The organism is Massilia norwichensis, assembly GCF_024753245.1.
Lineage (GTDB): Bacteria > Pseudomonadota > Gammaproteobacteria > Burkholderiales > Burkholderiaceae_D > Telluria > Telluria norwichensis.
The window spans coordinates 229,160-283,602 of record NZ_JANUGX010000003.1 but is presented as its reverse complement, the minus strand read 5'-3'; the positions used below and the strand labels follow the sequence as shown (position 1 = coordinate 283,602).

At 66.4% G+C, this 54,443-nt stretch carries 47 protein-coding genes and 1 tRNA gene; 36 read left to right on the top strand and 12 right to left on the bottom strand.

Annotated elements, in window-relative coordinates; all coding sequences use genetic code 11:
• Positions 1-131: 131 nt before the first annotated feature.
• Together NX782_RS04545 and NX782_RS04540 are read right to left on the bottom strand one after the other, a co-directional pair.
• Positions 132-818 carry an SOS response-associated peptidase gene (locus NX782_RS04545; protein WP_258844227.1) on the bottom strand — a complete coding sequence of 229 codons (687 nt, stop codon included), beginning with the start codon at positions 816-818 and terminating at the stop codon, positions 132-134.
• A gap of 295 nt (positions 819-1,113) precedes the next feature.
• Positions 1,114-1,464 (bottom strand): hypothetical protein, encoded by a 351-nt coding sequence (locus NX782_RS04540; RefSeq protein WP_258844226.1) that lies wholly within the window; start codon positions 1,462-1,464, stop codon positions 1,114-1,116.
• Positions 1,465-1,604: 140 nt separating this feature from the next.
• On the opposite strand from NX782_RS04540, the gene NX782_RS04535 reads away from it, so the two are divergent.
• On the top strand, positions 1,605-1,805 hold the full coding sequence (locus tag NX782_RS04535; RefSeq protein ID WP_258844225.1) for a hypothetical protein: 201 nt from the start codon (positions 1,605-1,607) through the stop codon (positions 1,803-1,805).
• A 132-nt stretch (positions 1,806-1,937) separates the two neighbouring features.
• On the opposite strand, the gene NX782_RS04530 is transcribed toward NX782_RS04535, so the two are convergent.
• The gene (locus tag NX782_RS04530; RefSeq protein WP_258844224.1) at positions 1,938-2,405 is read right to left on the bottom strand and encodes an Lrp/AsnC family transcriptional regulator; all 468 of its coding nucleotides are present in this window, start codon (positions 2,403-2,405) and stop codon (positions 1,938-1,940) included.
• Between the two features lie 126 nt (positions 2,406-2,531).
• On the opposite strand from NX782_RS04530, the gene NX782_RS04525 reads away from it, so the two are divergent.
• From NX782_RS04525 to NX782_RS04465, 13 genes are all read left to right on the top strand, one after another.
• Entirely contained in the window at positions 2,532-6,053 is a 3,522-nt protein-coding gene (locus NX782_RS04525; protein WP_258844223.1) for an indolepyruvate ferredoxin oxidoreductase family protein, read from the top strand.
• Between the two features lie 28 nt (positions 6,054-6,081).
• The gene (locus NX782_RS04520; RefSeq protein ID WP_258844222.1) at positions 6,082-7,536 is read left to right on the top strand and encodes an aldehyde dehydrogenase; all 1,455 of its coding nucleotides are present in this window, start codon (positions 6,082-6,084) and stop codon (positions 7,534-7,536) included.
• 81 nt (positions 7,537-7,617) lie between these two features.
• Positions 7,618-7,702 (top strand) — tRNA-Leu (locus NX782_RS04515).
• Positions 7,703-7,787: 85 nt separating this feature from the next.
• Complete coding sequence (locus NX782_RS04510) at positions 7,788-8,573, top strand: hypothetical protein (RefSeq protein WP_258844221.1); 786 nt, start codon at positions 7,788-7,790, stop codon at positions 8,571-8,573.
• 32 nt (positions 8,574-8,605) lie between these two features.
• A complete protein-coding gene (locus NX782_RS04505) occupies positions 8,606-10,843 on the top strand; it encodes a penicillin acylase family protein (RefSeq protein ID WP_258844220.1) in 2,238 nt (745 codons plus the stop codon).
• A 142-nt stretch (positions 10,844-10,985) separates the two neighbouring features.
• On the top strand, positions 10,986-11,609 hold the full coding sequence (locus NX782_RS04500; protein WP_258844219.1) for a PEP-CTERM sorting domain-containing protein: 624 nt from the start codon (positions 10,986-10,988) through the stop codon (positions 11,607-11,609).
• Between the two features lie 128 nt (positions 11,610-11,737).
• Positions 11,738-12,289: a thymidine kinase gene (locus NX782_RS04495; RefSeq protein ID WP_258844218.1), complete on the top strand. Its 552-nt coding sequence runs from the start codon at positions 11,738-11,740 to the stop codon at positions 12,287-12,289.
• Between the two features lie 12 nt (positions 12,290-12,301).
• Positions 12,302-12,790 carry a hypothetical protein gene (locus NX782_RS04490; RefSeq protein ID WP_258844217.1) on the top strand — a complete coding sequence of 163 codons (489 nt, stop codon included), beginning with the start codon at positions 12,302-12,304 and terminating at the stop codon, positions 12,788-12,790.
• Between the two features lie 82 nt (positions 12,791-12,872).
• On the top strand, positions 12,873-15,167 hold the full coding sequence (locus NX782_RS04485) for a carboxy terminal-processing peptidase (RefSeq protein ID WP_258844216.1): 2,295 nt from the start codon (positions 12,873-12,875) through the stop codon (positions 15,165-15,167).
• Between the two features lie 200 nt (positions 15,168-15,367).
• Positions 15,368-16,051, top strand: a complete 684-nt coding sequence (locus NX782_RS04480) for a PEP-CTERM sorting domain-containing protein (protein WP_258844215.1) — start codon at positions 15,368-15,370, stop codon at positions 16,049-16,051.
• Between the two features lie 123 nt (positions 16,052-16,174).
• A complete protein-coding gene (locus NX782_RS04475) occupies positions 16,175-17,365 on the top strand; it encodes an acyl-CoA dehydrogenase family protein (RefSeq protein WP_258844214.1) in 1,191 nt (396 codons plus the stop codon).
• A 12-nt stretch (positions 17,366-17,377) separates the two neighbouring features.
• The gene (locus NX782_RS04470) at positions 17,378-18,520 is read left to right on the top strand and encodes an acyl-CoA dehydrogenase family protein (RefSeq protein WP_258844213.1); all 1,143 of its coding nucleotides are present in this window, start codon (positions 17,378-17,380) and stop codon (positions 18,518-18,520) included.
• Entirely contained in the window at positions 18,517-18,978 is a 462-nt protein-coding gene (locus NX782_RS04465) for a MaoC family dehydratase (RefSeq protein ID WP_258844212.1), read from the top strand. Before NX782_RS04470 ends, NX782_RS04465 begins: the two co-directional genes overlap by 4 nt.
• 98 nt (positions 18,979-19,076) lie before the next feature.
• Here NX782_RS04465 and NX782_RS04460 read toward each other — a convergent pair whose 3' ends face one another.
• The 5 genes from NX782_RS04460 to NX782_RS04440 form a co-directional block, all read right to left on the bottom strand.
• Positions 19,077-19,997 (bottom strand): diguanylate cyclase domain-containing protein, encoded by a 921-nt coding sequence (locus NX782_RS04460; protein ID WP_258844211.1) that lies wholly within the window; start codon positions 19,995-19,997, stop codon positions 19,077-19,079.
• On the bottom strand, positions 19,994-24,529 hold the full coding sequence (locus tag NX782_RS04455; protein WP_258844210.1) for a PAS domain-containing protein: 4,536 nt from the start codon (positions 24,527-24,529) through the stop codon (positions 19,994-19,996). Before NX782_RS04455 ends, NX782_RS04460 begins: the two co-directional genes overlap by 4 nt.
• 78 nt (positions 24,530-24,607) lie before the next feature.
• A complete protein-coding gene (locus tag NX782_RS04450; protein ID WP_258844209.1) occupies positions 24,608-25,825 on the bottom strand; it encodes an acyl-CoA dehydrogenase family protein in 1,218 nt (405 codons plus the stop codon).
• Between the two features lie 15 nt (positions 25,826-25,840).
• Positions 25,841-26,920 (bottom strand): phosphotransferase, encoded by a 1,080-nt coding sequence (locus NX782_RS04445; RefSeq protein ID WP_258844208.1) that lies wholly within the window; start codon positions 26,918-26,920, stop codon positions 25,841-25,843.
• Between the two features lie 74 nt (positions 26,921-26,994).
• The gene (locus NX782_RS04440; protein WP_258844207.1) at positions 26,995-27,690 is read right to left on the bottom strand and encodes a histidine phosphatase family protein; all 696 of its coding nucleotides are present in this window, start codon (positions 27,688-27,690) and stop codon (positions 26,995-26,997) included.
• A 229-nt stretch (positions 27,691-27,919) separates the two neighbouring features.
• Here NX782_RS04440 and NX782_RS04435 point away from each other — a divergent pair, with 229 nt between their 5' ends.
• From NX782_RS04435 to NX782_RS26340, 16 genes are all read left to right on the top strand, one after another.
• Positions 27,920-29,626, top strand: a complete 1,707-nt coding sequence (locus tag NX782_RS04435; RefSeq protein ID WP_258844206.1) for a GspE/PulE family protein — start codon at positions 27,920-27,922, stop codon at positions 29,624-29,626.
• 3 nt (positions 29,627-29,629) lie between these two features.
• Positions 29,630-30,880, top strand: a complete 1,251-nt coding sequence (locus NX782_RS04430) for a type II secretion system F family protein (RefSeq protein ID WP_258844205.1) — start codon at positions 29,630-29,632, stop codon at positions 30,878-30,880.
• Complete coding sequence (locus NX782_RS04425; RefSeq protein ID WP_258844204.1) at positions 30,877-31,356, top strand: prepilin-type N-terminal cleavage/methylation domain-containing protein; 480 nt, start codon at positions 30,877-30,879, stop codon at positions 31,354-31,356. Before NX782_RS04430 ends, NX782_RS04425 begins: the two co-directional genes overlap by 4 nt.
• A 63-nt stretch (positions 31,357-31,419) precedes the next feature.
• Entirely contained in the window at positions 31,420-31,911 is a 492-nt protein-coding gene (locus NX782_RS26345; RefSeq protein WP_308632809.1) for a type II secretion system protein, read from the top strand.
• A gap of 20 nt (positions 31,912-31,931) precedes the next feature.
• On the top strand, positions 31,932-32,516 hold the full coding sequence (locus NX782_RS04415) for a prepilin-type N-terminal cleavage/methylation domain-containing protein (RefSeq protein ID WP_258844203.1): 585 nt from the start codon (positions 31,932-31,934) through the stop codon (positions 32,514-32,516).
• Complete coding sequence (locus NX782_RS04410) at positions 32,506-33,114, top strand: prepilin-type N-terminal cleavage/methylation domain-containing protein (RefSeq protein ID WP_258844202.1); 609 nt, start codon at positions 32,506-32,508, stop codon at positions 33,112-33,114. The genes NX782_RS04415 and NX782_RS04410 overlap by 11 nt, the downstream gene beginning before the upstream one ends.
• Positions 33,111-34,061 carry a type II secretion system protein gene (locus tag NX782_RS04405; protein ID WP_258844201.1) on the top strand — a complete coding sequence of 317 codons (951 nt, stop codon included), beginning with the start codon at positions 33,111-33,113 and terminating at the stop codon, positions 34,059-34,061. The genes NX782_RS04410 and NX782_RS04405 overlap by 4 nt, the downstream gene beginning before the upstream one ends.
• On the top strand, positions 34,058-34,480 hold the full coding sequence (locus NX782_RS04400) for an agglutinin biogenesis protein MshP (protein ID WP_258844200.1): 423 nt from the start codon (positions 34,058-34,060) through the stop codon (positions 34,478-34,480). The genes NX782_RS04405 and NX782_RS04400 overlap by 4 nt, the downstream gene beginning before the upstream one ends.
• Entirely contained in the window at positions 34,477-37,794 is a 3,318-nt protein-coding gene (locus tag NX782_RS04395) for a DUF6701 domain-containing protein (protein WP_258844199.1), read from the top strand. The genes NX782_RS04400 and NX782_RS04395 overlap by 4 nt, the downstream gene beginning before the upstream one ends.
• Positions 37,795-37,936: 142 nt before the next feature.
• A complete protein-coding gene (gene pilM / locus NX782_RS04390; protein WP_258844198.1) occupies positions 37,937-38,875 on the top strand; it encodes a type IV pilus biogenesis protein PilM in 939 nt (312 codons plus the stop codon).
• The gene (locus NX782_RS04385; protein WP_258844197.1) at positions 38,872-39,525 is read left to right on the top strand and encodes a PilN family protein; all 654 of its coding nucleotides are present in this window, start codon (positions 38,872-38,874) and stop codon (positions 39,523-39,525) included. The genes pilM and NX782_RS04385 overlap by 4 nt, the downstream gene beginning before the upstream one ends.
• Positions 39,522-40,226, top strand: a complete 705-nt coding sequence (locus NX782_RS04380) for a type II secretion system protein GspM (protein ID WP_258844196.1) — start codon at positions 39,522-39,524, stop codon at positions 40,224-40,226. The genes NX782_RS04385 and NX782_RS04380 overlap by 4 nt, the downstream gene beginning before the upstream one ends.
• On the top strand, positions 40,211-40,603 hold the full coding sequence (locus NX782_RS04375) for a hypothetical protein (RefSeq protein WP_258844195.1): 393 nt from the start codon (positions 40,211-40,213) through the stop codon (positions 40,601-40,603). The genes NX782_RS04380 and NX782_RS04375 overlap by 16 nt, the downstream gene beginning before the upstream one ends.
• A 23-nt stretch (positions 40,604-40,626) precedes the next feature.
• Positions 40,627-42,393: a pilus (MSHA type) biogenesis protein MshL gene (mshL, locus tag NX782_RS04370; RefSeq protein WP_258844194.1), complete on the top strand. Its 1,767-nt coding sequence runs from the start codon at positions 40,627-40,629 to the stop codon at positions 42,391-42,393.
• Positions 42,393-43,292, top strand: a complete 900-nt coding sequence (locus tag NX782_RS04365) for an ExeA family protein (RefSeq protein WP_258844193.1) — start codon at positions 42,393-42,395, stop codon at positions 43,290-43,292. The genes mshL and NX782_RS04365 overlap by 1 nt, the downstream gene beginning before the upstream one ends.
• A gap of 10 nt (positions 43,293-43,302) precedes the next feature.
• Positions 43,303-44,589, top strand: a complete 1,287-nt coding sequence (locus tag NX782_RS26340) for a tetratricopeptide repeat protein (RefSeq protein WP_308632808.1) — start codon at positions 43,303-43,305, stop codon at positions 44,587-44,589.
• Positions 44,590-44,701: 112 nt separating this feature from the next.
• Here the strand turns inward: NX782_RS26340 and NX782_RS04350 are convergent, their stop codons facing one another.
• Together NX782_RS04350 and NX782_RS04345 are read right to left on the bottom strand one after the other, a co-directional pair.
• The gene (locus tag NX782_RS04350) at positions 44,702-45,859 is read right to left on the bottom strand and encodes a pyridoxal phosphate-dependent aminotransferase (RefSeq protein WP_258844192.1); all 1,158 of its coding nucleotides are present in this window, start codon (positions 45,857-45,859) and stop codon (positions 44,702-44,704) included.
• Positions 45,860-45,869: 10 nt separating this feature from the next.
• Entirely contained in the window at positions 45,870-46,313 is a 444-nt protein-coding gene (locus tag NX782_RS04345; protein ID WP_258844191.1) for a putative toxin-antitoxin system toxin component, PIN family, read from the bottom strand.
• Between the two features lie 36 nt (positions 46,314-46,349).
• Here NX782_RS04345 and yaaA point away from each other — a divergent pair, with 36 nt between their 5' ends.
• Positions 46,350-47,120 carry a peroxide stress protein YaaA gene (gene yaaA, locus NX782_RS04340; protein WP_258844190.1) on the top strand — a complete coding sequence of 257 codons (771 nt, stop codon included), beginning with the start codon at positions 46,350-46,352 and terminating at the stop codon, positions 47,118-47,120.
• Positions 47,121-47,163: 43 nt separating this feature from the next.
• Here yaaA and NX782_RS04335 read toward each other — a convergent pair whose 3' ends face one another.
• Positions 47,164-48,003 (bottom strand): outer membrane protein assembly factor BamD, encoded by an 840-nt coding sequence (locus NX782_RS04335; RefSeq protein ID WP_258844189.1) that lies wholly within the window; start codon positions 48,001-48,003, stop codon positions 47,164-47,166.
• Positions 48,004-48,102: 99 nt separating this feature from the next.
• Between NX782_RS04335 and NX782_RS04330 the strand changes: the two genes are divergently transcribed.
• Together NX782_RS04330 and pgeF are read left to right on the top strand one after the other, a co-directional pair.
• Complete coding sequence (locus NX782_RS04330; protein ID WP_258844188.1) at positions 48,103-49,107, top strand: RluA family pseudouridine synthase; 1,005 nt, start codon at positions 48,103-48,105, stop codon at positions 49,105-49,107.
• Entirely contained in the window at positions 49,107-49,907 is an 801-nt protein-coding gene (pgeF, locus tag NX782_RS04325) for a peptidoglycan editing factor PgeF (protein ID WP_258844187.1), read from the top strand. Before NX782_RS04330 ends, pgeF begins: the two co-directional genes overlap by 1 nt.
• On the opposite strand, the gene NX782_RS04320 is transcribed toward pgeF, so the two are convergent.
• Entirely contained in the window at positions 49,900-50,106 is a 207-nt protein-coding gene (locus NX782_RS04320) for a hypothetical protein (RefSeq protein ID WP_258844186.1), read from the bottom strand. The genes pgeF and NX782_RS04320 overlap by 8 nt on opposite strands.
• 54 nt (positions 50,107-50,160) lie before the next feature.
• On the opposite strand from NX782_RS04320, the gene phaC reads away from it, so the two are divergent.
• The 3 genes from phaC (at position 50,161) to rimO (ending at position 54,340) form a co-directional block, all read left to right on the top strand.
• Positions 50,161-51,918, top strand: coding sequence for a class I poly(R)-hydroxyalkanoic acid synthase (gene phaC, locus NX782_RS04315; protein WP_370661759.1), 1,758 nt, complete (start codon positions 50,161-50,163; stop codon positions 51,916-51,918).
• Positions 51,919-52,103: 185 nt separating this feature from the next.
• A complete protein-coding gene (gene phaR / locus NX782_RS04310; RefSeq protein WP_258844185.1) occupies positions 52,104-52,661 on the top strand; it encodes a polyhydroxyalkanoate synthesis repressor PhaR in 558 nt (185 codons plus the stop codon).
• A 221-nt stretch (positions 52,662-52,882) separates the two neighbouring features.
• A complete protein-coding gene (gene rimO / locus NX782_RS04305; RefSeq protein ID WP_258844184.1) occupies positions 52,883-54,340 on the top strand; it encodes a 30S ribosomal protein S12 methylthiotransferase RimO in 1,458 nt (485 codons plus the stop codon).
• Positions 54,341-54,443 lie beyond the last annotated feature (103 nt).

The following is a 54,443-nucleotide window of genomic DNA, read 5'->3' as shown; positions in this document are numbered from 1 at the left end:
CCGCAATGCCTCGACCGGCTACGACATCGGCGCCTATCAACACTAATCGGTAGCCAGGCAGTTTTGCTCTCCCGGCCGGGCTCCCTGGCTGGCCGGGTTCAGCCCGCACATCGCAAGGTGTGCGGGCTTTTTTATGCCGCGTCGTCGTCGTCGTCGATGGGTAGCGCGATCTGGGGACCGTGGGCGCTGGCGTTGTTGACCTTTTTGCTGACCTTGTGCCAGTCGAAGTCGGCGGGGGGCACCGCGGCGTGGCGGGCCAGTTCCAGCGCCTGCTGGGGGCTGAGCGAGGGGGAAAGCCACAGCTCGGCATCTTCTTTGGCGAGCACCACCGGACGCCGGTCGTGGATGTCGAGCATGCCGCCGGAGGCATCGTCGGTGACCAGCACGAAGCCGGCTTCCGCGCGGTTTTCTTCGAAAGGGCCGAAGTTGGCCAGCGCCAGCAGGAACAGGGGTGCGTGGTCCTTGCGGTGGATGTGCCAGGGCTGCTTGTGGCCCTTTTCGCCGGTCCATTCATACCAGCCCTCGGCCGGCACGATGCCGCGCCCGTTCTTCAGCAGGCGCGACCAGTAGCTGCCGGCCAGCTTCTCGAGGCGGGCGTTGATCGCGATCGGGATCTTGCCCTCGGCCCATTTCGGGCGATAGCTCCAGAATACGTCGTCCACGCGGTGCTCGCCGTCCTGCACATGCAGCACAGGGCGATAGGTGCCCGGCGCCGCGTTCGTGGTCGGCGCGGATTCGCTGTCGAAGACCGCGTCCGCCCAGCCGAAGGCGGTGGCGTAATGGCGCGCGGTCTGGCTCTGGTCAAATCGTCCACACATGGCCCGATCCTACCGCAGATGCCGCGAACCGGTCGTCCGTTAGCCGAGCAGTCGGGTGCGGCGGCACGGCAGCCGGACATTGTGCCCTGGAATCCGGCTGGTCTTGCAGGCTGGCTGTGCGACTAGACTGACGTCAGGACGGGACTTTGCTTACCCATGTTGGCCCTTGTGGCGGCCGAAGCTGTCCCAACTTCCTATCCTGTTTCGTCAAGTAGTATCCGTGCTTCTTTGTGTCTCCACCTCAGTGACGGCTGAGTTACCTGCCGCTGCTCGCATTCGCGACAGCGGCATTTTTTTACGATCCGCGGGCGGGCTTGGCCGGGATGCTGCAGGCGCGGGTGCAGCGTTGGTATTTGTCGTCGCAGGCGCCGTAGCGCTCCGACTGCCGTTTATGGAAACTGGCGCCGCCGGCGGCGCGCTCCTGTTCCGACTGGCCTTGCAGATGATTGGCCGTGTTCGCAAACGGATTCTTGTCCTCGGGCCCGCGCTCGAGCAGATCGTCATTCTTGGTCGCCTTGCGCGCGGTGGCCCGGCATTCCTGACGTTCGCTGCTGCACATCGATTTACAGAAGCCGGCATCTTCCGCCGCCTGGACGGTGGGCAGGCAGCTGGCGAGCAGTGCGGCAAGGGCAAGGGTGCGAATCATGGAAAGTCTCCTGATGTTGATCGGGTAAAGTATAAACTTTCCTGCAAGAATGACAAGATCCACGACCCGTCGATGCATTTGCAGGCGGGCCGAGGCAGGCGTATGCTGTGCTGACAACATGCATACAATTGGAGACAATCATGAAAATGCGTTTTGCTTCAGTGCATCTTCCGCACCTGCCCGCACGCTTCCATGGTCCCTTGCGCTTCGGCAGCCGCTGGCGCGGCCACGAGCTGGCCTTGCGCCTCTGCCAGGTGGCGGTGTTCGCCGTCGTCGCTGTGCTCGGCGGTCAAGTGGTGGCGCAAATCATCCGCTTCATCGTACGGGGCTTCACCGCTTAAAGCCGGATCGTCATTTCGATCTTTTCGGAGGCGATGCCAAGGACCCGGCAAGTCCATGCTTGGCTTCCGCGATAGCCTGGGTAAAGCTTGCAGCTTTGCCCGGGGCTGCATCAGCCTGCGCCGGATAGGCGGCTACAAAGGCAGTGCCGTCTCGTACTTCACTTCGCGCAAGGCCACGCTGGTATTCACCTGCGATACCCCGTTCAGCTTCACCAGCACGTTGTGCAGGAAGTCGTGGTAGGCATCCATGTCGGCCACGACCACCTTCACCAGGTAATCCGAGGTGCCGGTGGTTTCGTAGCACTCGACGACCTCCGGCCGCATACGCATCGTCTGTTCGAACTGCTCGACCACGCCTTCGGCATGGCGCAGCAGCGACACGTGCAGCAGGCAGACCACCGCCAGGCCCAGCTTGCGGCGGTCGAGCAGGGCGGTGTAGCGCAGGATGGTGCCGTTGTCCTCCAGCTCCTTCTGGCGCCGCCAGCAGGGGCTGGCCGACATGCCGATCCGCTCCGCCAGCTCGTTGGACGAGATCCTGCCATCCCTCTGCAGCTCGACGAGAATTTTCATGGATGCTGCATCAATCGAATGACTTTTCATGTTTTTGGCAAAAAATAGAAAGGTTCTTGCAATTTTAGTGTCAAAAGATGAATAGATAGAAAAAATCTTTCGCGGCGTGCGGCCTATCCTGTCTCATCATTTGCACACACTATAAAAATGAACGACATGACGCTCCCCGCGACTGTCGGGCTGGCAGACCCCGACTACGCACTCGACGACAACCTGACCCGCACCCAGGGCCGGGTCTTCCTCACCGGCACCCAGGCATTGGTGCGCCTGCTGTGCATGCAAAAGCAGCTCGACGACGCGCAGGGCCTGCAGACGGCCGGCTTCGTCAGCGGCTACCGCGGCTCGCCGCTGGGCGCCGTCGACCAGGAATTGTGGCGGGCCAGGAACCTGCTGGCGGAGCGCCACGTTGAGTTCCTGCCAGCCATCAACGAAGAGCTGGGCGCGACCGCCGTCATGGGATCGCAGCAGGTCGAAGCCAACCCGACCCGCAAAGTCGATGGCGTGTTCGCGATGTGGTACGGCAAAGGGCCGGGCGTCGACCGTGCCGGCGACGCGCTCAAGCACGGCCACGTCTATGGATCCTCGCCGCACGGCGGCGTGCTGGCCATCCTGGGCGACGACCACGGCTGCGTGTCCTCGTCGATGCCGCACCAGAGCGAGCAGGCGCTGATCGCCTGGGGTATGCCGGTCATTAACCCGGCCAACATCCAGGAATACCTGGAATTCGGCCTCTACGGCTGGGCGCTGTCGCGTTTTTCGGGCGCGTGGTGCGGCTTCAAGGCCATCTCCGAAACGGTGGAAGGCGGGGCGGTGGTCGAGCTGCCGCCGATGCCGCGCTATGCCGAACCCGCCGATTACGTGGCGCCGCCCGACGGCCTGCACAACCGCTGGCCCGACTTGCCCGGCCTGGCGCTGGAGCAGCGCGTGGCCGCCAAGCTGGAAGCGGTGCAGGCTTTCGCGCGCGCGAACTCGATCGACCGCCTGGTGGTGCCGGCGCCGAACGCCACGATCGGCATCATCGGTGCCGGCAAGGCTTACCTCGACCTGATCGAAGCGCTGGAACGCATGGACCTGTCCGTCGCGCGCCTCGAAGAACTGGGCGTGCGCCTGTACAAGCCGGGCCTGAGCTATCCGCTGGAGCGCACGCGCCTGGCAAGCTTCGCCCAGGGCCTGCGGGAGATCCTGGTGGTGGAAGAGAAGGGGCCGGTGATCGAGCAGCAGGTCAAGAACCTGTTCTACAACCTGGCGGCCGACCAGCGCCCGGTCGTGATCGGCAAGACTGACCGCGATGGCGCGCCGCTGCTGTCGGCGCTGGGCGAGCTGCGTCCTTCGCGCATCGCGCCGGTACTGGTGCGCTGGCTCGGTGAAAAATACCCTTCGCTGGACCTGCACCGCTACCTGCCGGACTTCTGCGCCGCCGAGCTGCCCTTCAACCCGGCGGAGGGCAAGCGCCGCACCCCTTACTTCTGTTCGGGCTGTCCGCACAATACCTCGACCCGCGTGCCGGAAGGCAGCCGCGCGCTGGCCGGCATCGGCTGCCACTTCATGGCGACCTGGATGCAGCGCGACACCTATTATCTGTCGCAGATGGGCGGCGAGGGCGTCAGCTGGGCCGGCACCTCGCCTTTTGTCGGCGAGCCGCACATCTTCCAGAACCTCGGCGACGGCACCTTCTACCATTCGGGTTCGCTGGCGATCCGCCAGAGCGTGGCCGCCGGCACCAACATCACCTACAAGATCCTCTATAACGACGCGGTGGCGATGACCGGCGGCCAGCCGGTGGACGGTACCCTGTCGGTGCCGCAGATCCTGCAGCAGGTGATCAGCGAAGGCGTGAAAAAGGCGGTGGTGGTGACCGACTACCCGGACAACTACGCGGGCGTGACGCTGCCGGAAGGCGTCAGCGTGCATCACCGCGGCGAACTCGATGCGATCCAGCGTCAGCTGCGCGAGATCCGCGGCACGACGGTGCTGGTGTACGACCAGACCTGCGCCGCCGAGAAGCGCCGCCGCCGCAAGAAGAACAAGCCGGACAACATCGTCTTCCCCGATCCGGCGCGGCGCATGGTGATCAATCCGGCCGTATGCGAAGGCTGCGGCGACTGCGGCGTGCAGTCGAACTGCCTGTCCATCCTGCCGCTGGAGACGGAACTGGGCCGCAAGCGCCAGATCGAGCAGTCCTCCTGCAACAAGGATTATTCCTGCGTCGAAGGCTTCTGCCCGAGTTTCGTCTCGGTGCTGGGCGGGACGCTGCGCAAACCTGCGGGCGTCAAGATGTCGCTCGCCGATCTGGAAGCCGCACTGCAGAAGTACCCGCTGCCGGCCGCGCACGCGCTCGACCAGCCCTTCGAGATCCTGGTGGCGGGCGTGGGCGGCACCGGCGTCGTCACGGTCGGCGCGCTGATCACGATGGCCGCGCACCTGGAAGGCAAGGGCGCCTCCACGCTGGATTTCATGGGCTTCGCACAGAAGGGCGGCGCGGTGCTGTCGCATGTGCGGGTGGCGTCCGCGCCGGCGCGCCTGCACCAGGTGCGCATCGACTTGCGCCAGGCCGACGCGGTATTCGCCTGCGACCTGGTGGTGGCGGCGATGCCGGATGGCCTGGCGGTCATCCACAACGGCCATACCCGCGTGGTGGCCAACGAATACGAGATCCCGACCGCCGACTTCACGCGCGACCGCGACGCCGAGGTCGACCGCGAAGGCCTGCTCGGCAAGCTGGGCGCCGCCGCCGGCACAGCGAATCTGCTGCGCCTGAACGCCCAGGCCACGGCCGCGCGCTTCCTCGGCGATACCATCGGCAGCAATATCCTGTTGCTGGGCTATGCCTGGCAGCAGGGGCTGGTGCCGGTCGGCCTGCCGGCATTGAACCGCGCGATCGAGCTGAATGGCGTAGCGGTCGACATGAACAAGCGCGCCTTCACACTGGGCCGCCTGCTGGCCGCCGACGCGACTGCGCTGGACCGCATGGCGCAGCCGGCGCAGGTGATCCAGTTCGCCGCGCCGAAGTCGCTGGACGAACTGGTGGCCTTCCGCGTCGACTGGCTGACCCGTTACCAGGATGCCGCCTATGCCGCGCAGTACGCGCAGGCGGTGGCGGCGGTCGCACAGCGCGAAGTCGCGCTCGAAGGCGAGGACTCAAAGCGCCGCGTGGCCAAGGCGGTGGCGCGCAACCTGTTCAAGGTGATGGCCTATAAAGACGAATACGAAGTCGCGCGCCTGCATGCCGACCCCGCCTTCCGCGAGCAGATCGCCGCCCAGTTCGACGGCGACTACAAGCTGGCCTTCCACCTGGCGCCGCCGCTGCTGGCGCGCAAGAAGCCAGGTTCCGAGGTGCCGGCCAAGATGACCTTCGGTGCCTGGCTGCTGCCGGCCTTTGGCGTGCTTGCCCGCTTCAAGGGCTTGCGCGGCACCGCCTTCGATCCCTTCGGCTACACCCGCGAGCGCAAGGGCGAGCGCCTGCTGCGCGACCGCTACCTGGCCTTCGCGCGCGAACTGGCGACCGGCCTGCGTGCGGACAACCGGGACGCCGCCCTCAAGCTCGCGCAGCTGCCGGACCAGGTGCGCGGCTATGGCCACATCAAGCAGGCGGCGATGGACAGGTTCGACGCGCAGTGGCGGGAGTTGGCCGCTGCGTATCGCAACGAGCACGTCGTGGAGCTGAAGCGTCGGGCATAATGCCGTGCATTCGCACAGGAGGATACCGATGTTTCAGACCGATCTGCTGATCGCCGGCGTGGCCAGAGCTGCCTCGAACGGCGCCAGCTTCGAACGCTTCGACCCGTCCACCGGCGCGCTGGCGACCCGCGCCGCCGCCGCCACGCTCGACGACTGCGATGCCGCAGCCGCCGCTGCGCGCGAGGCCTTTCCGGCCTGGGCGGCAATGGCGCCGGGCGCCCGCCGCGCCTTGCTGCTGGCCGCCGCCGACCGCATGGAAGCGCTGCGCGGCCAGTTCGTCGAGGCCGCCGTGAGCGAGGTCGGCGGGGCGCCGGGCTGGTACCACTTCAACGTCACGCTGGCCGCCAACATGCTGCGCGAAGCGGCATCGATGACGACCCAGATCGGCGGCGAAGTGATTCCGTCCGACGTGCCCGGGTCGCTGGCGATGGGTGTGCGCCAGCCCTGCGGCGTGGTGCTCGGCATCGCGCCCTGGAACGCACCGATCATCCTCGGTACGCGCGCGCTGGCGATGCCGCTCGCCTGCGGCAATACCGTGATCCTGAAAGCGTCCGAGCTGTGCCCGGCCGTGCACCGCCTGATCGCCCAGGTCTTCGTCGATGCCGGCTTCCCGCCGGGCGTGGTCAACCTGGTCTCGAACGCCCCGGGTGAAGCGCCGCAGGTCGTCGAACGCCTGATCGCCCATCCGGCGGTCCGGCGCGTCAACTTCACCGGCTCGACCAGGGTAGGGCGCATCGTCGCCCAGCATGCGGCCAGCCACCTCAAGCCCGTGCTGCTGGAACTGGGCGGCAAGAACCCGATCCTGGTGCTGGACGACGCCGACCTCGATGCGGCCGTCGAAGCCGCCGCCTTCAGCGCCTTCTTCAACCAGGGCCAGATCTGCATGTCGGCCGACCGCATCCTGGTCGACCGCAAGGTGGCGTCCATCTTCATCGACAAGCTGGCGGCGAAGACCGCCACGCTGCGGGCTGCGCACGCCGATGCGCCGCTGGCCGGCATGGTGGATCCGGCCGCCGCGGAGCGCGTGGCGGCGATGCTGCAGGATGCACGCGAGCGCGGCGCCACGGTGACGCAGAGCGGCGCACAGCAAGGCGCCATCGACGGCAACCTGCTGCAGCCGGCCATCGTCGACGGTGTCACGCCCGACATGCGGGTCTGGTATGAAGAGTCCTTCGGCCCGATCGTGTCCGTGATCCGCTTCGATACCGACGAAGAGGCGATCCGACTGGCCAACGACAGCGAATACGGCTTGACCTCGAGCGTGTTCTCGCGCGATATCGGACGCGCGATGGCGGTGGCGCAGCGCATCGAGTCGGGCATCTGCCACATCAACGGCCCGACCGTGCACGACGAGGCGCAGATGCCCTTCGGCGGCGTCAAGGGCAGCGGCTACGGGCGCTTCGGCGGCAAGGCGGCGATTGCGGAGTTTACCGACCTGCGCTGGATCACGGTGCAGACCGGGGCGCGGCATTATCCGATCTGATGCGCTTTTGGATCTGATGCGCTTATCGAAAACACAAGGACTAACACTCGCGCCGCCGCCCGTAGTACAATCCCGGCCGGCGCGGGCATGGCGAAATTGGTAGACGCATCAGACTTAAAATCTGCCGCCGCGAGGCGTGCCGGTTCGATTCCGGCTGCCCGCACCACATCACCCATTCATTTGGGGCCTTGCATGGTGTAGCATGCGCACAGCAAACGCTACACTCAGCAATAGAAGTGCAAGGACCCGAATTGAACATCACGATTAACGACGAACTCCGTACTTACGTCGATCCCCTCACGCCCGCCGAACACGAAGCCCTCGAACGCAGCCTGCTCACCGAAGGATGCCGCGAAGCGCTGATCCTGTGGCAGGACGTCCTGATCGACGGCCACAACCGCTACGCCATCTGCACCCAGCACGGCATCCCTTTCCGCACCGTCCAGAACGACAAATTCGACTCGATCGAAGACGTCAAGCTGTGGATGATCGATAACCAGCTGGCGCGCCGCAGCGTGACCGATTTCCAGCGCGGCCTGATGGCACTGCGCAAGAAGGAAATCCTGGCCGCGCGCGTGGTCCAGAAGACCGACGACGAGCTGGAGACCGCGACCGACCAGGCCGTGCCGTTCTCGCCGCCGTGGAACACCCGCGAAGAGGTGGCCCGCGCCGCGCGCGTGTCCGCCAACACCATCAGTCAGATCGAGCGCATCCAGAAGGCGGCCGCACCGGAGCTGGTGGAGGCGGTGCGCAGCGGAACCATCTCGATCAGTTCCGCCGCCAACGTCGCCGCACTGCCGCGCGATGCGCAGGTGGCGGCGGTCGCCGGCGGCAAGAAGGAGCTGCAGCAGGCCGCGCGCCAGGTGCGCGAGCAGAAGGCCGCCGCCCGTCCCAAGAAGGAAGTCGATGCCGGCACCCCCGAAGACCAGGTCAAGGCCCTCAAGGCTCAGGTGGCCGAGTTGAAGGACCGCGTCGCCACCCTGATCAACGAGAACGAGGTGCTGAAGCAGAAGCTGGTGCTGCTCGGCGCCGAATAAAGCCGTCGCATATAAAAAATAGAGGAGACCCCATGCCGACTTCCCGCCTGCTCGCTCGAAGTGCGCTCAGCCTGGTCTTGCTGGCCGCGCTGCCGCCCGCCGCGTTTGCCGCCGCACCTGCCGTGTCGAAGGCCACCGCGGCTGACGGCTTCTCGAAAGCGGAACGCGCGCGCCTGCAAAAGACGGCGCAGCGCGTGAGCATCCTGCGCGACAAGTGGGGCATTCCCCACGTGTTCGGCAAGACGGATGCGGACGCGGTGTTCGGCATGGTGTACGCCCAGGCGGAGGATGATTTCAACCGGGTCGAGCTCAATTACATCAATGCGATGGGGCGTCTGGCCGAGGTCGAGGGCGAAGCGGAGATCTGGCGCGACCTGCGCATGAAGCTCTACATCGACCCGGCCGACCTGCAGGCCAAGTACGCGGCCAGCCCGGCCTGGCTCAAGAAGCTGATGCAGGGCTGGGCCGATGGCCTGAACTGGTACCTGGCCACCCATCCGCAGGTCAAACCAAAGCTTCTGACCCGCTTCGAGCCCTGGATGGCGCTGAGCTTCAGCGAAGGCAGTATCGGCGGCGATATCGAGTCGATCGACCTGAAACAGCTCGAAGCCTTTTACGAAAAACGCCCGGCGCCTGCGCTGGCGATGGCCGACCTGGGCAAGGGCTTCGATCCGGAGCCCAGCGGCTCGAACGGCTTCGCCATCGCGCCCCGGCTCACCAGCGGCAGGCACGCGCTGCTGATGATCAACCCGCACACCTCGTTCTACTTCCGGCCCGAAGTCCACATGGTCAGCGAAGAGGGGCTGAACGCCTACGGCGCGGTGACCTGGGGCCAGTTCTTCATCTACCAGGGCTTCAACGAACGCCTGGGCTGGATGCATACCTCGGGCGGCGGCGACGTCATCGACGAATACCTGGAAACCGTGGTCGAGCGCGACGGCAAGCTGTTCTACAAGTACGGCAGCGAGGAGCGCGCGCTGCGCAGCAAGACCATCGTGCTGCCGTACAAGACCGCCGGCGGCACGGCCAGCCGCAGCGTGACCGCGTATTTTACCCACCACGGCCCGGTGATCCGGGAAGAGGGCGGCAAATGGGTGAGCGTGAAGATGATGGACGACCCGGTGCACGCGCTCCAGCAATCCTACGGCCGCACCAAGGCGCGCGACTACGCGGCCTTCCTGAAGGTGATGGACCTGCGCACCAACTCCTCGAACAACACCGTGTACGCGGATGCCGACGGCAATATCGCCTACTTCCACGGCAATTTCGTGCCGCGCCGCGATCCGCGTTTCGACTGGACCCATCCGGTCGACGGCAGCAATCCGGCCACCGAGTGGCAGGGCCTGCACGAGGTGAAGGAGACGATCACCGTCTTCAATCCGAAGAGCGGATATATCTCGAACACCAACAACTGGCCCTGCACCGGCTTCGGCGCCAGCAGCCCGGATTGCGCCGCCTATCCGAAGTACATGTGGTCGCTGCCGCAGAACGCGCGCGGCATCCACGCCGAACGGGTGCTGCACGATGCGCGCGAGCTGAGCCTCGACGGCCTGATCGCCAAAGCCTACGACCCGTATCTGACCGCCTTCGAACCGTTGATGCCGGCGCTGGTCAAGGATTGGGAGGCGCTGCCGGAGGGCGACGCCACCAGGGCGCGCCTGGCCGGGCAGGTGGTGGCGTTGCGCGGCTGGGACCTGCGCTGGGCCGTCGATTCGGTGCCGACCTCGCTGGCGGTCTATTGGGGCCAGGAGATGGTGAAGGATGCCGCGACGCGCGCCCGCGCCCAGGAGGTGCCCGTGGTCGACTTCATCCAGACCCGGCTGGCCGCACAGGAGCGCCTGGCGGCGCTGGTCCGCGCCTCCGACAAGCTGCAGGCCGACTTCGGCAGCTGGAAGACGCCTTGGGGCGAGATCAACCGCTTCCAGCGCATCAGCGGCGCGGTCGACCAGCACTACGACGACAGCAAGCCCAGCATTCCGGTCGGCTTCACCTCGGCCAACTGGGGCTCGCTGGCGTCCTTCGGCATGACGGCGAAGCAGACCACCAAGCGCATCTACGGCGACCGCGGCAACAGCTTCGTGGCCGCCGTGGAATTCGGACCGCGTGTGCGCGCCAAGAGCATCCTGGCCGGCGGCGAGAGCGGCGATCCGAAGTCGCCGCACTTCAACGACCAGGCCGAGATGTACAGCCGCGGGCAGTTCAAGGACGTGCTCTTCTATAAAGAAGACATCGAGAAACAACTCGAGCGCAAATATCATCCTGGGCAATAAGCGGCAGTCAGGCTGTCTGCGCCGCGCCTGCGCGCACTTTTATGCACCGCAAAGTGCGCGCAAAAGGCCTGTTAGCACGATTGCAACACTTGTATTCCTGCTATCTACTGGCTGTCCGATCGAAGCCAACAGGAGTGCAATCGTGCGTACCAAATTCTCTCTCAGCAAAATCGTTGCAGCCGCGGCGCTGCTCGGCGCCGCCGCCGCCGCCCAGGCCGACATTGTGGTCTACACCAGCCAGGCCGATTTCCTGGCCGCGGTGCAGGGCGCCGGCGTCGATTCCTATGACGACCTGACCGTCATGCAGTATGGCGAAGTCCTGAACCGCAGCGCCGGCGGGTACACCTATGACGTCTACTCGGCCACCGGCCTGTGGGGCGCGGGCGGCGAAGGCGGCGACTACTGGCTGTCGAACAACACGGCGATCGCCCCAATCGTGTTCTCGAACTTCAGCGGCGGCGTCAGCGCCTTCGGCGGTAATTTCTTCACCTCGGACGTGCTCGGCCAGTACACTACCGGCAACCTGATCGTGACCGCGATCGACGGCGGCGCGCTGAGCTATGGTCTGGGCGGCGCGGCCACCACCGACTTCCTCGGCTTCGTCTCGACCTCGCCGCTGGCCGCGGTCACCATCGCGACCGATGGCGGCCAGGGTTATTGGCCGACCGCCAACAACGTGGTGCTGGCCGTGCCGGAACCGGCCACCTACGGCATGCTGCTGGCCGGCCTGGGCTTCATCGGCGTGATGGCGCGCCGTCGCGGCTGAGCCTAACGCTGGCCTGGCACCGCCCGGCTGCCGAGTGTCGGCACCGGGCGGTTTTCCATTGGCGATCCGCTTGTTATAATTTTGCACCTCAACAAGTCAGGTCCAGGCGGACGCAGGCGGAAAGCGCAGTGGCAAAACTCTATTTCAGGTATTCGGCGATGAACGCCGGCAAATCCACCTCGCTGCTGCAGGTGGCCCACAACTACGAAGAGCAGGGCCAGAAGGTCCAGCTGTACACCGCCGCCATCGACGACCGCTACGGCGTCGGACGGATCACCTCGCGCCTGGGTCCGCAGCGCGAAGTCGACCTGTTCGACCAGGACACCGATTTCCTGGTCAGCGCGCCGGAGGTTGCCTGCGTGCTGGTCGACGAGGCGCAGTTCCTGACCAAGGAGCAGGTCGTGCAGCTGCACCGCCTGGCCCAGGTGCGCGGCGTGCCCGTGATCTGCTACGGCTTGCGCAGCGATTTCCGCGGCGATCCCTTCCCCGGCTCGGCCTACCTGCTGGCGCTGGCCGACGACATCGAGGAAATCAAGAACATCTGCACCTGCGGCAAGAAGGCGACCATGAACGTCCGCGTCGACGCCCAGGGCAACCGGATCCGCGAGGGCGAGCAGGTCAGCATCGGCGGCAACGAAAGCTACCGCCAGGCCTGCGGGCGCTGCTTCTACACGCGCTGAGGACGGGGCGGGGTGGGCGACATCCTGCTGTACCTGGTGCCTTCGCTGGCACTGGCCTTCCTCATCTGGCTGGTGACCTCGCTGCACCCGCTGTTCTTTGTGTTCAGCGCGGCCGGTACGCTGTGCCACGAGCTGGCGCATTTTTCGGTCGGCCTGCTGCTGGGCGCGGAACCAACCGGCTTCTCCATCATTCCAAGACGTACCGGGCGCACCTGGGAACTCGGCTCCGTCACCTTTGCCAATCTGCGCTGGTACAACGCGGCCCCGGCCGCGCTGGCGCCGCTGCTGGTGTTGCTGGTGCCGCTCGCGGTGGCCTGGTGGCGCACCCGCGGCGCGTGGCATTTCGGCCCGGTCGATCTGGCCCTGACCCTGCTGCTGGCGCCGCAGTTCCTGTCGTTCTGGCCCTCGCCGGTGGACTGGCGGCTGGCCGTGCGCAGCTGGCCCTGGCTGGTGATTATCGTCGTGGCATCGGTTTCCTTCTATATCCTTAAGCTCGGCTGAAGAAGCGCGCAGCCCGACTCTACGTCGTCGTACTATCCTGTAGAATTGGTCGAACGAGAGAATCCGCCCGGAGAAACGAACAATGAAGAAGCAGATGTTGGTGGTTGCACTGACCGTGGCCATGTCGGTCATGTCGGCCCACGTCGTCACCGCGCAGCCCGAAAAGGTCCAGCTCAACGCGGCCCAGGTCCCTGCGGCCAACGCGGCCCCGGCCAACGCAGGTCCGCTCAAGCCGTCCGCCGCCCAGACCCAGGCGGCGCTGTGGGCCTCGCGCGTGCTGGCACGCTACCACTACAAGGCGATGCCGCTGGACGACGTCATGTCGGCCAAGATTTACGACAACTACTTCAAGACCCTCGACAGCGAGAAGCTCTACTTCACCCAGGCCGACGTCGACCAGTTCGCGCCGGCCCGCACCAAATTCGACGACGCGATCAACAACGAGGACCTGACGCTCCCGTTCCAGATCTATAACGTCTACCAGCAGCGCTTCAACGACCGCATGGCCTATGCGCGCGAACTGGTCCAGAAGGGCAATTTCGACTTCACCGCCAACGAGACCCTGCAGATCGACCGCGAAAAGGCACCGTGGGCGAAAAACGAAGACGAAGCCCGCGACCTGTGGCGCAAGCGCGTGAAGAACGACTGGCTGCGCCTGAAGCTGGCCGGCAAGGACGAGAAGGGCATCCGCGAGACCCTCGACAAGCGCTACGAAGGCTACCAGAACCGCCTCAAGAAGCTGAACAACGAGGACGTGTTCCAGATGTTCATGAACGCCTACGCCACCGCGATCGAGCCGCACACGAACTACCTGGGCCCGCGCTCGGCCGAGAACTTCGACATCATGATGCGCCTGTCGCTGGACGGCATCGGCGCCGTGCTGCAGTCGCGCGAAGACTACACCGTGATCCGCGAAATCGTGCCCGGCGGCCCGGCCGACAAGTCCGGCAAGCTGAAGGTCGGCGACCGCATCGTCGGCGTCGCCCAGGGCAACGGCCCGTTCACCGACGTGATGGGCTGGCGCATCGACGACGTGGTGCAGCTGGTGCGCGGCGAACGCAATTCCACCGTGCGCCTCGACGTGCTGCCGGCCGACGCCGGCCAGGACGGCAAGCACGTGACGATCCCGCTGGTGCGCCAGAAGATCAGCATGGAAGAGCAGTCGGCCAAGAAGCAGATCATCGAAGTCAAGGACGGGGGCGTGAAGCGCCGCATCGGCGTGATCTCGCTGCCGACCTTCTACCAGGACTTCGACGCCCGCCGCAAGGGCGACAAGGACTACAAGAGCGCGACCCGCGACGTGCAGCGCATCCTCGGCGAGCTGAAGAAGGATAAAGTCGACAACGTGCTGATCGACCTGCGCAACAACGGCGGTGGTTCGCTGATCGAGGCGGTCGAGCTGACCGGCCTGTTCATCGACAAGGGTCCGGTGGTGCAGCAGCGTACCGCCGAGGGCCGTACCGACGTCGAGAGCGACACCAATGCCGGCCTGGCATGGGATGGCCCGATGGGCGTGCTGATCAACCGCGGCTCGGCCTCGGCTTCCGAGATCTTCGCCGCTGCAATCCAGGACTACGGCCGCGGCATCGTGATCGGCGAGCCGAGCTTCGGCAAGGGCACGGTGCAGACGCTGATCAACCTCGACCGCTTCTCGCAGAGCGACAAGATGAAGTACGGCGAGCTGAAGATGACCATCGCCCAGTTCTTCCGGATCAACGGCGGCACCACCCAGCTGCGCGGCGTGACCCCGGACATCAAGCTGCCGGTCACCTCCGACAGCGAGAACTTTGGCGAGTCCTCGTATGACAACGCGCTGCCCTGGGTGCAGATCAAGCCGGCGACCTACCTGCCGGCCGGCGACCTGAAGGAACTGATCGGCCCGCTGCAGAAGCGCCACGAAGCCCGTATCGCCAAGGACAAGGAATTCCGCGACATCGAGCAGGACATCGCCGAAGCCCTCAAGCTGCGCAAGGACAACGTGATCTCGCTGAACGAAGCGGTGCGCCGCAAGGAGCGCGAGAACCAGGAAGCCAAGGCACGCCTGCGCGAATCGCGTCTGGCGGATGCCCAGGAGCCGGGCAAGGCCGACGAACCGGTCGCCGGTCCGGGCAGCAAGGAGCAGCGCGCCAAGGCGCCGAACCCGACCGCACCGAAGAAGAACAATGTCGCGCTGAAGGGCGCGCCGCGTTCCGACGACGGCCTGCAGGGTGACGAGCGCAGCCTGGCAGCGGAAATCGCGGCCGAGAAGGCGGCGAAGAACGCCAAGGACGTCTATCTGCAGGAAGCCGCCCACATCCTGGCCGACGAGGCCGGCATGCTGAAGGCCGATACGCGGATGGCGTCGCGTGCCATGCCTTACTTGTCATCTTTGAAATAAGCCGCTAATCGATGCGTTAACGATAAGGTAACAAATTGTTACTGCCGCGGGTCCGGCAGCATCCTCAACAAAGGCTTCCCTCTGCGGAGGCCTTTGTTTTTAAGGGTGTTCCAATTGAACATTGTCTTTTATGCAGCTGTGGTACATTCACTCAGCAATTGCAGAAAAAATAATGTTAAACATCAAGCAAGGAGCGCAAAATGGCAATTCGTACTCTCATCGCTACGGCCCTCATGGCCAGCGCATGCGCCGCCCATGCGGACGTGATCCCGTCCTCGAATGGGGCCGGCATCGTTAGCGGCAGCAACGTTGCTGGCGCAGTGGGTGACTCGAGCGTCATCGCAGGGGTCACTCACGGCGCCAATAGCGAAGCCCTCGTGCAAGCCCTGTACCAGAAAGTCAGCGCCAGTGTCGGCCGCGACATGAAGGTATCCCTGAAACAAGGCATCGACGGTGTCTATGTGACGGGTCTGAGCACCGCCAAGGCGGCCGCCCTGGCAGGCGACGGCATGTCGGTGATCGCTACCCCGGATGGCTACAAGATCGTCGACAACTCGGGCGCAGGCGGCAACAACAACGCCACCTCGGGCGGCGGCGCCAACACCAGCATCGGCGGCAGCGCCCCTGGCGGCACCCCGAACCCGACCCCGGCAGTCATCCCGCCGGGCCTGGATGAGCTGCCTGGCAAGGGCGCGCCTGTCGATGCCGGCGTCGACGTCGGTGTCGATATCGGCAACGGTAATGGCAGCGGCAACGGCAATGGTAACGGCAGCGGCAGCGGTAACGGCCAGCAGACGGCCGAAGTGCCGGAGCCGTCGAGCATCGCGCTGATGCTGGCAGGTATGCTGGGCGTCGCCGGTCTGGGCCGTCGTCGCGCACGCTGATCCTGCGGCGATTCTGCTTCAGTACGCAAGCGGGCTACGGCCCGCTTTTTTTATGTTTCAGGTACAATCTTCTGAACGGTCGTGCTATTTATTTCTCGGCCAGAAAAACAAAGAGGAGACGGAATGGACCTGAACTACACCGAAGACGACCTGGCCTTCCGCGACCAGGTACGCGCCTTCCTGGAAGCCGAGCTGCCGCAGGACCTGCAGCACAAGGTGCTCAACCACCTGCGCTTGAGCAAGGACGACTACGTACGCTGGCACCGCATCCTGGCGCGCCAGGGCTGGGTCGCGCCGGGCTGGCCGAAAGAATACGGCGGCCCCGGCTGGACTGCGGCGCAGCGCCACATCTTCGAGGAAGAGTGCGCGCGCGCCGGGACGCCACCGGTGATGCCCTTCGGCGTCAACATGGTGGCGCCCGTGATCATGGCTTTCGGCAGCCAGGCCCAAAAAGATTACTACCTGCCGCGCATCCTGTCCTGCGAGGACTGGTGGTGCCAGGGCTATTCGGAGCCGGGCGCGGGCTCCGACCTGGCTTCGCTGAAGACCAGCGCGGTCAGGGATGGCGACCATTACGTCGTCAACGGCCAGAAGACCTGGACCACGCTGGCCCAGCACGCCGACATGATCTTCTGCCTGGTCCGCACCGACCCCGGCGTGCGCAAGCAGGAAGGCATTTCCTTCCTCCTGATCGACATGAAAACCCCGGGCATCACCGTGCGTCCCATCATCATGCTGGACGAGGACCACGAGGTGAACGAGGTCTTCTTCGACAATGTGCGCGTCCCGGTCGCCAACCTGGTAGGCGAGGAGAACCGCGGCTGGACCTATGCCAAGTACCTGCTGGGCCACGAGCGCACCGGCATCGCGGCAGTCGGCCGTTCCAAGCGCGAGCTGGCGCGCCTGAAGCGCATGGCCGGCCGCGAGCAGAAGAACGGCAGGGCCTTGATCGCCGACCCGCTGTTCGGCGCGAAAGTCGCGGAACTGGAGATCGAGCTGATGGCGCTGGAAACCACCGTGCTGCGCGTGCTCGCCCAGGCGCACAAGGCACCGGGACCGGAAGCCTCGGTGCTGAAGGTGCGCGGCACCGAGATCCAGCAGCGCCTGACGGAGCTGATCGTCGAAGCGGCCGGCCCGATGGCCCTGCCTTTCGACGCCGCCTACCTCGAAGGCGAGACGGAACACAGCCTGGCCGACGACGACTTCGCCGCGCCGCTGCTGGCGCATTACTTCAATTACCGCAAGACCTCGATCTACGGCGGTTCGAACGAGATTCAGCGCAATATCATCTCCCAGATGATCCTGGGCCTGTAAGGAAAGCACATCATGGACTTCGAATTCAAGGAAGAGCAGCTGCAGCTGGCCGACGCCCTCAAGCGCTGGATCGCGCGCGACTACGGTTTCGAGGCGCGCCGCGCCATCGTGGCGTCCAGCGCCGGGGTCTCCGAACAGGCCTGGGCGACGTTGACGGAACTGGGCCTGACCGCGCTGCCGGTGCCGGAGGCGCAGGGCGGCTTCGCCGGCGACGCCGTCGATATGTTCGTCGTGATGCAGGAGCTGGGCCGCGGCCTGGTGGTGGAACCGTATTTCGCGACCGTGCTGGGTGCCGAGTTCCTGCGCCTGGGCGGCGCGAATCCGGCGCTGCTGGAACGGGTCGCGACCGGCGAGCTGAAGCTGGCCTGCGCACTCGGCGAGCGCCAGTCGCGCCACGACATGCGCGACATTGCCGCGCGCGCCGAACCGGCCGGTGACGGCTGGCGCCTGAGCGGCGAGAAGAAGGTGGTGCTGCACGGCGCCGAGGCCGGCATGCTGGTGGTGTCCGCGCGCAGCGCCGGCGGCCAGCGCGACGAGGACGGCATCACGCTGTTCGCGGTGCCGGCCGATGCGCCGGGCGTGCACGTCACGGCCTACCGCATGCTCGACGGCCAGCGCGCCGCCGATGTGCGCTTCGACGGCGTGCAGCTGGGTGCGGATGCGCTGATCGGCCAGGCCGGTGCCGGCTGGACCATCCTGGAAGCGGCGCTCGACTACGGTGCCGGCCTGCTGTGCGCGGAAGCCGTCGGCGCGATGGATGCGCTGTTCGCCGCCACGCTGGACTATCTCAAGACGCGCCAGCAGTTCGGGGTCCCGATCGGCAAGTTCCAGGCCCTGCAGCACCGCATGGCCGACATGTACATCCACCTCGAACAGGCACGCTCGATGGCGATGCTGGCGGCGGTGCGCCTGCGCTCGGGCAATGCTGCCGAGCGGCGCCAGGCCGTGTCCGCGGCAAAGTACCGGGTCGGCCAGGCGGCGCGTTTCGTCGGCCAGCAGGCGGTCCAGCTGCACGGCGGCATGGGGGTGACCGACGAGCTGCCGGCCGCCCACTACTTCAAGCGCCTCACGACCATCGAGCTGACCCTGGGCGATGCGGATCACCACCTGGCGCGCTTCATGGCGCAGCCGGGCTTTGCGGGAGCGCCGGCATGAATATCGCGAACAGCGCGGAATGGTATTTCGAAGACTTCTTCCCGGGCCAGGAGATCGACCTCGGCACCCGCACGGTAACGGAAGAGGAAATCGTCGCCTTCGCCACCCAGTTCGATCCGCAGCCCTTCCACATCGACAAGGATGCCGCGGCCGCCTCGATCTACGGCGGGGTGATCGCCAGCGGCTGGCATACCTGCAGCATGATGATGCGGCTGGTGGTCGACGGCCTGATGGCGAAATCCTCGAGCATGGGTTCGCCCGGGCTGGACGGCGTGCGCTGGCTGGCGCCGGTGCGCGCCGGCGACACCCTGAACGTGCGCTACCAGACCACCCAGGTCAAGGCCTCGAACTCCAAGCCCGACCGCGGCGTGGTGTGGTCGAAGTGGGTCGCCATCAACCAGCACGGTGATACCGTCTGCACCGTCGACGGCATGGGCATGTTCCTGCGTCGCCCCTAACAGAACGCCCATGGCGGCGTTGCATGGTCTCGCCGTACTGGCGTACTGTCTTCGACCATGCGCCTTGCCCTGGGCGCTCTGTTAGCGGCTCTTGAAATCTAGCCAGTGCTGGTCCGGTAGCGGTTGCGTCCATCCGCCTTGGCCTGGTAGAGCAGGGCGTCCGCCACCTGCACCAGGTCGCCGGGCTGGCTGTGCTCGCCCGGCACCATGGCGGCGATGCCGATGCTGACCGTCAGGCGCTGGTTGGTAGGCGAGGCGGCATGCGGGATGTCCAGCATCTCCAGTTCGTGCATCAGGCGCCGCGCGACGCCGGTCGCCCCCTGTTCTTCGAGCTGGGGCAGCAGGATCGCGAACTCTTCGCCGCCGTAGCGCGCCACCAGGTCCTGGCTGCGGCCGGCGGCGTTGCGCATCGCGCGGGCGACCTGCACCAGCGTGGCATCGCCGGCCGGGTGGCCGTAATGGTCGTTGTAGAGCTTGAAATGGTCGATGTCGACCATCAGCAGCGACACCGCCAGCTGGGCGCGTCCGCAGCGCCGCCACTCCATCTCCACGCGCTCGTCGAAGGCACGGCGGTTGGCGACGCCGGTCAGCGGATCGAGCAGGATCAGGGCGCGCAGGGCGTCGCGCTGGCGTTTCACCGTCAGCTGGGTGCGCACCCGCGCGCGCACCACGGCCGCGTTCACGGGTTTGCTGATGAAGTCGGCCGCACCGGCGCCCAGGGCGCGGGTCTCGTCCTCCGGCGACTTGAGCGCGGTGACGAAGATGACCGGAATGTCGGCGGTCTCGGGCGATGCGAACAGTTCCCTGCACACCGCGTAGCCATCCATGCCGGGCATGACCGCATCCAGCAGGATCAGGTCGGGCCGCTGTTTGCGGGCGATCTCGAGCGCGCGCGGCCCGTCCATGGCAAACAGCACTTCGTGCTCGTCCTGCAGCGCCGCATGCAGGATCTGGATGTTTTCCATGGCATCGTCGACCACGAGAATGCGCCCGCCCACGGCCATATCGGTCCAGCTCATGCATCTCCCTTCTCGTCCAGTGACTCGGCCAGTAAAGCGGTGACCAGGCTTGCCGCCGCATCGAAGCGCAAGGTCGCCACCGCGTCCGCCAGCGGCTGCAAGGCCTGCGGGACCTGGCGCGCGAGCGCAGGACGCAACGCTTCGAACCGGGCCATGGCTTTCATGTTGTTATTTTGTAGTAAATCGCGCAAATGCGCCAACGCGTCACGGATCGGCTGCTGTTCAGTTTCACCGCCGGCAACGCCGGCCCCGGCGCCGGACGGCGCAAGGGCTGGGTCCTCGGGCAGGTTGCGTGCCGTTTCCAGCACGGTGGCCAGGGCGCCCTCGAGCCGCGCCAGGCGCAGCGCCAGTGCGGCCTGCGGATCGGAACGCAGCGCCTGCTCCAGCTCGAGCGCCTGGCCCGCCAGCTCGGCGGCGCCGAGGTTGGCGGCAACGCCGCGCAAGCGGTGGATCAGCTGGCCGGCGCGCACCCGCTCGCCCGCTGCCAGCAGCGTGCGCACTTCGTCCACCACGCCGCCCTGGGAATGCTCGAAGCGCCTGAACACGGCGGCAAAGCTGGCAAAGTTGCCGCCGAAGCGAGGCAGCGTGCTCTTCAGGTCGATGCCGGGGAGCAGGCCCGGCGACAGGCCCGGCAGCGGCGCCGGCTGCGTGGCGTCCGTGGCATCTTCCGTGGCCGACCCGGCGCGGCCGGTGACGCTGCACAGGGCATTCACCAGTTCGTCGACGTCGATCGGCTTCTCCAAAAAGCCGTCCATGCCTGCCTGCTGCGCGCGCCGGCGGTCTTCCTCCATCGCATTGGCCGTCATCGCCAGGATCGGCAGCGTCGTGTATCCCATCGCCCGGATCGCGCTGGCCGCTTCGAAGCCGTCCATCACCGGCATTTGCAGGTCCATCAGCACGGCGTCGTAGTGGGCGGCGCCGTCGAGCAGCATGCTGAGCGCGAGCTGGCCATTGTCGGCGAAGTCGACCCCGGCGCCGGCGTGCAGCAGGACGTAGTTGGCCACTTCCTGGTTCAGCGGGTTGTCCTCGACCACCAGCACGCGCATCCCGGCCAGGCGCCCGCCCAGCGCCGAAGAACCCGGCGCCGCGCCGTGCAGGTCGCCGGGTGCCGGTCCTTCCAGTTCGGCCAGGGCGTCCTGCAGGGCGGCCGGGGTGAAAGGCTTGGCCAGTACCGCGCCGACCTGCAGGTCGCCGGCCAGCGCGGCCAGGCGCTCGCGCTCCGGGTCGGCCGCCAGCAGGGCGCAGCGCGGCATGGCGATGCCGCGGTCGGCGCGCGCGAACGCCAGCACCGAGGCGCCGTCGAGGTCGGGCATCGCGCTGTCGATGAAGGCCAGGTCGTAGCGCTGTTCGCCGCGCAGCAGGGCCAGGGCTGCGGCGCCGCTGGCCGCCTGCGCCACCAGCCAGCCGCGCGCTTCGAGCGCACGTGCCAGCGCGGCGCGGCTGCTGGCATTGTCGTCCGCCACCAGCACGGTCCTGCTGGCGCCGGATGCCGGCAGGGCCGGGAGGGTGCCGGCCTCGATCTCGAACCAGGCCGCAAAGCCGAAGCGCGCGCCTTCGGCGAGGGCGCTCTCGACGCGCAGGTCGCCGCCCATCATCTCGACCAGGCGGCGGCTGATCGCCAGCCCCAGGCCGGTGCCGCCGTACTTGCGGCTGGTCGAGCTGTCGGCCTGCGAGAAGGCTTCGAACATGCGCTGCTGCTGCTCGGGCGCGATGCCGATGCCGGTATCGCACACCGCGAATCCCAGTTCGACCCGGCCCGCCTCGCGCCGCAGCACCTCGATGGACAGCACGACTTCGCCGCGCTCGGTGAACTTGATGGCGTTGCCGACCAGGTTGAGCAGCACCTGCTGCAGGCGCATCGGGTCGCCCACCAGGCGGCCGGGCAGCGCCGGATCGACTGCGAAGACCGGCTCGATGCCCTTGTGCCAGGCGTTGCCCGTGCCCAGCACCGCGATGCTGGCGAGGACATCGTCGATGCGGAACACGGTATGCTCCAGCGCCAGCTGCCCGGCCTCGACCTTCGAATAATCCAGCACATCGTTCAGCATCGCCAGCAGCGAGCGCGCCGCCATCTGCATGCGCGCGACGTAGGCCCGTTCGCGCCGGTCCAGCTTCGCTTCCTCGAGCAGGCGCGCCAGGCCGATGATGGCGTTCATCGGGGTGCGGATCTCGTGGCTCATGTTGGCCAGGAACTCGCCCTTGGCGCTGCTGGCCGCTTCGGCTGCGCGCAGCGCGTCCTCGAGCCGCGACTGGGTGCGTTTCAGTTCCGTCACGTCCGAGTGCAGCATGTAGAAACCGCGCACCCGGCCTTCCTCGTCGAAGTCGGGGATATAGCTGGCCCAGGCCTGGATGACCTGGCCGCCGCGTTCGCCGCTGGCGCGGCGCTGCAGGCTGCGCTCGAAGAATTGCGGCTCGCCGGCCAGCACGCGCTCGACGTAAGGCTTCACCTGCGCCATCTGCGCCTCGTCGATCAGTTCCCAGACGGTGTGGCCGATCACCTCGCCGGCGGGCCGGCCCAGCCATTCGAGGTAGGGCCGGTTGGCGAACTGGCAGCGCAGCTGGGCGTCCCAGTAGCCGACCAGCGCCGGCAGGTTATCGGTGACGGTGCGGATCATGCGCTCGTTCTGTTCGAGGCGCTGGCTGGCCGCGCGCAGGGCGGCATCGGTCTGGACCCGTGCCGTGATGTCGCGCACGGTGCCGTGGACGATGCCCTTGCCGCCGATCTCGACGCCGTTGAGCAGCACGTCGGCGTGGAACAGGCTGCCGTCGCGGCGCATGTGGATCCATTCGAAGCGCCAGCTCCCTTCGTCGACGGCGCGCCGCATGTGTTCGTGCGCCAGCTCGCCCGATCGGCGGCCGTCGGGCTGGAATTCCGGCGAGAGGGTGGGCGGCGACAGCTGCAGCAGCTCGTCCATGCTGGCGCAGCCGTACAGCGCGACCGCGGCCTGGTTGGCGCTGACGAAGCCGGCGCCGAGGGCGGCCAGCACGTGGGCGTCGCTCGAGCCTTCGAACAGGGCGCGGAACAGCGCCTCGTTGTCGCGGTTGCGCTCTTCCTGGGCGCGGCGCTCGGTGATGTCGAGCACCACGGCGTTGATGCCGACCAGCTCGTGGTCCTGGCCAAGCACCGGGTAGTAGCTGCACATCCAGTAGCGCATCACGCCCGGTTCGGCCGGCGAATCGCCGCTGTCCTCGACTTCGATCAGCGGGCGGCCGCTGGCCAGCACGCGCCGGTAAGGCTGTTCGATCGCCATGCCGCGCTCGCCCAGCAGCTCGGGCAGGGTACGGCCGATGTGCTGCTCGGCCGGAATCGCGTTGATCGCCGCCAGGTAGTCGTTGACCATCACCACGCGCAGCTCGCGGTCGAGGAAGGCCAGGCCCACCGGCGCGGTCCCGTAGACGGTGGAGAGCAGGGCGTTGGAGCGCTGCAGCTCGGCGGTGCGCGCCGCCACCAGCGCTTCGAGCCGCGTGCGGTACTGCAGCAGGTCGCCTTCGACCTTGCGCAGCGCGCGCGCGACCGCGGCCGCTTCCTTGATGTGCAGCGGGGGAATCCGCAGCGGCTGGCCGCGTCCGAGCGCGGCCGCCGGCTCGGTCAGGGCGCGGACGTCGCGCGCGATCGCGCCGCCGATGCCCCATGCCAGCAGCAGGCTGATCGCCAGCAGGCTTCCGATGCCGGCCAGGGTCATGCCCGGCGAGCGTCCGAGCAGGTCGCGCGCGGCGTGGCGCGGAAAGCCGATGACGACGGTCCAGCCGTGCGTCGGCGTGCTCGCGTAGGCCGCGCTGACGCTCTCGCGGCCGGGGCGCGCCAGCGTGGCCTCGCCGCTCGGGCTGCGCGCCAGGGCCGCACCCAGCCCGGCAGGAATCGGCGTACCGATGCTCTGCACCGGTTCGCCGCTGCGTGCGACCAGGCGGCCGTGGTTGTCGTAGACCTGGGCCCCCCAGCGCTCGGGCAGCTGCTGGCCGGCCAGCAGTTCGGCGAGACGGCGCGGACGCTGCTCGACCGACAGCGCATAGGCGACCTGGCCCTCGCGCCAGACCGGCACCGCGATCGAGATCACCCAGGGCTGGGCCGGGTTACCGCGGTGCAGACCGGAAGTGACGGCCTCGCCTGTCGCAAACACGCGCCGGATGTCGGCTTCGTTGCCGCTGGAGCCGAGCGCGGTGCCCCAGGGCTGCCGGGTGTCGAGCAGGTCGCGGCCGTCGGCGCCGCTGAGCACGAACGCATAGGCCGGGAAGCCGGGACGCAGCAGCCGGCGGGCGACGGCGTGGAAGGCTGCCAGGTTGCCGGATACCAGCCCCGGCTCGCTGGCCAGGGCGCGGGCGGCGGTCTCGCCGTTGTCGAGGTCGCGGTCGACCGCCGCTGCCAGGGCCCGCGCGATCATCTGCGCATCCTGCGCCACGTGCTGGGCTTCGCGCAGGTCGGCGTCGCGCGCGAAGGCGAGATAGCCGAGCAGGATCGGCAGGGCGCAGGCGAACACCAGGGCGATCAGCCGCGATCGGATCGAGGGATGAAAAGGTCTTTGAAACAGCTGCACTGCACGCTCCGGCTACCATCGCGAGGCAAGTGCGCCGCGATGGTGCATGTTACTCGAGCGCGCGATCTGGAGGCGCCTTCAACTATATCTGGCCAGTTCCAGCTTGGCGATGGCGTTGCGGTGGACCTCGTCCGGCCCGTCCGCCAGGCGCAGCGTGCGGTTGCCGGCCCACTGGTAGGCCAGCGGGAAGTCGTCGGAGACGCCGGCCGCGCCATGCGCCTGGATCGCCCAGTCGAGCACCTGCTGGGCCACGTTGGGCGCCAGCACCTTGATCATCGCGATCTCGGACTGCGCCTGCTTGTTGCCGACCGTGTCCATCAGCCAGGCGGTCTTCAGGGTCAGCAGGCGCGCGGTGTCGATCCGGATGCGGCTTTCGGCAATCCGTTCGCGCCACACGCCCTGTTCCGAAATCTTGCGGCCGAAGGCGACCCGGCTGTCGAGGCGCCGGCACATCAGCGCCAGCGCGCGCTCCGCCACGCCGATCGCGCGCATGCAGTGGTGGATGCGGCCCGGTCCCAGGCGCCCCTGGGCGATCTCGAAGCCGCGCCCTTCGCCCAGCAGGATGTTGGAGGCCGGCACGCGCACGTTCTCGAACAGGATCTCGCAATGGCCGTGCGGAGCGTCGTCGTAGCCGAACACGGGCAGCGGGCGCTTGATCGTGATGCCGGGGGTATCGCTGGGCACCAGGATCATCGACTGCTGCCGGTGGCGGACGGCGTTCGGATCGGTCTTGCCCATCACGATGAACAGCTTGCAGCGCGGGTCGCCGGCGCCGGAGATCCACCATTTGTGGCCGTTGATGAGGTATTCGTCGCCCTTGGCTTCGATGCGGGTCGCGACGTTGGTGGCGTCGGAGGAGGCGACGTCCGGCTCCGTCATCGCGAAGGCGCTGCGGATCTCGCCCCGCAGGAGCGGCTCCAGCCACCGCTGTTTGTGTTCTTCGAGGCCGTAGCGTTCGATCGTCTCCATGTTGCCGGTGTCGGGCGCCGAGCAGTTGAAGACCTCGGGCGCCCAGGCGACGCGGCCCATGATTTCGCACAGCGGCGCGTAGTCGAGATTCGACAGGCCCTCGGGCGCGCGCGCGGAGCGCGGCAGGAACAGGTTCCACAGGCCCTGCTGGCGGGCGAGCGGCTTCAGGCGTTCGACCAGTTCGGTCGGCACCCAGCGGTTGCCGCTGGCGCCGTTGCGGTCGACTTCTTCCTTGAACGCCTTTTCGTTCGGGTAGATGTGCTCGTCCATGAAGGCGAGCAGTTTTGCCTGCAGCACCTTGCAGCGGTCGGAATAATCGAAGTTCATGTCGTTTGCCTCGTTTCAAGCGCCCGCGCCCGGCTGGGCGCGTTGGGCGAACCGCCATGCCATCTCGGCCATCGGACGCGCGGCCTTGCCGTTTTCGAGCGCCTGGCTGCTTGCCGCAGTGCCGTCCACATAGCGCTTCATGATGCCCTGCATGATGCCGGCCAGGCGGAACAGGTTGTAGGCCAGGTAGAAGTTGAAGTCCTCGCGCCGGAGCGTGCGCCCGGTGCGGCGGCTGTAGGCGGCGATGTAGGCGTCTTCGTCGGGGATGCCCAGCGCCGCCAGGTCGAGGCCGGCGATGCCGCGGAATTTGCCCGGCGGGATATGCCAGCTCAGGCAGTGGTAGGAAAAATCGGCGGCCGGATGGCCCAGCGTCGACAGCTCCCAGTCCAGCACCGCCAGGATGCGCGGCTCGGTCGGGTGGAAGATCATGTTGTCGAGGCGGTAGTCGCCGTGCACGATGGCGGTGTCGTCCCCTGGCGGGATATTCTGCGGCAGCCAGGCGATCAGCTGGTCCATCGCCTCGATGGTCTCGGTTTGCGAGGCCTGGTACTGCTTGGTCCAGCGCTCGATCTGGCGCGCGAAGTAGTTGCCGGGCTTGCCATAATCGGCCAGGCCGATCGCCGCATAGTCCACCGTGTGCAGCTGGGCGATCACGCGATTCAGTTCGTCGTAGATCGCGCCGCGTTCGCCAGGCGTCATGCCCGGCAGCGACTGGTCCCACAGCACGCGGCCTTCGACGTATTCCATGATGAAGAAGGCACGCCCGATCACGGCTTCATCGAGGCACAGCGCGTACTGTCGCGCCACCGGGAAGCCGGCCTTGTGCAGGGCGTCCATCACGCGGAACTCGCGGTCGATGGCGTGGGCGGACGGCAGCAGCTTGGCGGCGGGGCCTGGCTTGGCTCTGAGTACATAGCTGCTGGCCCCGCTCGACAGCTTGAAGGTCGGGTTCGACTGGCCGCCCTTGAACTGCTCGACGGTCGGTGTGCCGCCGGGGTAGCCGTCGACATGCTGCCGCATCCAGGCGCCGAGGGCTTCGGCATCGAAACGCTGGCGCTCGGATACGGGCTTGGTGCCCATCATTTCTTCGAACATCGTGTCTCCTCGGTTCTTTTTTGTCGTTCCATCATAGCGCAAGATCGCAGCAGCACGAACGAGCGTGCTTTTTTTCAGCGCGACTTGCGGTACTGTTCGAACAGCAGCTCCATCGTGGTCGCGCGCGCGCCCGGCTGCAGCGGGTCCGGCGGGCTGTGGTTCACGCTGCGCACCACCCAGTCGCGCTCATCGACGCCGACGTCGAGCGCATTGATGCAGCCCGGCGCCTGCGCCAGACCGCCCAGGAACAGGCGCTGGCCGGTGAGGGCGAGCGACAGGATCGCGCAGTTGACGCCGCCATGCAGCACCAGCAGCACCGTGTCCCAGCCGGGGTCGGCGCGCAGGCGGGCGATGGCGGGGTGGACCCGGTCCATCAGCTCGCCCACCGATTCGCCGCCCAGGAAGCGTTGTTCGGCCGGCACCAGGCCCTCGAAGGCGCCGGTGAAGGCGCGTTTCAGTTCCGCGGTCGGAATCGTCGACAGTCGCCCGCCGCGGATCTCCTCGAGTTCCGGCCACACCTCGGGCTGGATGGCCTGCCCGGTCACGGCCAGCACCCGCGCCGCCGTCTCGACGGTGCGCGGCAGCCCCGAGACGATCACCCGGTCGAAGCGCACGCCGGCCGCGGCGAAAGCATGGCCGGCGGCATCGGCCTGCATGCGCCCATCCGCGTTCAGCGGCACCGATTCCGGCAAATACGGCTTACCGGCCTCATCGAAATAGGTCACGCTGCCATGGCGCATCAAGAAAATCCGGCGGCGGCAAGTTGTCATGCTGTCTCCATTTGCGTTCTCTCAAACCGGGGTCAGACACCGAAAATTGGCAATTTCTCAAGGTATGTTGCCAAAATTTGGTGTCTGACCCCGGTTTGATGTTGGTCATCTTACATGGTGAACGGGCTTGACGTTACGTATGGACGACAGAAACTAATTCCGTACGTCAATTTACTCAGTTTCTGTTTTACAATTGAAGGACTAGTCCTACAAAACGTTAAAGGGTGTCATGGCGAGGCCAGAAAAAGTCCGGCTCGGGGAAATCCTGGTGCAACAGAAGCTGCTCTCGGAAGAGCAGCTGAATGCGGCACTGGCCGACCAGAAGCGTACCGGCCGCAAGCTGGGCCGCGTGTTCGTCGAGAACAGCTATGTCACCGAGGAGCAGATCTCGGGCGCGCTGGCGCGCCAGATGGGCATCCCTTACATCAACCTCAAGTTTTATAACATCAACCAGGACGTGGTCCGGCTGCTGCCCGAGACCCAGGCGCGGCGTTTCCGCGCGCTGGTGCTGGAAGACCGCCGTGAAACCGTGCTGGTCGGCGTGTCCGATCCGACCGACCTGTTCGCCTACGACGAGATCGCGCGCCTGCTGAAGAAGGGCGTCGAGCTGGCGGTCGTCAACGAGACCGAGGTCTTGCAGGCGATCGACCGCATCTACCGCCGCACCGGCGAGATCACCGGCCTGGCGCGCGAGCTGGAGCAGGACTTGGGCGACACCACGTCCGTCGACTTCGGCGCGCTGGCCTCCAACTCCGGCCTCGAAGAAGCGCCGGTCGTCAAGCTGCTGCAGTCGGTGTTCGACGATGCCGCCCAGGTGCGCGCCTCGGACATCCACATCGAACCGCAGGACGGGCGCCTGCAGATCCGCTTCCGCATCGACGGCGTGCTGCACCTGCAGACCGAGGCCGACATCAAGATCGCGACCCCGCTGGCGCTGCGCCTGAAGCTGATGGCCGACCTCGACATCTCCGAAAAGCGTTTGCCGCAGGACGGCCGCTTCGCAGTCAAGGTGCGCAACCAGCGCATCGACGTGCGTATCTCGACCATGCCGACCCAGTACGGCGAATCGGTGGTCATGCGTCTCCTGAACCAGGTCGGCATGAATCTGCGCCTGGACGCGATCGGCATGCACCCGCGCCTGGTCGAGCGTTTCCGCGCCATCGTCCAGCGTCCGAACGGCCTGGTGCTGGTGACCGGGCCCACCGGTTCCGGCAAGACCACGACCCTGTACAGCGCACTGGCCGAACTGAACTCGGTCGAGAAGAAGCTGATTACGGTCGAGGACCCGGTCGAATACCGCCTGCCCGGCATCAACCAGGTGCAGGTCAACGACAAGATCGAACTGAATTTCGCGCGCGTGCTGCGCAGCGCGCTGCGCCAGGACCCGGACATCGTGCTGGTCGGCGAGATGCGCGACCAGGAAACCGCCCAGATCGGCCTGCGCGCCGCCATGACCGGCCACCTGGTGCTGTCGACCCTGCACACCAACGATGCGGCCTCGACGCCGCTGCGCCTGATGGACATGGGCGTGCCGCGCTACATGGTCGGCGGCTCGCTGCAGGCCGTGCTGGCCCAGCGCCTGGTGCGCGTGATCTGCGAAAGCTGCACCCAGCCGCACGCGGTGCCGGCGCCGGAGCGTGCCTGGCTGCGCGCCGAACTCGGCGACAAGGCCGACAGCGTGCCGCTGTTCCACGGGCGCGGCTGCTCGCACTGCAACGGCACCGGCTACCGCGGCCGTACCGGCGTCTACGAGCTGCTGGAGATGACCCGCGCCGTGCACGAGGCGATCAACCACCCGGACCCCGGTCACTTCCTGAAGGCGGCCCACGCCGAGATGCGCGGCGAGACCCTGCGCCGCAGCGCGGTGCGGCTGGCGGTCCAGGGCCGGACCACGGTGCAGGAAGCCATGCGCGTCAGTAACCAGCTGGAGGATTGAGCGGTGCCGTTCTTTGCCTACAAAGGCCGCAATGGCAGCGGCGAACTGGTGGCCGGCGTGCTGGAAGGCGTCGACCCCGGCGCCATCGCCGACCAGCTGTTCGGCAGCGGCGTGACCCCGCTCGACATCAGCCCGACCACGCGCAAGGCGACCTCCGGCGCCGCCGGCAGCGGCAGCAAGGAAAGCCTGCGCGAGCGCCTGTTCCGGAAGAAGGTGACCTCGCTCGACGTGCAGCTGTTCAGCCGCCAGATCTACACCCTGCTGAAGTCGGGCGTGCCGATCATGCGCGGCCTGGCCGGCCTGCAGGAGTCGGCCGTCAACAAGAGCTTCGGCGCGGTGCTGCGCGACCTGCGCGAATCGCTGGACGCCGGCCGCGAACTGTCGAGTGCGATGCGCCGCCATACCGACGTGTTCAGCCCCTTCTACCTGGCGATGGTGCGGGTCGGCGAGATGACCGGCCGCCTGGAAGAAGTCTTCCTCCGCCTGTTCGACCACCTCGAATTCGACCGCGACATGCGCGAGCGCGTGAAGACGGCGCTGCGCTATCCGACCTTCGTCGTGATCGCGATGATCGCCGCGATGGTGGTGGTGAACGTGTTCGTGATCCCGCAGTTCGAAACCGTGTTCAAGAGCTTTCACGCCGAGCTGCCGATGGTGACGCAGATGCTGATCGGCTTTTCGCGCTTCACGGTCGCCTGGTGGCCGGCGTTCGCCACCGGCGCCGGCGCGGCCTTCTTCGGTTTCCGCGCCTGGACGCGCACCACGGCCGGCCGCCTGACCTGGGACCGCTACAAGCTCAAGCTGCCGATCGCCGGCAAGATCATCCACAAGGCCACCATGGCCCGCTTCGCGCGCAGTTTCGCGCTGTCGATCCGCAGCGGCGTGCCGATCGTGCAGGCGCTGACCGTGGTGTCGCAGACCGCCGACAACGCCTACCTGTCGATGCGCATCGAGCAGATGCGCGACGGCGTCGAGCGCGGCGAAAGCATCCTGCGCACCGCCGGCAACGCCCACGTGTTCACGCCCATCGTGCTGCAGATGATCGCGGTGGGCGAAGAAGCCGGCTCGCTCGACGACCTGATGGACGAGATCGCGATGATGTACGAGCGCGAAGTGGACTACGAACTGAAGACCCTGTCGAGCCAGATCGAACCGATCCTGATCACCTTCCTGGGTGCGATGGTGCTGGTGCTGGCGCTGGGTATCTTCCTGCCGATCTGGGACATGGGCAAGGCTGCCCTGCACAACAAATGAAAAGCATCATGCGCAACAAAGGGCAGGGCGGCTTCACGCTGCTGGAGTTTTCGGTGGTGGTGCTGGTGTCCAGCATCGTCAGCGCGGTCATGCTGAACCGCGTCGAATACTATCGCGAGCAGGCCGAGATCACGGCTGCGAACCATGTCGTGGCGGCGCTCCGCACCTCGCTCGCGGTACGGGCCGGACAACTGGCATCGAAGGGCCGCGAACAGGACCTGCGGCGGCTCGCCGCCGACAATCCGATCAAGCTCCTGTCCTGGAAACCGGCGAACTACCTGGGCGAGTACTACGCGCCCGAACCGGAGCAGATCGGGCAGTCCGGCTGGGTGTTTGACCCACGCGACAAAACCCTTATTTATTTGCCCAAAAACACTAAAAGTTTTACTTTCAGTGCATCGAAGTTGCTGAGATTCAAGGTAGAATTTGTACGCACAGATAGCAAGAGCCTGGCCCTGAATCAAGTCAGCGGATAGGCGGTCGTTATTACCACAAGCGGCGTCCATTCCGCACCCACTTCACTTTTTTCGGAGAATTTGATGAACAAGAATTTCAAGGTCCAGGCACAGGGCGGTTTCACCCTGATCGAACTGATCGTCGTGATCGTTATCCTGGGCATTCTGGCTGCGACTGCGCTGCCGAAGTTTTCGGACCTGAGCAAGGATGCGCGTGCCGCCAAGCTGCAGGCAGCCAAGGCTTCGATCAATTCGGTTGTCGCCATGAGCCATGGCCAGTTCCTGGTGAACCCGACCGCCTACGCCACGAAAGTAACGATGGAAGGCACGGATGTGCCGATGACCCTGGGCTATCCGTCGGTGAGCGGCGGCCTGGCCACTGCTGCCGGCCTGAGCACGACTGACTACGATGTCAACCCGGCGCCGGGTTCGACCACCACCCCTCCAAGCACCTTCACCGTCTCGCCGACCGGCGTGACCGCCGCCAACATCACCAACTGCCGCGTGACCTACACCCCGGCCAGCGCCACCCAGGCCACGCCGACCGTCGCCATCGACGTCAGCAACTGCGGCTGATCCCCTCGGGAGCACGGCGCATGCATCGCCTCGTCACGGGCAAAACGCAAGGCCGTGCTCCCAACCGCCGCCACTCAGCCGGCTTCACGCTAGTCGAACTCATCGTCGTCCTGGTCCTGACCGGCATCCTCGCCAGTGTCGCCGGCGCGCGTTATTTCAACCGCACCGGCTTCGACGCCGCCAGCTTCGCCGACCAGGGCGCCGCCATGCTGCGCTACGCCCAGAAGCTCGCGGTCGCGCAGAACCGCCCGGTCTACGTGCAGGCCGGCAGCGGCGGCATCCGCCTCTGCTACAGCGCCACCAATCCCTGCACCGATCGTATCGCCGCGCCCTCCGGCAGCAATAGCGGCAGTGCCGGCACGCGCGCTTTCTGCACCGCCGGCGGCGCGTACGTGGAGGCCTGGCATTGCGAAGGCGTCCCGTCCGGCGCCACCCTGACCCTGAATCCGGTTGCGGCCGGCGGTTTCTATTTCAATGGTCTGGGCCGTCCCTACCTCGCCACCGACAGCGGCGACAGCAGCTTCGCCGGCCTCAAAATGACGGTCGCCGGCGACGGCGTCAGCCGCACCATCGCCGTCGACCAGGAAACCGGCTATGTCTATTGACCGTCCCTCGCTGCGCCAGCGCGGGGTGACGCTGATCGAGCTCATTCTCTTTCTGGTCATCGTCGCGATTGCCGTCGGCGGCATTTTGACGGTCATGAACCTGACCAACCGCGGCAGCGTCGACCCGGTGCGCCGCAAGCAGGCGCTGATCATCGCCGAAGGCCTGCTCGAAGAAGTCGAACTGGCCGGATTCACCTATTGCGACCCGGCCGATCCGAACGCCGGCGACGCCGATGCCGTCACCGCGACGGCGAACTGCAGCATTCCCGAAGCCTGGGGCCAGCTCAGTCCCGAACCGACCGGCGCCACCAACGGCCGGCCCTTCGACAACGTCAACGATTACGTCGCCGCGCCCGGTGTGCGCACTGCCGCCTTCGACAATGCGGGCAATGTGCTGGTCGACGCCAACGGTACGCCGCTCGACGTGACCGGCTATACGGCGCGCCTCATGATCCAGCCGGTGGCCCTGAACGGCATCGGCGCGCCGGGCAGTTCGGCCGATACCGAGGTGCTGCGCATCACCGTCGAGGTCAGCTTCGACGGCCAGACCCTGGCGCTGGACGGCTACCGCACGCGCTACGCGCCCAACCACCTATGATGCGCCGTTTCGCACTTCCTGCCCGCAGCCGCGGCTTCACCCTGGTCGAGGTGGTCCTGACGATCGTGATCATCGGGATCGTGGCCGGCATGGTCGCCGTGTTCATCCGCGCACCCATTCTCAGCTATCGCGACGCCGTCGATCGCGCCGAACTGACCGACCAGGCCGACCTCGCGCTGCGACGCATCGCGCGCGACATCCGCCTGGCGCTGCCGAACAGTCTCCGCGTGAGCGCGAACAACAGCCAGCTCGAACTGCTGCAGACCCGCTCGGGCGCGCGCTACCTGTCCACCGACGACGGTGTGCCGGACAACGTCGTGCTCAGCTTCGAGGACAAGGCCGATCTGGACTTCATCGCCGCCGGTCCGCCGTCCTCGTTCTCGAGCGTGCGCGCCGGCGATTTCGTGGTGGTCTACAACCTTGGCCAAGGCTTCGAACCGGCCAATGCCTATGCGCTTGCCGATACCGGCGTGAACATCAACACGCCCTGTGCCGGCGCCGCCAGCGCGGCCGGCAACATCGCCTGCATCACCGGCATCGCCAGCTACAGCGGCACCATCAACGGCGTGACGGTCAGCGGCTACCGGATCACCCTCGCAGCCAATCCCTTCGCCTGGCAGGACACGCCGCTGCAGTCGCCGCTGCAGCGCTTCCAGGTCGTGAGCGGCCCGGTCAGCTTCTACTGCGTCACCAACAGCAACGGCCGCGCCGACCTGTGGCGCGCCTGGAACTACCCGATCACGAAGGAGCCGGGGCCGCCGCCTGCCAGTGCGAAGCGGGCCCTGGTCGCGACCAATCTCAAGAGCTGCAACGACATCTTCAGCTACGGCAGCGCGGCATCGCAGCGCACCGGCCTGGTACGGATCGCGCTCGAACTGCGCGGCCGTAACGACAATCCCGCCACCGTCCGCCTGGTACACCAGGTCCACGTCGACAATACGCCATGAATCGCATCCTCCGCTTGCGGCGCCAGGCCGGCGTCGGCATCGTTACCGCCATCTTCCTGCTGGTCGTGCTGTCCGCACTCGGGGTGGCGATGGTCGGCATCTATACCAGCCAGCAGAGCAGCGCCAACCTCGACCTGATGGGGGCGCAAGCCTACCAGGCGGCGCGCGCCGGCCTCGAATGGGGCGTGTTCCAGCGCAGGCGCAACAACAGCTGCGCGGCCATGAGCTCGTTCCCGATGCCGGCCGGGACCTCGCTGTCCGCCTTCACCGTCAACGTCAGCTGCACCACGCTCGGCAGCGGCGACCTGGCCCGTTTCCTGATCCGCTCCGTGTCCTGCAACCTGCCCGACGCAAACGGCAACTGCGTCAACGTGAACAAGGCCGAATCGGTCAGCCGCACCCTGGAGGCCGAACTATGATGCAGCGCCATGTCGTGCATGCGCTGGTGCTGCTGGCGATGATCCTGCTCGGCGCCGCGCCGGCGGCGCATGCCGACACGCCCATCTCGCTGTTCCAGAGCTTCCGCGGCACCGTCAACTTCACCGGCACCGAAGCCGTCCTGCGCAACAATAACAACAACAATCCCTGCAGCCTGGTCGCCACCGGCACCGCCGTCAGCGCTTCGCTGTCCGGCATCCCCAGCGGCGCCACCATCCTGAGTGCGCAACTGTACTGGGCCGGTTCGGGCACGACACCGGACTACAGCGTGACCCTGAACGGCAACACGGTCGAGGCGCCGGTCAAGTCCGCGACCACGATCACGCGCCGCTATGTGGCGACGTCCTACGCCAACTACACCACCTACACCTACTTCAGCGGCGCCGCCGACGTGACCGCCATCGTGAAGAATAAGGGCAACGGCACGTATACCTTCAACGACCTGAAGGTCGACAATGGCCGCCCATGGTGCACGGTGCAGGGCGTGGTCGGCGGCTTTGCGCTGGTGGTGATTTATTCGCATCCGGACGAACCCTTCCGCATGCTCAACCTGTACGAGGGTTTCAAGGACTTCCAGAATTCCAGCCTGAAGATCGACCTCGGCGACTTCAAGGTGCCGAATCCCTTGCCGGCCAATGTCACCGGCCGCGTCGGCCACATCACCTGGGAAGGCGACTCGACCCTGTCGCAGGGCGGCGAGGACCTGCTGTTCAACGGCTACGAGATGACGGATTCGCTCAACCCGAAGGGCAACCAGTTCAATTCCGCCAGCAATATCAGGAACGACAAATACTCCTACGGCGTCGACTTCGACGTCTATACGCTCAAGTCGCCGGTGATCCAGCCGGGGCAGATCACCGGCACATCGGTCTATCAGTCCGGCCAGGACCTGGTGATCCTGAGCGCCGAAATCGTCGCCATGCCCTATGTCGCGAACGCCGATCTGGCGCTCTCGATGACCCGCAGCGGCGACCTGACGGTGGGCAGCTCGACCGACTACACGCTGACCGTGACCAACGTCGGCATCGACGCCGAAGTGGGTCCGGTGAAAGTGGTGGACACGCTGCCGGCCGGCCTGAAGCTGGTGAGCACCAGCGGCACCAACTGGTATTGCACCTCGGCCGTGCAGACTTCCGGCCAGACCGTGGTCACCTGTACCCAGAACGGTCCGGTCAAGCCGGGCGCGAAGATGACGCCGCTGGTCATCGCGGTGACGCCGGCCGAAACCACCAGCTACACCAATTCGGCGGTCGTGTCGGGCGTGACCGGCGACGACAACAGCAAGAACAACAGCGCGAGCAACACGTCTTCCTCGACCGACTATTACGGGGCCAGCGTCGCCTTCACCAAGGAATCCTGCACGCCCGGCCAGAAGATCGTGACCGTGCCGACGGATGCCGGCTGCCACAAGTTCATCGGGCCGGTGGTGGCGGCCGACACCAATACCAGGATCTACATCACCGCGGTCACGGTCAAAGACGGCGCGCAGGTGGCGACCGCGCTCGACACCAAGGACAATACGCTGCCGATCGAACTGCGCTTCAGCTGCCTGCCGAATGCCGGCAATGTGCCCATCAGCTATGCGGGCCTGACCAATTTCGATTGCGCCGGCAACCCGAAGACCGTGAACGTCAAGCTGCCGGCCAACAAGGCGACCGGCGTGTTGGCCGACAACGGCGTGCTGGGGCCGTTCTTCTATGCCGACGTCGGCCGCGTATCCCTGTCGATGCGGGTCTACGGCACCCTGATGGGTACGGTGAACTTCATTTCGAAGCCGTCCGAGATCCGCTTCCGCGACATCGTGCGCGTCAGCGACGACTACCAGGATCCGGGTGGCCTGTCTGGTAGCACCAACTGGGCCAAGCCGGACATCGGCTTCGCGGTCGCCGGCGAACCCTTCCTGATGCGGGTCGGGGCGATGATGGCCGACGGCAAATGGGCCCCAAGCTTCGGCAACGAGGCCGCGGCGCTCAAGGGCGTGCTGCCGGCGGAAAGCCTCGATCTCGACTTCGAACTGGATTACTTCGCCGTCAACCTGAAGGGTTCGCCCAAAGTGGGCCTGTTCGCCAATACCGATACGCTGGCCGGCGTGGTGCAGGATGCCCTGGTACTCGACAAGGATGCGGCCGGCCAGGACTTCAGGCGCAGCACCAAGGCAGGCCTCACCAATATGTTCGAAGTCACGGCCCGCTATTTCGAAGCCGGCAACCTCGCGATCACCCCCTGGCTCGAGGATTACCTCGGTACTGGCCAGGTCGGCGGTCCCAGCACCAGCCCAATGGGTTCCTTCATGGCCGGCACGCGCGTCGTCGGCCGCTTTTATCCGGACCATTTCGAGACCACGGCGACCGCGAATTTCGTCTGCCCGGCGTCGATGAATTGTCCGGCGGCGGCCGGTGCATCGGTCAACAACGGCGGCACCTACTCGATGCAACCCTTCACGTTCGCGGTCAAGGCCTTCGGCCTGCCGAAGCCCGGCGGCGGCGGACCGACACCGCTGGCGCTGTACCAGAATATCATCATCGACCCCGCCAAGCCGCGGCCGCTGACGCTGACCGCATCGAAGGCGCCGAACCTGTCGCAGGCCCCTGGCGTCGGCGCCTTCGTCACCGATCCCGGCACGCAGCTGGGATGGCCGACGGGCGCCGCCGCCAACGACTTCCCGGACCTGGGCGGCACCGCCACCTGGCGCCTGGGCGCGCCCTACGATCCGGCCAAGCGCAGCGCCAGCACCACCTGGGGCGCGCCGACCGCGGTTTATCTGCGCGCCGCCATGGACGAATTCCGCGGTGCCGGCACCTCGTCCACCAAGGTCACCGTCAGCTCCTTGACCCCGGCCGGCGCCGCGGCCGACACCCAGTACGAGGGCGGCCTGATGGTGGTGGCAGGACGCATGTTCGTGCCGAACGTGTTCGGCTCCGACCTGATGCGCCTGCCGGTGGCCGTGAGTGTCCAGTACTGGAACGGTAGCGCCTGGACGCTCGGCGACTTCGACGACGACAGTACGGTGGGCTCGGCGATCAAGCCGGTCGCCAAAAGCTGCCGCCAGGCCTTCGCCGTGGACGCGACCGGCACCTGCAAGTCGGCCACGCCGCTGGCGCTGGCCGGCACCTATCCGCTGCGGCTCACGGACGGCAGGGGCACGCTGACGCTGGCCGCACCGGCGCGCGGCACCCTGGGCGGCGTCGACTACACGTTCGACAGCAGCGCCGCGCCGTGGTTGCCAAGCACGCAAGCGCGCGCGACCTTCGGCATTTATCGTAGTCCTTTGATCTACCTCCGTGAGGTGTATTGACGACGCTCAGCAGGAAAAAAGCGTGGTGGCAACCGGAAATATTTTTCCTGAGTGAAAAAATGGTATCGGCTTTTCACACAAGATGAATATAATCAAGGGTCTAGTGCAATAGCTCAAAACTCAAAGAAGATCACCGCACCGCATGCGTTTTTTCAGGAAAGCATCACAGACAGGAGCCTGGCTCGCGATCGTACCCCAGCGCGACGGCATCGTCGCCGCCAGCGTACGCCGTTCGACCGACGGCAAGCCGGCGCTGACGCTGGCCCTGTTCACCGCCGGTGCGGTCAGTGTGGATGCGCTCGAAAAGGCCGGCAAGGACCTGCACGCGGCCAGCTACCGCTGCACCACGGTGCTGGGCGGTGGCGACTACCAGTTCATGAGCGTCGAAGCGCCCAACGTGCCGCGCGCCGAACTCAAGACTGCGATGCGCTGGCGCCTGAAGGACGTGCTCGACTTCCCGGTTATGGAGGCGACTTACGACGTGCTCGATATTCCGCTCGATGCGAACGCCGCGGCGCGTCCGCAGCAGAGCATTTTCGCGGTGGCCGCGCGCAACAGCGTGATCCAGGCGCGCCAGAAGCTGTTCACGCAGGCGAAGATCCGCCTGCGCACCATCGACATTCCCGAAATGGCCCAGCGTAACGTTTCAGCACTGCTAGAGCCGGAAGGCCGCGGCCTGGCCATGCTCTCGTTCAGCGACGACGGCGGCCTGCTGACCGTGTCCTGGCGCGGGGAGCTCTACCTGTCGCGCCGCATCGACGTGACCCTGGCCCAGCTGCTCGAGGCCGACCAGGAGCGCCGCCACGCCAGTTTCGACAAGATCACCCTGGAGCTCCAGCGTTCGCTCGACAATTTCGAGCGCCAGTTCTCCTTCATCAGCGTGGCCAAGCTGGTGCTGGCGCCGACTGGCGCCGAGGGCCTGCAGGACTACCTGGCCGGCAACCTGTACACGCGGGTCGAGACTCTCGACCTGGCCCAGGTGCTGGACCTGCAAGGCGTGCCCGAGCTGGAAGGCGCGGCGCGCCAGCAGCGCTTCTTCGTCGCCATCGGCGCGGCGCTGCGCGAGGAGGCGGCGGCATGAGCCAGCAGATCAATCTGTTCAACCCCGAGTTCCTGCAGCAGAAGAAGATCTTCACCGCCACCACCATGGCGCTGGCGCTGGGTGTGTTGGCGACCGGCCTGCTCGGCCTCGGCATCGCCGCCAAGCTGCGCGCGGACAGCCTGCAGGCGCAGGCCGACAGCGGCGCCGCCCAACTGGACAAGACCCAGAAGCGGCTCGACAGCGTGAGCGCCGAATTCGTCCCGCGCAAGGAAGACCCGCGCCTGGCCGAGGAGCTGTCCATCGCCCAGAATGAGCTGGTGGGGCTGAAGGAAGTCGCCGATGTCATCGAGCGCGGCGAGTTGGGCGATACCCAGGGCTATGCGGAATATTTCCGCGCACTGGCACGCCAGAGCAGCGAAGGATTGTGGCTGACCGGCGTGAGCATCGCCGGTGCCGGCCTCGAGATCGGCGTGCGCGGCCGCGCGATGGACCCGGCGATGGTCCCGGGCTTCCTCGGTCGCCTGCGCAACGAGCGCGTCATGCAGGGCAAGCCGGTGGGCAGCCTGCAGATCGGCGAGGCCGCCGCGCTGAAGGTGCTCAAGGACGGCAAGGAAAGCAGTGCGCCGGCGCCTTACGTCGAATTCAGCCTGCAATCGACGCCGCCTGGCGCACCGGGAGACAAGCCGTGAAGCAGCAATGGCAACAGCTGGCTGCGCGCATCGATGCCCTGAGCCAGCGCGAACGCATCCTGAGTTTCGTCGCCACTGCGGCGGCGCTGGCCTTCGTCGCTTACATCGCCGTGATCGGTCCGCTGCTGCGCAAGCAGGCACTGCTGAGCAGCCAGGTCATGCAGCAGCAGAACAACATCGTCGGCCTCAACGAGCAGATCGCGCAAAAGCTGCGCGAAGCCGCCGCCGATCCGGACGCGCCGGTGCGTGCGCGCCTGGCCGCGGTGCGCGACGAATCCGCGCGCCTGGGCGAGACCCTGCGCGCGATGCAGCAGGGCCTGGTGGCGCCCGAGCGCGTGGCGCCCTTGCTGGAGTCGATCCTGCGCGCCAACGGGCGCCTGAAGATGGTGTCGGTGCGCACGCTGCCGGTCGAGCCGCTGAGCGACATCGGCGCCAGGAAGCACGACAGCCAGCCGGGCGCCGGCGCCGGCGCGGCCGAGCCGAAACCAAAGGCCAGGCGCGAGCTGCTGTTCCGCCACGGCGTCGAAGTCACCGTGCGCGGCAGCTACCTGGACATGGTCGACTACATGAGCGCACTGGAAAAGCTGCCGGCCCAGCTGTTCTGGGGCAAGGCCCAGCTCGAGGTCGAGGAATACCCGAGCGTGCGCCTGACCCTGACCCTGTACACCCTGAGCCTGGACGAAAAATGGATGAAGCTGTGACCCTGACCAAAGCCGCGGCGCTTGCCCTGATCTTTGCCGCCACGGCTGCACAGGCCGAAGTGCTGCAGGACCCGACCCGCCCGCCGGCCGCCGCCGGTGCCGTGCTGGCCCAGCCGGGTGCGCTGACCACCGGTCCGCGCCTGCAGAGCATCCTGGTCGCGCGCGAAGCGGGCGGCCGCCGACTGGCGGTGATCGACGGCGAAACCGTGCGTCTGGGCGAGCAGTTCCATGGCGCGCGCGTGGCCCGCATCGGCGCCGACGACGTCGAACTGGTGCGCGGCGCCGAGCGCCAGGTATTGCGCCTGTACCCCCAGGAAGCCGGCGGCATGACCCCGGTTCGCGCCCGCGCGGCGGCTCCGGCCCCGGCGCGCCGCTGAAAGCCCGAGAAGAGGACCAAGACATGCGACACATTTTCCCGATGGCGGCGATGGCGGCAGTGCTGCTGGCAGGCTGCTCGACCGCGCCGAACACCGGTACTTACGACCAGATCAGGAGCGACGTCGCCGGCGCCGCGGCAAGCCGCGCGAAGAGCGCACCGGCGGTGGATGACGCCGTCGCCAACGCGTTGCTGCCCCCTGCGACCAGCCTGGCCAGCCAGCTGCCGAAGGCGCGCCCGGCGCTGGAAGAGCGCTTCAACGTCTCCTTCAACAACGTTCCGGCCCAGCAGTTCTTCCGCTCGATCGTGTCCGGCACCCGCTACAACATCCTGGTGCATCCGGACGTCAGCGGCTCCATCACCGCGAACCTGAAGGACGTGACCCTGCAGGAAACCCTGGAAGCGGTGCGCGAGATGTACGGCTACGACTACAGGATCGAGGGTACCCGCATCTCGATCAAGCCGCTGACCATGCAGACCAAGATGTTCCGCGTGAACTACCTGGTCGGCAACCGCCGCGGCGTGTCCAACGTGCGCGTGTCCTCGACCTCGGTGTCGAACGCCGTCACCAACCAGAACGGCACCCAGGGTAACAACCAGCTGAATCAGAACAACCAGGGCAACCAGAACAACCAGAACGGGCAGAACGGCCAGCAGAGCCAGCTCGAAAGCACCGACGTCAGCACGACCTCGAGCACCGATTTCTGGGCCGACCTGAAGACCTCGATCGAAGCCATCGTCGGCAGCAAGGACGGCGGACGCAGCGTGGTGGTCAGCCCGCAATCGGGCGTGATCGTGATCCGCGCCATGCCGGACGAACTGCGCAACGTCGACGCCTACCTGAAAGCCACCCAGCTGGCGGTGGACCGCCAGGTGGTGCTGGAAGCGAAGATCCTCGAAGTCGAACTGAACGACAGCTTCCAGAGCGGCGTGAACTGGGCGTCCTTCGCCTCGATCAAGAGCAGCCACGACAACCGCGTCTCCGGCGGCCTGATCGGTCCGGGCGCGAGCCTGACCCCGCTGCCTTTCAACGGCGGCCAGCCGGCGGTCATCACCGATCCGGGTTCCGGCCTGTCGGCGAGCTCCGGCTTCTCGCTGTCGAGCGCTGCCAACGTGGCCGGCTCGATGTTCGGCCTGGCCGTCCAGACCAGTAATTTCGCGGCCCTGATCTCCTTCCTCGAGACCCAGGGCACGGTGCACGTCCTGTCCAGCCCGCGCGTGGCCGCGGTCAACAACCAGAAGGCGGTGCTGAAGATCGGCACCGACGAATTCTTCGTGACCGGTGTGACCACCAATACCAACACCACCGCGGCCGGCAGCACGACCACGCCGAGCGTGACCCTGCAGGCCTTCTTTTCGGGCGTGGTGCTGGACGTAACCCCGCAGATCGACGAGAAGGGCAACATCCTGCTGCACGTGCACCCGTCGGTGAGCCAGGTCTCGACCGTCAACAAGACCGTGAACCTGGGCTCGGCCGGCAGCCTGAACCTGCCGCTGGCGGCATCGGCGACCTCGGAGCTGGACAGCATCGTGCGCGGCTCGAATGGCCAGGTGGTGGCGATCGGCGGCCTGATGCGCCAGTCCTCGACCGCCGACAATTCGCAGGTGCCGGGCGCCGGCAACGTGCCGGTGCTGGGCAACCTGTTCGGCGCCAAGAAGCGCGTCAACCAGAAGCGCGAACTGGTGGTGCTGATCAAGCCGACCATCGTCGAGGGCGGCGCCAACTGGAACGACGACCTGCTCGACGCCGGCCGCCGCATCGAGCGCCTGTCGCCGCGAGGAATGCAGTAATGTACGCCGCCCACTTCGGCTTGCGCGAAGCGCCGTTCGGCATCACGCCCGACACCAGCTACTTCTTCGGCAGCCCGCGTTCGCAGGAAGCCCTGAACACGCTGCTGGTGGCGACGCGCAACGGCGAGGGCTTCATCAAGATCACCGGCGAAGTCGGCACCGGCAAGACCCTGTTGTGCCGCAAGTTCATGGCGACCCTGGGCGAGGGCTTCGTCACCGCCTACATCCCGAACCCTTTCCTGGAAGCGCGCACGCTGATGCTGGCGCTGGCCGACGAACTCGAGATCGCGCTCGACAAGGACGTCGACCAGCACCGCCTGCTGAAGGCCATCATGGAGCGCCTGCTGGGCCTGGCGGGGCAGGGCAAGCGGGTGGTGCTGTGCATCGACGAGGCGCAGGCGATCCCGGTCGAGAGCATGGAGGCGCTGCGCCTGCTGACCAATCTGGAAACCGAAAAGCGCAAGCTGCTGCAGATCGTGCTGTTCGGCCAGCCGGAACTGAACCGCAAGCTGGAACTGGAATCGATCCGCCAGCTGGCCCAGCGCATCACTTTCCACTACCACCTCGGACCGCTGAGCCGCGACGACCTCGACTTCTACGTCGCGCACCGCCTGCGCGTGGCCGGCTTCACGGGCGCGCGCCTGTTCTCGGGCGGCGCCGTGGCCCGGCTGTACAAGGCCAGCGGCGGCGTGCCGCGCCTGGTGAACATCCTGGCGCACAAGGCGTTGATGCTGTGCTACGGCGAAGGCGGCCACTCGGTCTCGCGCACGCACATCGAGGCGGCGGCGCGCGATACCATGGCGACCAGCCGCAAGTCCCGGCGCCTCTTGCCCTGGGCCGCGCTCGGTGCGCTGCTGGCCGGCGCCGCCGCCAGTGTCGGCTGGGCCATGACAAGATGAAGAGTCTGCGATGAGCCTGATTAACAAGATGCTCCAGGACCTGGACGCCCGCGGCACCGCCGGCGCGGACGCACTCCCATCCCAGGTCCGTCCGGTTGCGCGCGAGCGTGCCGCCCTGGCCGACCGTGTCGGCGGCCGCACCGCCGCGCTGGTCCTCGGCGGAACTGCCGCGGCCTGCGCCGTCGCGCTGGCCGTATGGTTCGGCTGGGGCCATGTCAGGCAGACGCAGGCCGCGGCCGCGATTGCAGCCGCGCCGGCGGCGCCGCTCAAGGGCGAACCCACGACCGCGAAGCCCGTGCAAGGCATGAGCAGCACCATCACGATGGGACCGGCGGCCGGCGCCGCGCCGCAGCCGGCGCCTGCTGCCGAGCTGCCGGCATCTGCGCCCGGCCAGCACACCGACCATTTCGATGCGCCGCCCGTGAAGCCGATGCGCGTGCCGGCAGCCGCATTCGCGCCCGCACCGAAAACCGTCGCCGGCTACGAGCCGGACAGCGAGGAAGCGCGCGCCGCACGCCAGGCGATCATGGCCGAACTGCAGTCGCGCATGGCGCCGACCCGCGTGCAGCCGCCGGCACCGGGCCAGGAATCGAAGCGCGAGGCCGGGCGCCGCAAGCTGGCGGAAGCACGTACGCTGAAGGAAGCCGGGCAGGTGGGGGCGGCACCCACGGCCAGCGCAGCCGGCGGCAGCGCCAAGAATCAACGCGCCCTCCAGGGGCGCCAGGAATCGGGCGCGCAGCGCGCCGAAGGCGAATACCGCCACGCCTTGAGCGCGCTGCAGGACGGGCGCATGACGGAAGCCGTCGCCGCCCTGGAGCAGGCCCTGAAGCTCGATCCGACCCACGACGCCGCGCGCCAGACCCTGGTCGGTCTGCTGATCGAAGCGAAGCACAGCGAGGAAGCGATCCGCCACCTGCAGGCCGGTCTGGCCCTGGACCCGCGCCAGCCGGCGCTGGCGATGCTGCTGGCGCGCCTGCAGATCGAAGGCGGCGGCAATGGCGTCGACACGCTGCTGCGCACGCTGCCCTATGCCGGCAACAACGCCGACTACCATGCCTTCCTGGCCGGCGCCCTGCAACGCGCGCAGCGCCACCGCGAGGCGGCCGAGCAGTACCAGGCCGCGCTGCGCGCTGCGCCCGGCAATGGTGTGTGGTGGATGGGCCTGGGCATGTCGCTGCAGGCCGAACGGCGCAATGCCGAGGCACTGGACGCCTTCCAGCGTGCGCGCACGAGCGGCACGCTGTCGGCGGAGCTGCAGGCGTTCGTCGAACGGCGGCTGCAGCAGCTGGGCCGGTAAGCCAAATCGTCGTTCCCGCGCAGGCGGGAACCCAAGTACTTTCTGTCGACGCAATGCATACTTGGATCCCCGCCTGCGCGGGGATGACGGCGGACGCTTCGCAGAAATGACGTCAGATTCTGGCCAGGCGCTCCAGCGCCAGCTGCAGCGTCGCGTCCTGCTTCGCAAAACAGAAGCGGACGATGCCGGACTCCTTGCCGCGGCTGTAGAAGGCCGACACCGGAATCGCCGCCACCTTGATCTCGCGCGTCAGCCACTGCGCGAACTCGGCTTCGCTCAGGTCCGAAATCCCGTCATAGCGTACGCACTGGAAGTAGGTGCCGTCGGCCGGCAGCAGCGTGAAGCGCGTCTGCGCCAGGCCGTCGCGGAACAGGTCGCGTTTCTTCTGGTAGAAGGCCGGCAGCGCCAGGTAGGGCGCCGGGTCCTGCATGTAGCCGGCCAGGCCGTGCTGCATCGGCGTGTTCACGGTGAACACGTTGTACTGGTGGACCTTGCGGAACTCGGCCATGAGGCTGGCCGGCGCCGCCACGTAGCCGACCTTCCAGCCGGTCACGTGATAGGTCTTGCCGAAGCTCGAGACGACGAAGGCGCGCTCCGCCAGCGCCGGGTGGCGGCTGACCGACGCATGCTGCTGCCCGTCGTAGACCATGTGCTCGTAGACCTCGTCCGACAGGATCAGGATGTCGGTGCCGGCGACGATGCCGGCCAGCGTATCGAGGTCGCTCTGGCGCAGGATGGTCCCGGTCGGGTTGTGCGGGGTATTAATGACGATCATCCGGGTGCGCGGGGAGACCGCGGCGGCAACCTCGTCCCAGGGCACGCTGTAGCCCTTGTCGTCGACCCGCATCGATACCGTGACCGGCACGCCGCCCGCCAGCTGCACGGTCGGCAGATAGCTGTCGTAGGCCGGTTCGATGATGATGACTTCGTCGCCGGGATGCACGGCGCACAGGATGGCGGTGGTCAGGGCCTGGGTGGCGCCGGCGGTCACCGTGATTTCGGTGTCGGCGTCGTAGGCATGGCCGTACAGCGCGGCGATCTTGGCGGCGATCGTCTGGCGCAGCAGCGGCACCCCGGTCATCGGCGGGTACTGGTTCAGGCCGGCGCGCATGGCCTCGTCGACGAGGTCGAGCAGGCGCGGGTCGCAGCCGAAATCGGGAAAGCCCTGGCCGAGGTTGACCGCGCCGTGCTCGGCGGCGAGGGCGGACATCAGGGTGAACACGGTGGTGCCGACGGCCGGCAGGCGTGACTTCAAAATGGGCGTGGACATGGTGTGAAGATTATAGCGCTTCGGTCTTGACCCAGACCTCGGGCGTCATGATGCGGAACAGATTCTCGCGCGTGGTCTTCTTCGCCAGCTTGAGCAGGGCCTTGTCCTTGGTGACGAGGATGTCGGCGCCGGCGTCGCGCGCGATCTCCAGGAATTTCTGGTCGTCGCGGTCGGTGCAGACCGGCAGGCGCACGGCGCGGCTGTCGGGCGCGACCACGCGGATCAGGGCGTCGAAGCGGGCCGCCGCAGCGGGCCGGGTGGCTTCGTCGAGCGGCAGGTGCGGGTAGTGCAGCACGAACAGGTATTCGTCGCGGCAGTCGGCGCGGGTTACCGCTTCGACCGCGCCGGATTCCAGCGCGGTGAGCAGACTGGCCCAGCGCGGGTCGCGGAAAACGAAGAGGTCGAGGCAGACATTGGTATCGATGACGATGGTTTTCTTTGGAGCAGGTATCATGTCGGCAATTCTACGCGTTGCACCCGTTTTTTACCTATGCTGATCGTTATCTCCCCCGCCAAATCGCTCGACCTCGACACCCCACCGACCACCGGCCTTCGCAGCACCCCGCAATTCATCGACCGCGCCGCGGAACTGATCCGCGTGCTGAAGGAATTTTCGCCCGCGCAGGTGGGCGAGCTGATGCACATCTCCGACCCGCTGGCCGCGCTGAACGTGACCCGCTACGCCGACTGGCATCCGGACCATGGCGCGGCGCGCCAGGCGGTGATGGCCTTCGACGGCGACGTCTACACCGGCCTGGACGCGCGCAGCCTGGACGCAAAGGGTATCGACTACCTGCAGCGCCACCTGCGCATCCTGTCCGGCCTCTACGGCGTGCTGCGGCCGCTGGACCAGATGCATCCGTACCGCCTGGAGATGGGGACGAAACTGGCCAACCCGCGCGGCAAGGATTTGTACGCGTTCTGGGGCGAGACGGTGACAGGGGCGCTGAACGAAGCCCTGGCCGCGAATGGCGCGACGGCGCTGGTGAACCTGGCGTCGGAGGAGTACTTCAAGTCCGTGAAGCCCAAGCTGCTGGACGTGCCGGTGGTGACGCCGGTGTTCGAGGACTGGAAGAACGGCAAGTACAAGATCATCTCCTTCTTCGCCAAGCGGGCGCGCGGGATGATGGCGCGTTATGCGGCCGAGAACGGGGTGACCGATCCGCAGCAGTTGAAGGATTTCGATGTGGACGGCTATGCCTTCGACCCCGCTGTGTCGAAAGAGCGCGAGTGGGTGTTCCGCCGGCGCGTCGAAGCCTGAGCGGCGCGCAATGAAAAACGCCCGCATCGAGCGGGCGTTTTACTTATTGCACGGCATCCTTCGGCGCCGGACGCGGCCCCGATTTCGCCCAGAACTTCCACCACGGCGCATCGCCGTCGCCCTTGCCACCCAGGAAGTGGCTGTTCGGGTAGTTGGCCTGGAACACGCGCTGGGTGTCGTCGCGCAGGTCGAACATGCCCAGCTTGTCGTAGGCGCGGATCATGATGAACAGCGCTTCCTCGCGGGCCGGCGAGGTCGGGAAGTTGGTCACGGCTTCCTGGGCGCGGTTCAGCGAGGCCAGGTAGGCGCCGCGGCGATAGTAATAGTTCGCCACGTGGACTTCGTAGGAAGCCATCGCGTTGATCAGGTAGTTCATGCGCTGGATCGAGTCCGGCGCGTATTTGCTGTTCGGGAACTTGTCGACCAGTTCCTTGAAGGCGGCGAAGGCTTCGCGGGTCGCCTTCGGATCGCGCTCGGTCGGGTCCTGCGAGTAGATGAAGCTCATGAAGCCGATCTGATCGTTGAAATTGATCAGGCCGCGCAGGTAGTACATGTAGTCGACCTGCGGGTGGTTCGGGTGCAGCTTGATGAAGCGTTCCACCGCCGCCAGTGCCTCGGCCTGGTCCTGGGCCTTGTAGTGGGCGTAGGCGATTTCCATCTGCGCCTGTGTGGCGTAGGTGCCGAAGGGATAGTTGGTTTCCAGCTTCTGGAACAGCTTGATGGCGGCTTCGTAGTGGGCGCCATCCATTTCCTCACGCGCCTCAGCGTATAATTTCGACGCTGACACGTTCTTGCTATCGTCCGAAGCCTTCGGGAACAAACCGCAAGCTGACAAACTGAGCAGGGCACACGTCACGACCAATACAGACAATTTTTTTTGCATGAGCTTTTTGCAAGAAAGTTTTTACCGAGATTCAACGAACGGCTGATTATAGCCGATGGGAACAACGTGATATTAAATGCTGCGCCGAATTCGGCGGAAATGCTTTCTAACCCCGATTTGGACGACGACCTGGACGCGGAGTTCGCACCTGGTGCGGGCGGTGTCGATTTTTCGCCGATTACCTTGACCCTGGACCCGTCCCACTGCGGCCAGCGCCTCGACAAAGTCGTCGCCGGCCTGGTGCCGCAATTCTCGCGCAGCCGCCTGCAGCAATGGTTCGACGAAGGCCACATCCTGGTCGACGGCAAGCCGGCCAAGGGCAAGGCCACCGCCTACGGCGACGAGACCATCCACGTCGAGCCGCAGCCGGCACCGGAAGACACGGCCTTCACGCCGGAGCCGATGGCGCTGAACATCGTCTATGAAGACGACGCGATCATGGTGATCAACAAGCCGGCCGGCCTGGTCGTGCACCCGGGCTCGGGCAACTGGTCCGGCACGCTGCTGAACGGCCTGCTGCATTACTGCCCGCAGCTGGTGTCGGTGCCGCGCGCCGGCATCGTGCACCGCCTGGACAAGGACACCAGCGGCCTGATGGTGGTCGGCAAGACCCTCGAAGCGCAGACCGACCTGGTACGCCAGCTGGCCGCGCGCACCGTCAAGCGCGAATACTTTGCGCTGGTGTGGGGCACGCCGCGCCTGTCCGGCACCGTCGATTCGCCGATCAGCCGCCACCCGACCGAGCGCACCAAGATGGCCGTCTCGAACGCGCCGATGGCCAAGCCGGCGATCACGCATTACGAGCTGCTGGCCAAGGGCGAGCTGGACCGCCGACCGGTCAGCCTGGTGCAATGCCGCCTCGAGACCGGCCGCACCCACCAGATCCGCGTGCACATGCAGTCGCTGGGCTACAGCCTGGTGGGCGACACCGTCTACGGCAAGACCCACCTGCTGTCCTTCTTCCACCGCCAGGCCCTGCAGGCACGCCGCCTGGGCCTGAGCCACCCGGTCACCGGCGAGCACATGGAGTGGGTCGTGCCGCTGGCCGCCGACTTCGCCGAGCTGCTGGCGCGCGCCGGCATCGAAGAGCCGGAAGCGGCCTGATGCCGGAACGCGTGGTGGGTCTCGATCCTGCGCAGGTCCTGTGGCCGGACTGGCCGGACCTGCCGGCGAACGTCGGCGCGCTGGCGACCACCCGCCGCGGCGGCGTCAGCGCGGCGCCCTTCGACGATGGCGCGGGCGGCGGCGGTTTGAACCTCGGCCTGCACGTGAAGGATGATCCGGAAGCGGTGCGCGAAAACCGTGCGCGCCTGCAGGCCTTGCTGCCGGGGCGTCCGGCCTGGATCGCGCAGGTGCACGGCAGGGAGGTCGTCGATGCGCGCCTGGTGCAGCCCGGCGCGCCGGTGCAGACCGGCGATGCCGGCACGGCGTTCGAACCCGGCGTGGTGTGCGCGATCCTGACCGCCGATTGCCTGCCGGTGCTGTTCGCCGATCTGGAAGGGAAGGTGGTCGGCGCGGCGCATGCCGGCTGGCGCGGGCTGGCGGGCGGCGTGCTGCAAGCCACAGTGGCGCAGATGCGCGCGCAGGGCGCCGGCGAGATCACGGCCTGGCTCGGACCCGCGATCGGCCCGGACGCCTTCGAAGTCGGCCCGGACGTGCTGGACGCCTTCCGCGCCGCGCTGCCGGATGGCGCTGCGGACGACGGCTTCCGGCCTTATCCCGGGCGCGACGGCAAGTATCTGGCAGACATGGCGCTGCTGGCGCGGCGCATGCTGGCCGGCGAAGGCATCACCCGCGTGTATGGCGGCACCCGCTGCACATTCACGGAAGGCGATCGCTTCTATTCCTATCGCCGGGACGGTGCCGGCAGTGGACGTCAGGCGACTCTGATCTGGATCAAGTAACTGGGGAGTCGCCGCCGGTAGGCTCTTGTCCTTTCCGCTTGCGCGCACGGCCACGTCGCCATGCTCCCGTCAGGTACAAAACGAGCGATAATGGCAACACGCCGTAAAACAGGAAGGTCATGAGGCCGGCCACCACGGAAGGCTCGGTGGCCGCCATCAGGGTCACGACATACATCCATCCGATGGCTACGATCCACATGGTTCTTCCCTGGTTGCACGCTTGAATACCCGATTCTAAACAATGGACGCCGATATGAATACGCCCGAAGCTACTCTGCAGCAAGGCGCTGCGTGGATGCAATCCTGGATGAAGCTCGCCGACCCCTCGAACCTGGTTGGCCAATTTGGCGGCGGCATGGCGCAGCAGGCGGCGCCGGTGATGCGCATGCTGGGCGATTTCGGCGCCGGCCTGCCGCAGGCCAAACTGGACGCGCTGCGTAACGACTACCTGCAGAAAGCCATGCAGCTGTGGCAGGACGTCATGAGCGGCAAGACGCCCGAGCTCAAGGACAAGCGTTTTTCGGCGCCCGAATGGACCGCGAATCCGATGTCGGCTTTCAGCGCCGCGTCCTATCTGTTGAATGCCGAATTCCTGATGGCGATGGCCGAAGCGGTCGAGCTGCCGGCGCACAATCAAGAGAAGATGCGGCACAAGATCCGCTTCGCAGTGCAGCAGATCGTCGACGCGCTGTCGCCGGCCAATTTCTTGGCGACGAACCCGGAAGCCCAGCAGAAACTGATCGACACCAAGGGCGAGAGCCTGAGCAAGGGTCTGCAGAACATGCTGGCCGACATGCAGAAAGGCCGCATCTCGCAATCCGACGAGAGCGCCTTCGAAGTCGGCCGTAACGTCGGCATCACGCCGGGCACGGTGGTGTTCGAGAACGAGCTGTTCCAGCTGATCCAGTACACCCCGGTCACGCCCACCGTGCACGAGGTGCCGCTGCTGATGGTGCCGCCGTGCATCAACAAGTTCTACATCCTCGACCTCCAGCCGGAAAATTCGCTGGTGCGCTATCTGGTAGAGCAGGGCAACACCGTGTTCATGATGTCCTGGCGTAACCCGGACCAGACAATGGGCGACAAGACCTGGGACGACTTCGTCGAGCAGGGCGCGATCCAGGCGCTGAACGTCGCGCGCGAGATTTCCGGGAAAGAGAAGGTCAACGTGTTCGGCTTCTGCGTCGGCGGGACGATTGCCGCCACCGCGCTGGCGGTCGAGGCGGCGCGCGGCCGCCAGCCGGCGAACAGCCTGTCGCTGTTCACGACCCTGCTGGACTTTTCCGACAACGGCGTACTCGACGTCTTCGTCGACGAGACCCAGGTCGCGCAGCGCGAGCAGCAACTGGCGCGCGGCGGCCTGATGCCGGGCCGCGACCTGGCCACGACCTTCTCCTCGCTGCGTCCGAACGACCTGGTGTGGAACTATGTCCAGCAGAACTACCTGAAGGGCAAGACGCCGCCGGCCTTCGACCTGTTGTACTGGAACGCCGACAGCACCAACCTGCCGGGCCCGATGTTCTGCTGGTACCTGCGCAATACCTATCTGGAGAACAAGCTGAAGGTGCCGGGCGCGCTGACGGTCGCCGGCGTGAAGGTCGACCTCGGCAAGATCGACTGCCCGGTCTTCGTCTACGGCTCGAAGGAAGACCACATCGTGCCCTGGGAAGCGGCGTTCGCCTCGATGAATCTGCTGAATCCGAAGAAGGCGAAACAGAACCGCTTCGTGCTGGGCGCTTCCGGCCACATCGCCGGCGTCATCAACCCGGCGTCGAAGAACAAGCGCAGCTACTGGGTGGCCCAGGCCGGGAACGGCAAGAACCGGCCGAAGACGCCGGCCGAGTGGTTCGCCGCCGCCAATGAGGTCAAGGGTAGCTGGTGGCCGGAATGGGCAAAGTTTCTGGCCGAAAACGGTGGCGCCGACGTGCCGCCGCCGACCCAGCCCGGCACTGACAAGTACCGGGCCATCGAGCCGGCGCCCGGCCGATATGTAAAAGCCCGCGCCGAGTAATTTCCCTTCGGTCAGGCAGCTTGCCAGAAAAATAATCGAGTTGCCTGCCGAATAATTGCTGCGCCTGCGTTCGCAACGTGGTATTTTTAGCGCTTATCCTCTTGGATTCGGAGACACCGTGGGGCTGGCGCTTTACCCGACGGACCGCATAACAGAGCGCTGCGGCGCAATATTTGGAACCTGAGATGAGCAGTGGAAAAAAGAGCAGCGAACGCCTGATCAAGAAGTACCCCAACCGCCGGTTATACGACACCCAGACCAGCTCCTACATCACCCTCTCCGATGTCAAGCAACTGGTGCTCGACGCCGATGAATTCACGGTGGTCGATGCCAAGACCAGCGAAGACCTGACCCGCAGCATCCTGCTGCAGATCATCCTGGAAGAAGAAGCGCATGGCGCGCCGATGTTCTCCAGCGCCGTGCTGTCCCAGATCATCCGCTACTACGGCCATGCGATGCAGGGCATGATGGGCTCCTACCTGGAAAAGAACGTCCAGGCCTTCACCGACATCCAGAACAAGTTCGTCGGCTCGACCGCCGGCGCGCTCGAGGGCAAGCCGCTGTCGACCGAGATGTGGACCCAGTTCATGAACATCCAGGGCCCGATGATGCAGGGCATGATGAACAACTACATCGACCAGAGCAAGAATCTGTTCCTGCAGATGCAGGAGCAGATGCAGAGCCAGAGCAAGGCGATGTTCGGGGCTTTCCCGTTTGGGGTGCCGACGGATACCAAGAAGTAATTCAGTGCGTCGTCCCCGCGGAGGCGGGGACCCAAGTTCCTGCGGCGTATCGACGGCGCGTCCAATTTGGATTCCCGCCTCCGCGGGAATGACGTTTTCAAGCTGACCACATAGCGCAGCCATCGCGCGACGCGACAGCCGCATTTTCACCCCCTCGGTTTTCCTCCCTCCCCACATCCTGTACAATCGCGGATTGCCCAGAATTTTCCGCCGCAATCCACATGCCTGAACTCCGCCGCAATCCGCTTTCCGCTTCCCAAGATTCCGCAGTCGCCGTCGCCGAGGCGCCCGCGCCGAGCCCGGTCGTGATTCCGCCGCCGGCCGCCGGCGTCGCCGCACCCAAGGTCGGGTTCGTCTCGCTCGGCTGCCCGAAGGCGCTGGTCGACTCCGAGCAGATCCTGACCCAGCTGCGCGCGGAAGGTTACGAGACCGCGAACTCCTATGACGGCGCCGACCTCGTGATCGTCAACACCTGCGGCTTCATCGACGCCGCCGTGCAGGAATCGCTGGATGCCATCGGCGAAGCCCTGGCCGAGAACGGCAAAGTGATCGTGACCGGCTGCCTGGGCGCCAAGAAGGATGCGGCGGGCGACGACATCATCACCAAGGTGCACCCGAAGGTGCTGGCCGTGACCGGTCCGCACGCCGTCACCGAAGTGATGCAGTCGGTCCATCAGCACCTGCCCAAGCCGCACGATCCCTTCGTCGACCTGGTGCCGGACCATGGCATCAAGCTGACCCCGAAGCACTACGCCTACCTGAAGATTTCGGAAGGCTGCAACCACCGCTGCAGCTTCTGCATCATCCCGTCGATGCGCGGCGACCTGGTCTCGCGCCCGATCCACGAGGTGCTGAAGGAAGCGGAAAACCTGTTCAAATCCGGCGTCAAGGAACTGCTGGTGATTTCGCAGGACACCAGCGCCTACGGCGTCGATGTGAAATTCCGTACCGGTTTCTGGAACGGCCGTCCGATCAAGACCCACATGACCCAGCTCGCCGAAGCGCTGGGCGAGATGGCCAGGCAGTACGGCGCCTGGGTGCGCATGCACTACGTCTATCCGTACCCGCACGTCGACCAGGTGATCCCGCTGATGGGCGAGAACCTCGTGCCTTACCTGGACATCCCGCTGCAGCACGCCCACCCGGACGTCCTGAAGCGCATGAAGCGTCCGGCCAGCGGCGAAAAGAACCTGGACCGCATCCTGTCCTGGCGCAAGATGAATCCGGACCTGGTGATCCGCTCGACCTTCATCGCCGGCTTCCCGGGCGAGACCGAAGAGGAATTCGAATACCTGCTGGACTTCCTGCGCGAGGCGCAGATCGACCGTCTCGGCTGCTTCGCCTACTCGCCGGTCGAAGGCGCCACCGCCAACGAGCTGGCCAATCCGGTGCCGCAGGCCGTGCGCGAGGAACGCCGCGCGCGCGTGATGCTGCTGCAGGAAGAGATCTCGCTCAAGCGCATGCAGGCCAAGGTCGGCAAGCGGATCCGCGTGCTGGTCGACGAAGTCGGCCCGCGCGAAGCGATCGGGCGCTCGGCCGCGGATGCGCCTGAAATCGACGGCGTCGTGCACATCAAGCGCGCGCTCACGCCGGGCAAGGCCAAGCCGGCGGTCGGCGAGTTCATCGAGGTGATCGTCACCAAGGCGGATGCGCACGACCTGTGGGCGACCGTCGCCTGAGATTTAGCTCATAGCTCGTCGTTCCCGCGCAGGCGGGAACCCATACTGAGTTGGCTAAAGATGCTCAGTATGGGTTCCCGCTTCCGCGGGAACGACGCTTTGC

What these genes read in the sequence shown, in the direction of transcription:
- NX782_RS04365 (WP_258844193.1), top strand. Translation starts at nt 42,393, where the DNA reads ATGTACGCCGCCCACTTCGGCTTGCGCGAAGCGCCGTTCGGCATCACG.
- NX782_RS04320 (WP_258844186.1), bottom strand. Translation starts at nt 50,106, where the DNA reads ATGTGGATCGTAGCCATCGGATGGATGTATGTCGTGACCCTGATGGCG.
- pilM (WP_258844198.1), top strand. Translation starts at nt 37,937, where the DNA reads ATGCGTTTTTTCAGGAAAGCATCACAGACAGGAGCCTGGCTCGCGATC.
- NX782_RS04535 (WP_258844225.1), top strand. Translation starts at nt 1,605, where the DNA reads ATGAAAATGCGTTTTGCTTCAGTGCATCTTCCGCACCTGCCCGCACGC.
- NX782_RS26345 (WP_308632809.1), top strand. Translation starts at nt 31,420, where the DNA reads ATGAACAAGAATTTCAAGGTCCAGGCACAGGGCGGTTTCACCCTGATC.
- NX782_RS04470 (WP_258844213.1), top strand. Translation starts at nt 17,378, where the DNA reads ATGGACTTCGAATTCAAGGAAGAGCAGCTGCAGCTGGCCGACGCCCTC.
- NX782_RS04375 (WP_258844195.1), top strand. Translation starts at nt 40,211, where the DNA reads ATGGATGAAGCTGTGACCCTGACCAAAGCCGCGGCGCTTGCCCTGATC.
- NX782_RS04445 (WP_258844208.1), bottom strand. Translation starts at nt 26,920, where the DNA reads ATGTTCGAAGAAATGATGGGCACCAAGCCCGTATCCGAGCGCCAGCGT.
- NX782_RS04415 (WP_258844203.1), top strand. Translation starts at nt 31,932, where the DNA reads ATGCATCGCCTCGTCACGGGCAAAACGCAAGGCCGTGCTCCCAACCGC.
- NX782_RS04350 (WP_258844192.1), bottom strand. Translation starts at nt 45,859, where the DNA reads ATGTCCACGCCCATTTTGAAGTCACGCCTGCCGGCCGTCGGCACCACC.
- NX782_RS04530 (WP_258844224.1), bottom strand. Translation starts at nt 2,405, where the DNA reads ATGAAAAGTCATTCGATTGATGCAGCATCCATGAAAATTCTCGTCGAG.
- pgeF (WP_258844187.1), top strand. Translation starts at nt 49,107, where the DNA reads ATGCCGGAACGCGTGGTGGGTCTCGATCCTGCGCAGGTCCTGTGGCCG.
- NX782_RS04410 (WP_258844202.1), top strand. Translation starts at nt 32,506, where the DNA reads ATGTCTATTGACCGTCCCTCGCTGCGCCAGCGCGGGGTGACGCTGATC.
- NX782_RS04405 (WP_258844201.1), top strand. Translation starts at nt 33,111, where the DNA reads ATGATGCGCCGTTTCGCACTTCCTGCCCGCAGCCGCGGCTTCACCCTG.
- NX782_RS04395 (WP_258844199.1), top strand. Translation starts at nt 34,477, where the DNA reads ATGATGCAGCGCCATGTCGTGCATGCGCTGGTGCTGCTGGCGATGATC.
- NX782_RS26340 (WP_308632808.1), top strand. Translation starts at nt 43,303, where the DNA reads ATGAGCCTGATTAACAAGATGCTCCAGGACCTGGACGCCCGCGGCACC.
- NX782_RS04525 (WP_258844223.1), top strand. Translation starts at nt 2,532, where the DNA reads ATGACGCTCCCCGCGACTGTCGGGCTGGCAGACCCCGACTACGCACTC.
- phaR (WP_258844185.1), top strand. Translation starts at nt 52,104, where the DNA reads ATGAGCAGTGGAAAAAAGAGCAGCGAACGCCTGATCAAGAAGTACCCC.
- NX782_RS04345 (WP_258844191.1), bottom strand. Translation starts at nt 46,313, where the DNA reads ATGATACCTGCTCCAAAGAAAACCATCGTCATCGATACCAATGTCTGC.
- NX782_RS04460 (WP_258844211.1), bottom strand. Translation starts at nt 19,997, where the DNA reads ATGAGCTGGACCGATATGGCCGTGGGCGGGCGCATTCTCGTGGTCGAC.
- NX782_RS04335 (WP_258844189.1), bottom strand. Translation starts at nt 48,003, where the DNA reads ATGCAAAAAAAATTGTCTGTATTGGTCGTGACGTGTGCCCTGCTCAGT.
- NX782_RS04400 (WP_258844200.1), top strand. Translation starts at nt 34,058, where the DNA reads ATGAATCGCATCCTCCGCTTGCGGCGCCAGGCCGGCGTCGGCATCGTT.
- phaC (WP_370661759.1), top strand. Translation starts at nt 50,161, where the DNA reads ATGAATACGCCCGAAGCTACTCTGCAGCAAGGCGCTGCGTGGATGCAA.
- NX782_RS04480 (WP_258844215.1), top strand. Translation starts at nt 15,368, where the DNA reads ATGGCAATTCGTACTCTCATCGCTACGGCCCTCATGGCCAGCGCATGC.
- NX782_RS04475 (WP_258844214.1), top strand. Translation starts at nt 16,175, where the DNA reads ATGGACCTGAACTACACCGAAGACGACCTGGCCTTCCGCGACCAGGTA.
- NX782_RS04440 (WP_258844207.1), bottom strand. Translation starts at nt 27,690, where the DNA reads ATGACAACTTGCCGCCGCCGGATTTTCTTGATGCGCCATGGCAGCGTG.
- NX782_RS04330 (WP_258844188.1), top strand. Translation starts at nt 48,103, where the DNA reads ATGCTTTCTAACCCCGATTTGGACGACGACCTGGACGCGGAGTTCGCA.
- NX782_RS04520 (WP_258844222.1), top strand. Translation starts at nt 6,082, where the DNA reads ATGTTTCAGACCGATCTGCTGATCGCCGGCGTGGCCAGAGCTGCCTCG.
- NX782_RS04435 (WP_258844206.1), top strand. Translation starts at nt 27,920, where the DNA reads ATGGCGAGGCCAGAAAAAGTCCGGCTCGGGGAAATCCTGGTGCAACAG.
- NX782_RS04485 (WP_258844216.1), top strand. Translation starts at nt 12,873, where the DNA reads ATGAAGAAGCAGATGTTGGTGGTTGCACTGACCGTGGCCATGTCGGTC.
- NX782_RS04450 (WP_258844209.1), bottom strand. Translation starts at nt 25,825, where the DNA reads ATGAACTTCGATTATTCCGACCGCTGCAAGGTGCTGCAGGCAAAACTG.
- NX782_RS04465 (WP_258844212.1), top strand. Translation starts at nt 18,517, where the DNA reads ATGAATATCGCGAACAGCGCGGAATGGTATTTCGAAGACTTCTTCCCG.
- mshL (WP_258844194.1), top strand. Translation starts at nt 40,627, where the DNA reads ATGCGACACATTTTCCCGATGGCGGCGATGGCGGCAGTGCTGCTGGCA.
- NX782_RS04385 (WP_258844197.1), top strand. Translation starts at nt 38,872, where the DNA reads ATGAGCCAGCAGATCAATCTGTTCAACCCCGAGTTCCTGCAGCAGAAG.
- rimO (WP_258844184.1), top strand. Translation starts at nt 52,883, where the DNA reads ATGCCTGAACTCCGCCGCAATCCGCTTTCCGCTTCCCAAGATTCCGCA.
- NX782_RS04505 (WP_258844220.1), top strand. Translation starts at nt 8,606, where the DNA reads ATGCCGACTTCCCGCCTGCTCGCTCGAAGTGCGCTCAGCCTGGTCTTG.
- NX782_RS04545 (WP_258844227.1), bottom strand. Translation starts at nt 818, where the DNA reads ATGTGTGGACGATTTGACCAGAGCCAGACCGCGCGCCATTACGCCACC.
- yaaA (WP_258844190.1), top strand. Translation starts at nt 46,350, where the DNA reads ATGCTGATCGTTATCTCCCCCGCCAAATCGCTCGACCTCGACACCCCA.
- NX782_RS04425 (WP_258844204.1), top strand. Translation starts at nt 30,877, where the DNA reads ATGAAAAGCATCATGCGCAACAAAGGGCAGGGCGGCTTCACGCTGCTG.
- NX782_RS04540 (WP_258844226.1), bottom strand. Translation starts at nt 1,464, where the DNA reads ATGATTCGCACCCTTGCCCTTGCCGCACTGCTCGCCAGCTGCCTGCCC.